50 protein-coding genes are annotated in these 48,253 nt (G+C 65.2%); 27 read left to right on the top strand and 23 right to left on the bottom strand.

Going from position 1 to position 48,253, the window contains the following annotated elements:
• The first annotated feature begins 57 nt into the window (after nucleotides 1-57).
• The 7 genes from J5J83_RS14270 (at nucleotide 58) to J5J83_RS14300 (ending at nucleotide 9,385) form a co-directional block, all read left to right on the top strand.
• The gene (locus J5J83_RS14270; protein WP_212350218.1) at nucleotides 58-1,923 is read left to right on the top strand and encodes a DUF1302 domain-containing protein; all 1,866 of its coding nucleotides are present in this window, start codon (nucleotides 58-60) and stop codon (nucleotides 1,921-1,923) included.
• 11 nt (nucleotides 1,924-1,934) lie between these two features.
• Nucleotides 1,935-3,299, top strand: coding sequence for a DUF1329 domain-containing protein (locus J5J83_RS14275; RefSeq protein WP_212350220.1), 1,365 nt, complete (start codon nucleotides 1,935-1,937; stop codon nucleotides 3,297-3,299).
• Between the two features lie 69 nt (nucleotides 3,300-3,368).
• Nucleotides 3,369-4,526 carry a YCF48-related protein gene (locus tag J5J83_RS14280; protein ID WP_212350222.1) on the top strand — a complete coding sequence of 386 codons (1,158 nt, stop codon included), beginning with the start codon at nucleotides 3,369-3,371 and terminating at the stop codon, nucleotides 4,524-4,526.
• A complete protein-coding gene (locus J5J83_RS14285) occupies nucleotides 4,519-6,960 on the top strand; it encodes an MMPL family transporter (protein ID WP_249115726.1) in 2,442 nt (813 codons plus the stop codon). The genes J5J83_RS14280 and J5J83_RS14285 overlap by 8 nt, the downstream gene beginning before the upstream one ends.
• A gap of 5 nt (nucleotides 6,961-6,965) precedes the next feature.
• The gene (locus tag J5J83_RS14290; RefSeq protein WP_212350224.1) at nucleotides 6,966-7,772 is read left to right on the top strand and encodes a glucose 1-dehydrogenase; all 807 of its coding nucleotides are present in this window, start codon (nucleotides 6,966-6,968) and stop codon (nucleotides 7,770-7,772) included.
• Between the two features lie 196 nt (nucleotides 7,773-7,968).
• Nucleotides 7,969-8,775, top strand: coding sequence for a PEP-CTERM sorting domain-containing protein (locus J5J83_RS14295; protein WP_212350226.1), 807 nt, complete (start codon nucleotides 7,969-7,971; stop codon nucleotides 8,773-8,775).
• A gap of 40 nt (nucleotides 8,776-8,815) precedes the next feature.
• Nucleotides 8,816-9,385: a hypothetical protein gene (locus J5J83_RS14300; RefSeq protein ID WP_212350228.1), complete on the top strand. Its 570-nt coding sequence runs from the start codon at nucleotides 8,816-8,818 to the stop codon at nucleotides 9,383-9,385.
• A gap of 48 nt (nucleotides 9,386-9,433) precedes the next feature.
• Here the strand turns inward: J5J83_RS14300 and J5J83_RS14305 are convergent, their stop codons facing one another.
• Nucleotides 9,434-10,342: an AraC family transcriptional regulator gene (locus J5J83_RS14305; RefSeq protein ID WP_212350230.1), complete on the bottom strand. Its 909-nt coding sequence runs from the start codon at nucleotides 10,340-10,342 to the stop codon at nucleotides 9,434-9,436.
• 193 nt (nucleotides 10,343-10,535) lie between these two features.
• On the opposite strand from J5J83_RS14305, the gene J5J83_RS14310 reads away from it, so the two are divergent.
• From J5J83_RS14310 to J5J83_RS14320, 3 genes are all read left to right on the top strand, one after another.
• Entirely contained in the window at nucleotides 10,536-11,297 is a 762-nt protein-coding gene (locus tag J5J83_RS14310) for a glucose 1-dehydrogenase (protein WP_212350232.1), read from the top strand.
• A 142-nt stretch (nucleotides 11,298-11,439) separates the two neighbouring features.
• Entirely contained in the window at nucleotides 11,440-11,910 is a 471-nt protein-coding gene (locus tag J5J83_RS14315) for a MarR family transcriptional regulator (RefSeq protein WP_212350235.1), read from the top strand.
• Between the two features lie 135 nt (nucleotides 11,911-12,045).
• Entirely contained in the window at nucleotides 12,046-12,468 is a 423-nt protein-coding gene (locus tag J5J83_RS14320) for an organic hydroperoxide resistance protein (RefSeq protein ID WP_212350237.1), read from the top strand.
• A 248-nt stretch (nucleotides 12,469-12,716) separates the two neighbouring features.
• On the opposite strand, the gene J5J83_RS14325 is transcribed toward J5J83_RS14320, so the two are convergent.
• The 6 genes from J5J83_RS14325 to uraD are packed head-to-tail and all read right to left on the bottom strand — an operon-like array spanning nucleotide 12,717 to nucleotide 17,812.
• A complete protein-coding gene (locus tag J5J83_RS14325) occupies nucleotides 12,717-13,067 on the bottom strand; it encodes a hydroxyisourate hydrolase (RefSeq protein ID WP_212350238.1) in 351 nt (116 codons plus the stop codon).
• Between the two features lie 18 nt (nucleotides 13,068-13,085).
• Nucleotides 13,086-13,904: an ABC transporter permease gene (locus tag J5J83_RS14330; protein WP_212350240.1), complete on the bottom strand. Its 819-nt coding sequence runs from the start codon at nucleotides 13,902-13,904 to the stop codon at nucleotides 13,086-13,088.
• The gene (locus tag J5J83_RS14335) at nucleotides 13,897-14,730 is read right to left on the bottom strand and encodes an ABC transporter permease (RefSeq protein ID WP_212350242.1); all 834 of its coding nucleotides are present in this window, start codon (nucleotides 14,728-14,730) and stop codon (nucleotides 13,897-13,899) included. Before J5J83_RS14335 ends, J5J83_RS14330 begins: the two co-directional genes overlap by 8 nt.
• 15 nt (nucleotides 14,731-14,745) lie before the next feature.
• Complete coding sequence (locus tag J5J83_RS14340; protein ID WP_212350244.1) at nucleotides 14,746-15,801, bottom strand: extracellular solute-binding protein; 1,056 nt, start codon at nucleotides 15,799-15,801, stop codon at nucleotides 14,746-14,748.
• Between the two features lie 23 nt (nucleotides 15,802-15,824).
• On the bottom strand, nucleotides 15,825-16,910 hold the full coding sequence (locus tag J5J83_RS14345) for an ABC transporter ATP-binding protein (protein ID WP_212350246.1): 1,086 nt from the start codon (nucleotides 16,908-16,910) through the stop codon (nucleotides 15,825-15,827).
• Nucleotides 16,911-16,912: 2 nt separating this feature from the next.
• Nucleotides 16,913-17,812, bottom strand: coding sequence for a 2-oxo-4-hydroxy-4-carboxy-5-ureidoimidazoline decarboxylase (uraD, locus tag J5J83_RS14350; protein ID WP_212350248.1), 900 nt, complete (start codon nucleotides 17,810-17,812; stop codon nucleotides 16,913-16,915).
• A 114-nt stretch (nucleotides 17,813-17,926) separates the two neighbouring features.
• Here uraD and J5J83_RS14355 point away from each other — a divergent pair, with 114 nt between their 5' ends.
• From J5J83_RS14355 to msrB, 6 genes are all read left to right on the top strand, one after another.
• Nucleotides 17,927-18,871, top strand: coding sequence for a LysR family transcriptional regulator (locus J5J83_RS14355; RefSeq protein WP_212350249.1), 945 nt, complete (start codon nucleotides 17,927-17,929; stop codon nucleotides 18,869-18,871).
• A 16-nt stretch (nucleotides 18,872-18,887) separates the two neighbouring features.
• A complete protein-coding gene (locus J5J83_RS14360) occupies nucleotides 18,888-19,088 on the top strand; it encodes a hypothetical protein (protein ID WP_212350251.1) in 201 nt (66 codons plus the stop codon).
• 77 nt (nucleotides 19,089-19,165) lie between these two features.
• Nucleotides 19,166-19,762 carry an NAD(P)H-dependent oxidoreductase gene (locus J5J83_RS14365; protein WP_212350253.1) on the top strand — a complete coding sequence of 199 codons (597 nt, stop codon included), beginning with the start codon at nucleotides 19,166-19,168 and terminating at the stop codon, nucleotides 19,760-19,762.
• A gap of 34 nt (nucleotides 19,763-19,796) precedes the next feature.
• Complete coding sequence (locus J5J83_RS14370) at nucleotides 19,797-20,429, top strand: GDSL-type esterase/lipase family protein (RefSeq protein WP_212350255.1); 633 nt, start codon at nucleotides 19,797-19,799, stop codon at nucleotides 20,427-20,429.
• Nucleotides 20,430-20,606: 177 nt separating this feature from the next.
• Nucleotides 20,607-21,236, top strand: a complete 630-nt coding sequence (locus tag J5J83_RS14375) for a class I SAM-dependent methyltransferase (RefSeq protein WP_212350257.1) — start codon at nucleotides 20,607-20,609, stop codon at nucleotides 21,234-21,236.
• A gap of 407 nt (nucleotides 21,237-21,643) precedes the next feature.
• Complete coding sequence (gene msrB / locus J5J83_RS14380) at nucleotides 21,644-22,150, top strand: peptide-methionine (R)-S-oxide reductase MsrB (RefSeq protein ID WP_212350259.1); 507 nt, start codon at nucleotides 21,644-21,646, stop codon at nucleotides 22,148-22,150.
• 159 nt (nucleotides 22,151-22,309) lie between these two features.
• On the opposite strand, the gene J5J83_RS14385 is transcribed toward msrB, so the two are convergent.
• Nucleotides 22,310-22,585, bottom strand: a complete 276-nt coding sequence (locus J5J83_RS14385) for a DUF2164 domain-containing protein (RefSeq protein ID WP_212350261.1) — start codon at nucleotides 22,583-22,585, stop codon at nucleotides 22,310-22,312.
• 209 nt (nucleotides 22,586-22,794) lie between these two features.
• Here J5J83_RS14385 and J5J83_RS14390 point away from each other — a divergent pair, with 209 nt between their 5' ends.
• Nucleotides 22,795-23,262 (top strand): PEP-CTERM sorting domain-containing protein, encoded by a 468-nt coding sequence (locus J5J83_RS14390; protein WP_212350263.1) that lies wholly within the window; start codon nucleotides 22,795-22,797, stop codon nucleotides 23,260-23,262.
• Between the two features lie 543 nt (nucleotides 23,263-23,805).
• Nucleotides 23,806-24,519: a phospholipase D family protein gene (locus tag J5J83_RS14395; RefSeq protein WP_212350265.1), complete on the top strand. Its 714-nt coding sequence runs from the start codon at nucleotides 23,806-23,808 to the stop codon at nucleotides 24,517-24,519.
• On the opposite strand, the gene J5J83_RS14400 is transcribed toward J5J83_RS14395, so the two are convergent.
• From J5J83_RS14400 to J5J83_RS14440, 9 genes are all read right to left on the bottom strand, one after another.
• Nucleotides 24,406-25,257: a hypothetical protein gene (locus J5J83_RS14400; protein ID WP_212350268.1), complete on the bottom strand. Its 852-nt coding sequence runs from the start codon at nucleotides 25,255-25,257 to the stop codon at nucleotides 24,406-24,408. The two genes, J5J83_RS14395 and J5J83_RS14400, sit on opposite strands and share 114 nt — an antisense overlap.
• Nucleotides 25,239-25,850 (bottom strand): VOC family protein, encoded by a 612-nt coding sequence (locus J5J83_RS14405; RefSeq protein ID WP_212350270.1) that lies wholly within the window; start codon nucleotides 25,848-25,850, stop codon nucleotides 25,239-25,241. Before J5J83_RS14405 ends, J5J83_RS14400 begins: the two co-directional genes overlap by 19 nt.
• 179 nt (nucleotides 25,851-26,029) lie before the next feature.
• Nucleotides 26,030-27,604, bottom strand: a complete 1,575-nt coding sequence (locus J5J83_RS14410; protein ID WP_212350272.1) for a GMC family oxidoreductase — start codon at nucleotides 27,602-27,604, stop codon at nucleotides 26,030-26,032.
• Nucleotides 27,605-27,641: 37 nt separating this feature from the next.
• Nucleotides 27,642-28,235 (bottom strand): gluconate 2-dehydrogenase subunit 3 family protein, encoded by a 594-nt coding sequence (locus J5J83_RS14415; protein ID WP_249115727.1) that lies wholly within the window; start codon nucleotides 28,233-28,235, stop codon nucleotides 27,642-27,644.
• A 54-nt stretch (nucleotides 28,236-28,289) separates the two neighbouring features.
• Nucleotides 28,290-29,048, bottom strand: coding sequence for a lipoate--protein ligase (locus J5J83_RS14420; protein WP_212350274.1), 759 nt, complete (start codon nucleotides 29,046-29,048; stop codon nucleotides 28,290-28,292).
• Nucleotides 29,048-29,752: a 2-oxo acid dehydrogenase subunit E2 gene (locus J5J83_RS14425; RefSeq protein ID WP_212350276.1), complete on the bottom strand. Its 705-nt coding sequence runs from the start codon at nucleotides 29,750-29,752 to the stop codon at nucleotides 29,048-29,050. The genes J5J83_RS14420 and J5J83_RS14425 overlap by 1 nt, the downstream gene beginning before the upstream one ends.
• A gap of 3 nt (nucleotides 29,753-29,755) precedes the next feature.
• Nucleotides 29,756-30,001 carry a lipoyl domain-containing protein gene (locus J5J83_RS14430; protein ID WP_212350278.1) on the bottom strand — a complete coding sequence of 82 codons (246 nt, stop codon included), beginning with the start codon at nucleotides 29,999-30,001 and terminating at the stop codon, nucleotides 29,756-29,758.
• A gap of 14 nt (nucleotides 30,002-30,015) precedes the next feature.
• Nucleotides 30,016-31,050: an alpha-ketoacid dehydrogenase subunit beta gene (locus J5J83_RS14435; protein WP_212350280.1), complete on the bottom strand. Its 1,035-nt coding sequence runs from the start codon at nucleotides 31,048-31,050 to the stop codon at nucleotides 30,016-30,018.
• Between the two features lie 28 nt (nucleotides 31,051-31,078).
• Nucleotides 31,079-32,089 (bottom strand): thiamine pyrophosphate-dependent dehydrogenase E1 component subunit alpha, encoded by a 1,011-nt coding sequence (locus tag J5J83_RS14440; protein WP_212350282.1) that lies wholly within the window; start codon nucleotides 32,087-32,089, stop codon nucleotides 31,079-31,081.
• A 587-nt stretch (nucleotides 32,090-32,676) separates the two neighbouring features.
• Between J5J83_RS14440 and J5J83_RS14445 the strand changes: the two genes are divergently transcribed.
• The 3 genes from J5J83_RS14445 to J5J83_RS23010 all read left to right on the top strand — a co-directional run bounded on the left by J5J83_RS14445 (nucleotide 32,677) and on the right by J5J83_RS23010 (nucleotide 36,062).
• Nucleotides 32,677-33,558 (top strand): transporter, encoded by an 882-nt coding sequence (locus J5J83_RS14445; RefSeq protein WP_212350284.1) that lies wholly within the window; start codon nucleotides 32,677-32,679, stop codon nucleotides 33,556-33,558.
• A 91-nt stretch (nucleotides 33,559-33,649) separates the two neighbouring features.
• Nucleotides 33,650-35,314: a PQQ-binding-like beta-propeller repeat protein gene (locus J5J83_RS14450; RefSeq protein WP_212350286.1), complete on the top strand. Its 1,665-nt coding sequence runs from the start codon at nucleotides 33,650-33,652 to the stop codon at nucleotides 35,312-35,314.
• Nucleotides 35,315-35,387: 73 nt separating this feature from the next.
• Nucleotides 35,388-36,062 carry a c-type cytochrome gene (locus J5J83_RS23010; protein WP_249115728.1) on the top strand — a complete coding sequence of 225 codons (675 nt, stop codon included), beginning with the start codon at nucleotides 35,388-35,390 and terminating at the stop codon, nucleotides 36,060-36,062.
• Between the two features lie 33 nt (nucleotides 36,063-36,095).
• Here the strand turns inward: J5J83_RS23010 and J5J83_RS14460 are convergent, their stop codons facing one another.
• A complete protein-coding gene (locus J5J83_RS14460) occupies nucleotides 36,096-36,806 on the bottom strand; it encodes a fumarylacetoacetate hydrolase family protein (protein WP_349251899.1) in 711 nt (236 codons plus the stop codon).
• Nucleotides 36,807-37,081: 275 nt separating this feature from the next.
• On the opposite strand from J5J83_RS14460, the gene J5J83_RS14465 reads away from it, so the two are divergent.
• Together J5J83_RS14465 and J5J83_RS14470 are read left to right on the top strand one after the other, a co-directional pair.
• Nucleotides 37,082-38,260: an FIST N-terminal domain-containing protein gene (locus J5J83_RS14465; RefSeq protein WP_212350288.1), complete on the top strand. Its 1,179-nt coding sequence runs from the start codon at nucleotides 37,082-37,084 to the stop codon at nucleotides 38,258-38,260.
• 102 nt (nucleotides 38,261-38,362) lie between these two features.
• Nucleotides 38,363-38,968, top strand: a complete 606-nt coding sequence (locus tag J5J83_RS14470) for a DUF938 domain-containing protein (protein ID WP_212350290.1) — start codon at nucleotides 38,363-38,365, stop codon at nucleotides 38,966-38,968.
• Between the two features lie 18 nt (nucleotides 38,969-38,986).
• On the opposite strand, the gene J5J83_RS14475 is transcribed toward J5J83_RS14470, so the two are convergent.
• The 5 genes from J5J83_RS14475 to J5J83_RS14495 all read right to left on the bottom strand — a co-directional run bounded on the left by J5J83_RS14475 (nucleotide 38,987) and on the right by J5J83_RS14495 (nucleotide 42,477).
• On the bottom strand, nucleotides 38,987-39,568 hold the full coding sequence (locus J5J83_RS14475) for a peroxidase-related enzyme (protein WP_212350292.1): 582 nt from the start codon (nucleotides 39,566-39,568) through the stop codon (nucleotides 38,987-38,989).
• A 118-nt stretch (nucleotides 39,569-39,686) separates the two neighbouring features.
• Nucleotides 39,687-40,670, bottom strand: coding sequence for an MDR family oxidoreductase (locus J5J83_RS14480; RefSeq protein ID WP_212350294.1), 984 nt, complete (start codon nucleotides 40,668-40,670; stop codon nucleotides 39,687-39,689).
• Between the two features lie 24 nt (nucleotides 40,671-40,694).
• Nucleotides 40,695-41,330, bottom strand: a complete 636-nt coding sequence (locus J5J83_RS14485) for a TetR/AcrR family transcriptional regulator (protein WP_212350296.1) — start codon at nucleotides 41,328-41,330, stop codon at nucleotides 40,695-40,697.
• Nucleotides 41,331-41,418: 88 nt separating this feature from the next.
• Nucleotides 41,419-42,045, bottom strand: coding sequence for a peptide-methionine (S)-S-oxide reductase MsrA (msrA, locus tag J5J83_RS14490; RefSeq protein WP_212350298.1), 627 nt, complete (start codon nucleotides 42,043-42,045; stop codon nucleotides 41,419-41,421).
• A 237-nt stretch (nucleotides 42,046-42,282) separates the two neighbouring features.
• Entirely contained in the window at nucleotides 42,283-42,477 is a 195-nt protein-coding gene (locus tag J5J83_RS14495; RefSeq protein ID WP_212350300.1) for a hypothetical protein, read from the bottom strand.
• Nucleotides 42,478-42,616: 139 nt separating this feature from the next.
• On the opposite strand from J5J83_RS14495, the gene J5J83_RS14500 reads away from it, so the two are divergent.
• The 4 genes from J5J83_RS14500 to J5J83_RS14515 all read left to right on the top strand — a co-directional run.
• Nucleotides 42,617-43,567, top strand: a complete 951-nt coding sequence (locus J5J83_RS14500) for a lytic transglycosylase domain-containing protein (RefSeq protein WP_212350302.1) — start codon at nucleotides 42,617-42,619, stop codon at nucleotides 43,565-43,567.
• Between the two features lie 156 nt (nucleotides 43,568-43,723).
• Nucleotides 43,724-44,722, top strand: a complete 999-nt coding sequence (locus J5J83_RS14505) for a GGDEF domain-containing protein (protein ID WP_349251951.1) — start codon at nucleotides 43,724-43,726, stop codon at nucleotides 44,720-44,722.
• A 291-nt stretch (nucleotides 44,723-45,013) separates the two neighbouring features.
• Entirely contained in the window at nucleotides 45,014-45,478 is a 465-nt protein-coding gene (locus tag J5J83_RS14510) for a c-type cytochrome (RefSeq protein WP_212350305.1), read from the top strand.
• 269 nt (nucleotides 45,479-45,747) lie between these two features.
• On the top strand, nucleotides 45,748-48,253 hold a 2,506-nt coding region (locus tag J5J83_RS14515; RefSeq protein ID WP_212350307.1), incomplete at its 3' end, for a DUF6531 domain-containing protein.

The following is a 48,253-nucleotide window of genomic DNA, read 5'->3' on the forward strand; positions in this document are numbered from 1 at the left end:
CGCCGAAATCTCCACTATCCTCTTCGTCGGCAGCGTCAGAGGGGTATAAGAGACATCATGTATACAAGATCTCGCGGGCACGGCCTGCAGCGGGCCTGTCTCGCCCTCGCCATCGCCGGGTTTGGCCAAGCCGCCCACGCCGGAGACTTTCGCCTCGGCGACGAGGTGACCGGCACCTGGACGCTGAATGCCAGCCTTGGCACCAACATCCGCATGCAGGGACGCGACGCCGCACTGACGTCCTTCGGCAACGCCAACCACAACGACGGCAAGCCCGGCACAGGCGGCGGCAGCACCGATGACGGCGACCTCAACTTCGATCGCAACGATGTCACCTCCACCACGCTCAAGGTCGTGGGCGACGCCGAACTGCGCTACCGCAACTATGGCGCGCTCATCCGGGCCAAGGCCTGGCACGACTTCACCCTGAGCAACACCAGGGTCGATCACGGCCACTTCGACAACGGCTACGTGCCGGGTACGCGCCTCAACGACGATCACTTCGACGACGCCGCCAAATTCACCGGCGCCGAGATTCTCGATGCCTTCATCTACGGCGACTGGGAACTGGGCGAAAACACCCGGCTGAACATGCGACTCGGCAACCAGGTGGTGAACTGGGGCGAGAGCATCTTCATCCAGGGCGTCAACGTGGTGAATCCGATCGACGTGCCCGCTGCCCGACGCGCAGGCGCGCAAGTGCGCGAGATCCTGCTACCGGTACCGCTGCTCTACGGCAACCTCGGCCTGCCCGGCGGCGTCAGCCTGGAGGCCTTCTACCAGCTGCAGTGGAAGAAGACCGTCATCGACGGCTGCGGCACCTTCTTCTCGCCCGCCGACGTCATCAACTGCGGCGGTTCGCAGTTCGGCCCCGACGCGTTCTCCGACCGCGAGCACTACGACGGTATCGACGCGCTGGGCGGCCTCAACGTACGCTCACTGCGGCTGGACGACGCCAAGCCCTCCGATGCCGGCCAGTACGGGCTCGCCCTGCACTGGCTGGAACCGGAAAGCGAGACCGACATCGGCCTGTATTACGTCAACTACCACACCCGCACGCCCTTCCTCAGCCTGTCGAGCAAGCCGTCCGAACCGGGCTCGCTCTACGGCTCGGTGGCACCGCTGTCCTATCGTCTCGACTATTCCGCCGAGAACATCAAGACCTTCGGCCTCAGCCTGTCGAACACGCTGGGTGGCGCCTCGGTCATGGCCGAGCTGTCCTACACCCTCGACCTGCCGGTGCAGATCAACGGCGGCGATCTCGTCCAGTTCGGCGTGTCCGACGGCACACAGGGTCCGCTGGTCGGCCACCGCAACTACGACCCCGCCGGCGCCACCATTCTCGGCTACGACCGCATGGACAAGATCCAGCTCCAGCTCGGTGCGATCAATGTCTTCAGCCAGGTGCTTGGCGCGCAGTCGCTGCTCGCGGTGGGCGAGGTCGGATTCAGCTGGGCGCCGGACCTGCCCGACGCGAAGACCGGCGTGCGCTATGGCCGCGCCTTCACTTTCGGCACCGCCTGGCATCCGTCCTATACCAACCCCGCACTGGCCACCCCTGCCGGCTGCAGCGCCGCCAACATCGCCGGCATGGACACCCCCGCGAACTGCGCGCAGGACGGATTCGTCACCCCGTTCGCGTGGGGCTACCGCCTGCTCGGCGAGCTGGAGTACCCAAATGCTATCGCGGGCTGGACCGCGAAGCCTCGCCTGTACTGGTCTCACGACGTCCACGGCAATGCCGCCGACGGCACCTTTCTGGACAACCGCCGCACCCTGGGGACAGGGCTCGCCCTGTCGCGGTTGTCCGATGGCCGGCGTTGGACAGTGGACATCGCCTACACCCGCTTTATCGACGGCGCGCGCTGGGACACCAACCGCGACAAGGACTTCCTCGCCGCCAGCCTGAGCGTGGCCTTCTAAGGAGAATGAACATGCGTCGATTTCACCCCGCCCGATCCGCCCGACCGCTCGCCGGCCTGCTGCTGTTGCTGGCGATCGGCAGCGCCCACGCCGCCATGACCGCGGACGAACTCGCCCGTCTCGGCAAGGACCTTACCCCAGTCGGCGCCGAGCGCGCCGGCAACGCCGCCGGCACCATCCCGGCGTGGACCGGCGGGCTCACCAAACCGCCGGCCGGCTTCGACATCAATCAGGGCCACGCCAACCCCTATGCCGACGAAAAGCCGCTCTACACCGTCACCGCGCAGAACTGGGAGCAATACAGGCAGGTGCTGTCCGACGGCCACATCGCCATGCTCAAGCGCTATCCCGAGACCTACCGTCTCGACGTCTACCCCACCCACCGCAGCGCGGCGCTGCCACAGGCCGATTACGACCGCATTCGCGCGCAGGCCGGCGCGATCGCCGTCAATCCGGGCGGTACCGGGCTGGATAACTGGGACCGCAGCGCCGTGCCCTTCCCGATACCGAAGAACGGTCTGGAGGCGATCTGGAACCACGAAGTGCGCTCGCGCGCCGGCGGCATCGAGCGCCGCCATCTGATCGGGGCCGTCAATCCCAACGGCAGCTTCAACGCCTACGGCGTGGACGAAAGCTGGATCTTCGCGCAGAACATGGATCGCCAGGAAGACAACCGCTTCTGGTACTTCATGGCACGCATGTACTCGCCGGCAGACGTCACCGGTGAAGTGGTGATGGTGCACGAACCGCTCGACTTCGCCCGCGATGGCCGCCTCGCCTGGGTCTATAACGCCGGCTTGCGCCGCGTGCGGCGCGCCCCGCAGATCATCTACGACTCGCCGGGCAGCTTCTCCGAGGGCACGCGGACCGAAGACGACTACGACATGTTCAACGGCCCCACCGACCGTTACGAGTGGAAGCTGGTCGGCAAGCGCGAAATGCTGATCCCCTACAACAGCTATGCCATCCATTCGAAGAAGCTCAAGGCCAGGGACGTAGTGAAGCCGCACCACCTCGATCCGGCGCTGACCCGCTACGAGCTGCATCGGGTGTGGGTCGTGGAGGCCACGCTCAAGGAAGGCGCGCGTCACATCTACGCCAAGCGCGTGTTCTACCTCGACGAGGACAGCTGGACCATCGCGGTCAAGGAACAGTACGACGGGCGCGGCCAATTGTGGCGCGTGGGCGAGGCCCAGTTGATGCAGTACTACGACCTGCCGCTGCCCTATTACGCCTTCGAGAACATGTACGACCTGCAGGACGGTCGCTATTTCGTCGCCGGGCTCAGCAACGAAGAAGGACCGTGGCGCTTCGGCGCCAAGGCGCGGCGCGCAGACTTCGACCCCGACGCTCTGCGCCGCAGCGGCACCAAGTAAGCAGCGGCCACGACCGCGCACATCGGGGGCACCGGCTCGACCCGGTGCCCCGCCCACAGGGATATCTCCATGACGCGCTTTCCCCTTGCCACCCTGGCGGCAATTGCCGTGCTGGCCGCTGCCGCCACTGCCGGCGCCGGTCTGGCACCACGCACCGCCACCGCACCGATCGACCTTCTCGACACACCGTCGCCGCAAACACCGCGAGCAACGGCCCAACTGATGACCAGCCTGGTAAGCGCAGGCACGCGCATGCTCGCCGCTGGCGCACGCGGCACCATCGTCTACTCCGACGATGGTGGCCGCCACTGGACACAGGCCGCCGTGCCGGTGGCAGTGATGCTGACCGCGCTGCACTTTCCCTCGCCCCGGAACGGTTGGGCGGTGGGTCACGACGGCGTCATCCTTCACAGCCGCGATGGTGGCGCCAGCTGGCAGCGTCAGTTCGACGGCGCAGACGCCAACACGCAGATGCTGCGCTGGGCAAAGACCCGGGTCGACCGCGCACGGAAGACCCGCGACGACGCCTCCGGCGCTGCGCGCGATACCGCCGAGAATGCCCTCGCCGCAGCCGAAGACGGGCTCGCCGGCGTCGAGCAGGCGGTCTCGTTCGGTCCCTCGCAGCCCTTCATGAGCGTGTGGTTCCGCAACCCGCGCGAAGGTTACGCGGTGGGCGCCTTCGGCATGGCCTTCACCACCATCGACGGCGGCGAGCACTGGACCCTGTTCGCAGACCGCCTGCCCAACCCCCATGACCTCCATCTCTACGCCATCGCCTCCCCCGCCCCCGGGGTGATGCTGATCGCCGGCGAACGCGGGCTGATGCTGCGCTCGGACGACGCCGGCGCCACCTGGCAGGCACAGCCGGATCTCACCGACGGCGGACTCTACGGCCTGATCAGCCTGGCAGACGGTCGTACCGTGCTGGCCTATGGGTTCGACGGCAGCGTACTGCGCAGCGCCGATCTCGGCGTGAGCTGGCAAGCGGTGGAGAGTGGCACTCGCAGCGCGCTCTATGGTGCCGCGCGGTCCGCGGACGAAGTGCTGCTGGTAGGCAACAACGGCGTCCGTCTGCGCACCAACGGTGAGCACTTCGACGTGCTGCCGGCCGGCGACGGCCGCCCGCTCACCGCCGCCGCATTCGGACCTGCCGGATGGGTGCTGGCCGGCTGGGGCGGCCTCGCCCCCGCAACCACCGGATCGTCAGGAGCAGCAAGCCATGAATGAAGCCTCCACATCCGCTGCCCGGCCCTCGCACGGTGGCGTGCTGAAGCACCTGGAACGCCGGCTGGAAGCAGCGCTCTTCCGTCACCGCGCCGCCACCGTCGCCGTCTTTGCCCTGCTTACGCTGTGGCTGGGCTGGGTCGCGCTCGGCCTGCGCCCGGACGCCAGCTTCGAGAAGATGATTCCCACCCACCACCCGGCCATCGCCAACTATCTCACCCACGAGGACAGCCTGCGCGGCCTCTCCAACGTGGTACGGGTGGTGGTCGAGAACCGTCATGGCGATATCTTCGACCCCGCCTTCCAGGACGTGCTGCGCAAGGTCAACGACGAGATCTTCTACATTCCCGGCGTGGACCGCGCCGGCATGCGCTCGCTGTGGACGCCGAACGTCATGTGGGGCGAGGTCACCGCCGAAGGTTTCGAAGCCGGCCCGGTGATTCCCGACGGCTACGACGGCTCGCCTGCCGCCATCGACCAGCTTCGCGCCAACGTCTTTCGCTCCGGCGAGGTCGGCACCCTGGTTGCCAACGACCTGCGCTCGGCGCTGGTGCTGGTGCCGCTGATGGAACGCAACCCGGAGACGGGCGAACGCCTCGACTACGGCCGCTTCGCCACCGATCTGGAGGAGCGAATCCGCACCCGTTACGAGCGCGACGCGGTGGGCATCCGCATCGTCGGCTTCGCCAAGGTCATCGGCGAGCTCATCGATGCGGCCGTCCCCATCCTCGGTTACTTCCTGCTCACCCTGGTCCTCACTGCCGCGCTGCTGTTCTGGTACTCGCGCTGCCTGCGCAGCACCGCCACCACCATCCTGTGCTGCCTGATCGCGGTGGTATGGCAACTCGGCATCGTGCGCCTGCTGGGCTACGGACTGGACCCCTACTCCATCCTGGTGCCCTTCCTCACTTTCGCAATCGGCATCAGCCACGCGGTGCAGAACATCAACGCCACCGCCAACGCGACACTCGACGGTGCCGACAAGATCGAGGCCGCGAAACGCTCTTTCCGCAGCCTCTTCGTTGCCGGCACGGTGGCCTTGCTGTGCGACGCGGTCGGCTTTGCCACCTTGCTGATCATCCGTATCGGCGTGATCCAGGAGCTGGCGATCTCGGCCAGCATCGGCGTGGCGGTGATCATCTTCAGCAAGATGTTCCTGCTGCCGGTGCTGATGTCCTGGACCGGCGTGTCGCCCGCCGCGGTGGCCCACGCTTGCAACCGCCGCGCCCACCTGCCCTGGATGTGGCAGCAAGTGGCACGCTGCGCACAGCCACGACCGGCGGCGGTCGTGACGCTCGCCGGGGCAGCCCTGCTGGCGCTGGGCCATTGGGGTGCACGCGACCTGCAGATCGGCGACCTCGACCCCGGCGCGCCCGAGCTGCGCACCGATTCGCGCTACAACCGCGACGCCGCCTACCTGGTGCAACACTACGCCACCAGCACCGACGTGTTCGTGGTGATGGCCGAAACCCCGCCGCAGGGCTGCCGCGACTACCAGGTACTGGCCGGCATGGACCTGCTTGCCGCCGAGCTGGAACGCGTACCCGGGGTGCAGCGCACGATGTCGATGTCCGACTTCGCCTATCGCGTGCTCGCCGGCAACAATGAAGGCAACCCCAAGTGGTACGCCATCAGCCGCAACAAGTACGCGCTCGGCGGCGCCTTCCAGAAGACGCCCAAGGAGTTCATCGGCAACGGCTGCGCGATGACGCCCTTCGTCGTGTACCTCAACGACCACAAGGCCGCCACGCTGTCGGCGGGGATGGCCACCGTGCGCGACTTCGCCGCCCGCTACGACTCGGACAAGGTGCGTTTCACCCTGGTTGGCGGCAATGCGGGCATCGAAGCGGCCACCAACGAGGTCATCGGCGACGCCGAGCGCACCATGCTGATGCTGGTCTACGCCATCGTAGCGCTGCTGCTGCTCATCGAGTTCCGCTCGCTGCGGGCCACACTGTGCATCGTGGTGCCGCTCTACATCACCTCGGTTCTGTGCGAGGCCATCATGGCGTGGATGGGGTTGGGCGTGAAGGTGGCCACGTTGCCGGTCATCGCGCTCGGCGTCGGCATCGGCGTGGATTACGGCATCTACATCTACAACCGCCTGCAGTCCTACCTCGAGCGCGGCCACCCGCTGGCCGAGGCCTACCTGCTCACCGTCGCCACCACCGGGCGCGCGGTCGCCTTTACCGGCCTGACACTCGCGGTCGGCGTGCTCACCTGGGTCGGCTCCGCGATCAAGTTCCAGGCCGACATGGGCCTGCTGCTCACCTTCATGTTCCTGTGGAACATGGTCGGCGCCCTCGTGCTGCTGCCCGCCCTGGCCCGTCTGCTGCTGCCCACGCCCAAGCCGGCATCGGTCACCCCGCCCCCCGTTCCATCCACGACTCATCACACCGCGCCCGAACTTCACGTGGCCGAACCGCAAAGGAGCTGAACACCATGATCCCGATCGAAACCCGCCTGATGGACCTCACCGGCCGCGTCGCCCTCATCACCGGCGGAGCCTCCGGCATCGGCCGCGCCACCGCCCACGCACTGGCCGCGCAAGGTGCCCGCGTCATCGTCGCCGACATCAACGAAGCCGGCGGCTGGGAGACCGCGGACGCCATCGGCGTGGCCGCCGGTTTCGTACATCTCGACGTGACGGACGAGACCGCCTGGTGCCGCGCGCTCGACTATGTCCTCTCCACCGAAAGCCACCTCGACATCCTCGCCAACGTCGCCGGCATCGGCCTCGGTGGCGACTTCGAGGACCTGACCCTGAACGACTGGAACCGTCTGCTGGCGGTCAATGCCACCGGCCCCTTCCTGGGTTGCAAGCACGCCATCCGCGCCATGGCCGGCAGCGGCCGCCCAGGCGCCATCGTCAATGTCGGCTCCATCGCAGCCACTCATGCCGCGCCCGATCTCGCCGGCTATTGCGCCAGCAAGGGCGCCCTGCGCATGCTGAGCAAATCGGTGGCGCTGCACTGCGCGCACAAAGGCCACCCCATCCGCTGCAATGCCATCCACCCGACCTATGTGGACAGCGAAATGCTGGACCCGATCGCCGCGCTGTACGGCGGGCGTGACGCGATGATGCAGGCGATGTCGCGGCTCGTGCCGATCGGCAGACTGGCAACGCCCGCCGACGTCGCGGCGGCCGTCGTGTTCCTCGCGTCTGACGCCGCGGCAATGATCACCGGAACGGAGTTGTTCGTCGATGGAGGACAGACGGCGGGCATCCCACCGTCCCATTTCGGATGACGCGACAAGGGCTACGGGCATTGAAATCCGCCACACTGCGACTGTCGGAATTTCTTACAGTCATCAGGATTTGGTTGCTATCACCATCCTTGATATGACGATCTATGTATCTAATTGCAAATAAATTGTTCAGTGCAATTCGATCCGTGGCGTGGATATTGCTCGGTCAGGTTTTTTGCCCGGGACACTGACAATCATGAAAACATTGCGTCTCTCCGCTGTCCGTGTGATCACCCCTCGAAGTGAAGTGATTCGGAATCACGCCCGCAAGCTTAAGAGTGCCCTGCGTCGCGTCCTCGAAGCCGGTGCCGTGATCGCGGCGACCGCGTTTGCCTCGGCGCCTGCTCACGCGCTGCCGGTGATGCAAGTCACCATTCAGCCTTGGCAGGTCTGCGACGACGCCGGCAACAATTGCGCTGTCACCAACCTCTTCAACGCATTCACCCAGAAGATTTGGGCGCAAGCCGACATCATCGTCAATTTCCTGGCCATTCAGCAGGTCAATAGCTCCGCCCGTCTGAACGAGACCAACTTCTCCGATCTCGGAAACGTCGGCGACGCATCGATCATCGACCTCTGGTTCGTCAACGACCTGAGCGATTGCGGCGGAAACTACGGGTTTGGCAGTTTGTATGGCTGTGGCACGTCGGGCGGCTGGTTCGCAATGACCAAGTGGGTGTATGACTTTTCGCCGATCGGGCGGGTCGATACGCTGTCGCACGAACTTGGGCATGTTCTGGGGCTGGGGCATAACGACTTCGGCGCGGGCGGCGCGGACAACCTGCTGACCTCGGGCGGAAGTCGCAGCATTGCGCAGGATCTCGGCGATGTGAATCCGGATGGGCTCGGACTCGAAAAGCTGACCGCGCAGCAGATCGCCGAGGCCCGTTCGAGCGATTTCGTATCTGACGTGACGAACAGCGTCCCGGAACCCGGCACGCTGCTGCTGGCTGCGCTTGCGCTCCTTGGCGCCCGCTTGACGCGCAGGAAGGCTGTTGCCTGATTGTGCCCGATTCAAATCCGGTGCCGACACGGCGGCGGCCATGCTGCCGCTCCGTGTCGTGTCCCTTTTCTGTCTGGTCCTGGCATTGACGCTGTTACAGGCCTGTACCGGGGTCGAAGCGGCCGACGTCATCGTGCGGCCGCCTGAATCCGAGACACGGGCCTCCCCTTCGGGGACTTTCGTTCTTGAACTGGCGTTGCAGCCGCAAGGCAGTCCGCATGCGCCTCGCGCAACGGCCACGCTGTTACGGATCGACGCCTCGGCGCGCAAGGTCCTGTGGACGCGAACCCTGCCCCACCGGCCGCGCCCACGCTTCGTCCTCGTGGGCGACGGAGGACAGGTCGTTCTGCTCGACGAATGGTTGAACGTGCGCAGCGATCTCGCCGTGATGGTCATCGATCGCCACAACGAGATACTCGCGCAGCTTGACCTCGAAGCCGTCCGGGCTGCACTTGGCGTCCCCATCGCAGACCTGGCGCCACACGCCCGATATGGTCTGTGGATCCAGACGCCACCGACGATCAACCAACAAGGCGATGCCGTCGAAGTCGCCGCAGCGGATCGGGTGCTATCGATACGGTTCAGTGACGGGGCGCTGTCGGTCCGCTGAGGTTGGTCCGCGGACCTTGATCTGCTGCCGCCTTTTGCCGCCCCCGACTCAGCCCCGATACCCCTTCGGGCTCACGCCAGTCATCCGCCTGAACGTCGCCGAGAAATGGCTCAGGTTCTTGAACCCGCAGCGACGGGCGATCTCCGCCACCGGCAGGCTTTGCTCTTCGCGCAGCAGCACCCTCGCCCGCTCCAGCCGCTGCGACAGCACATAGTGGTAAGGCGTCTGTCCGACGGTATCGCGGAATGCACGCAGAAAATGGTCTTTGGAGATGCAGGCGAGATCGGCCAGGTCCTGTAGCCGGATGTCTTCGTGCAGACGCTCATGGATGAGCGCGGTAATCCGCTTCAGCACGCTCTGGCGCAGCTGGTTGCCGCCAGCGCCGCGCTCCAGCACGCGCTCGCAATCGGCGCGGCGTTCCCGGCTGTAGTGCGTCACGAGGTGACGGATCAACAGGCTCTGGATCTGGTCGAGCACCAGGGTTTCCAGACGTGTGCCATGCCCTGCCGCGGGTGGCGCCTCGCTCGTGAGCATGCGAAAGAAGCCATCGAGCCAGCTGTCGTTGACTGCGAAGAAGTCGTCGATCTCCGGGCACGCATCGCACTCCAGCGTATCGCGGGCAAAACCATCGAGCATGGCCTGCGGCAGGTAGAGGTGGATCACCTGCGTATTGCCGCCCAGGCGCCAGTCCGATTCGGAATCCCGCGGCATGAAAGTCACCGATCCAACCCGTGAGCGAAAGCCGGTGACCATGCCTTGTTGCAGGCGCTCGACGTCGGTATTGCCGGACAGGTGATAGACCAGCACGTGTTCCGCGTTGCGGCGCAATTGTGATTCGCCTGCCGGATGATTCCAGCGCGCACCGAAGATCGCGCCATTGTGGCCTTCCATCACATAGTCAGGCCCCGAACTGGTGGCGTGAGCAATGAGTTGAGGGGTCGATACGAGCGCGCCCATCTATGTCTCCTCTGTATGGGTACTGCTTTTCTTATGCAAGCCATTGTAGGCGCGTCGTTTTTCCAAATACAGGGCAGGACTTTGCAGATATCGCGAAAGTTATCCTCCGCCACGCGCGCCGGATCGCCAGCGGGCTAGAGTGCTCGGCACCAGGGCGCCCCGCACGAGGGCCGCCACACAACAGGAGACAGACATGCAGGGACTGCTCGCACAACGCGTAGTGATCGTCACCGGGGCCGGATCAGGCATCGGCCGCGCCGCGGCCGAGGTGATGGCGCGCGAAGGCGCCATCGTGATCGCCAGCGACCTCAAGCTCGCCAGCGCAGAAGAGACGGCGCAGCACATCAGCGCGAGCGGCGGCCGTGCCATAGCCATCGGCACCGACGTCTCGAAGCTGGACGAGCTCGATGCGCTGCACGATTTCACCATCAAGGAGTTCGGTCGCCTCGACGGCGCATTCAATAATGCCGGCATACCGGGGCCCGGCGCGGCACTCGCCGATCACGACGAAGCCGCCTTCGACACCCTTGTCGCGATCAACCTCAAAGCGGTGTGGTACGGCATGAAGCGCCAGATCGAACTCATGTTGCCGCGCGGCGGTGGTGCCATCGTGAACACCGCCTCGGTAGGCGGCATCGTCGGCAAACCAGGGTTGTCGGTCTATTGCGCCACCAAGCACGCGGTGATCGGCCTGACCAAGACCGCCGCCCTCGAATACGGCAGCCGCGGCGTGCGGGTCAATGCAGTATGCCCGGGCGTTATCCGCACCCCGATGGTGGACATGGTGATTGCCGCCCAGCCCGACACCGCCTCGGAATGGGACAAATTGCAGCCGATCGGCCGTATGGGCACCTCGGAAGAGATTGGCGAGGCCGTGGCGTGGCTGATGTCGCCGCGCGCCTCGCTGGTGCACGGCCATGCACTGGTGGCCGACGGCGGACTGACCGTCGCCTGAACACTGAACAGGGGAAATGGTGCCCCTCCTCTTTGCCCGGCCCCGCGCCGGGCATTTTTTCACTCAAGCGGACCTGTTCAATTGTTGGCGCATCCAATGATTGTGCTTGCTATTAAATAGTGTCCTACATAAACTGCCGCACATGAACTCGACGCCCACCCTGCAAGCAACGACCACCACCGACTTCTCGCTTCGGCTCGACGATCAGCTGTGCTTTGCGCTGTACTCGGCCAGCCTGGCGATGAACAAGGTCTACCGGAAGGCGCTCGCCCCGCTGGGGCTGACCTATCCGCAGTATCTGGTGATGATGGTGCTGTGGGAAAAGGGTGAGCAGATCGTGTCCGAGATCGGCGAACAGCTGGCGCTCGACTCCGCCACGCTGACACCGCTGCTCAAGCGCCTCGAAGCGGCCGGACTGGTGTCGCGCGCACGGGCACGGGCCGATGAACGCCAGGTCATTGTCACGCTGAGCCCGGCAGGGCAGGCACTGAGGCACCAGGCCAGGGGCATTCCCGCCGACGTGCTGTGCGCCACTGGCTGCACGCCCGCGCGCCTCGGGATACTCAAGGCTGAACTCGAAACCCTGCGCGATCACCTACTGCAAGCGGGCTGAGCATGCGCAGACACGCCTGACCCCAAAGCCTACACCATATTAATCGCACACGATTTAATCGCAATCAATCTCTCCGGAAAGGCGACAGCCGGAGCAGAACCAACCCCAACGTCGCACCCTGACAGGAGTATCAACATGCTGGAAAAAGCCCTCTACCAAGCCCATGCAAAAGCCACCGGTGGCCGTGACGGCCGTGCCGTCAGTTCGGACGGCGTGCTCGACGTCAAGCTCACCACGCCGAAGGAACTCGGCGGCGCCGGCGGCAACGGGACCAACCCGGAGCAACTGTTTGCCGCCGGTTACTCGGCCTGCTTCATGGGGGCGATGAAATTCGTCGCCGGCAAGGAAAAGATCGCCCTGCCCAATGACTTGACCATCGAAGGCATCGTCGGCATCGGCCCCATCCCGACCGGATTCGGCATCGAGGTGGAACTGCGCATCGCCGCGCCGGGCGTCGACAAGGATGTACTGCGCGCGCTGGTCGACAAGGCTCACATCGTGTGCCCCTACTCCAACGCCACCCGCGGCAACATCAGTGTCACGCTGACGCTGGTCTGATGCACCGCTGACGCTGGCGGGGGGCCGGAACGGGCGCCCCCGTCGCGGCGGAAGCCCCTCTGCCAGGCCGCAGCGTTCGCACCGCTCAACACCCGCTTGCCCGAGCGCTGCCTGGCGGGCAATGCGGTCGCAAGCCACTTTGGATGGGGGAGGTCCAGGTTCTCCATGCAACCGATCCGGCATCCGGCCACCTGCTGCGTCAGCCAGGCACCCGTCACCCGATCGGCCTGGCAATGGGCCATCCACCCTCATGCCCCGCCACGGAAACACGAATACCCCCATGCCGTGCACTTGAATGGCAGGTGGTAATGCTCGTCCGGTGCGGACAGGCCGAACTCGAAGCACACAACGTCGAGAAACGGGGGGGCGGGAAGACGCTGGGACTGCGTGCGATACCAGTCCGCCACATGGAAACGCACCCGCACCCGCCCCGGCTCGAAGCGCGCCGACAGCGCGGCGGCATCGAGCGTACCGCGAGACGAGATCGTGCCATCCGCAATCGCGGCAAAAACCCCCGCGTCGCCTGCGGCGAAGTCCACCTCCACCCGCATGCCCTGCGCCACCCTGCCGCTGGCGACATCCACCACATGAATCGACATGCCCGGCATGGCGCGGCCCTATCGCATCTGGCGGGTCAGGCCCGCGGTGCGCTCGGCGATGATCATCAGTCCGAGCGTGAGCATGACGATCACGCCGGACGCCGCAGCCGTACGCACGTCGAGGTTGGATTCGATCTGCTGCCACAGGTGAATCGGCAACACCTCGGTGCGCTCGTCGGCGAGAAACAGCGAAACCGGCACGTTGTCGAACGAAGCCATGAACGCCAGAAAGGCACCGGCCGCGATCCCCTTCGCAATCAGCGGCAGGGTGACGCGGCGAAAGGTCGTCCATTCGCTCGCCCCCAGGCTGCGCGAGGCATCGAGCAGGGCGGGGTCGAGTTGTGTCATCGCGGCAATCGTGGTGCGCAGCACGAAGGGCACGCATACGATGGTATGCCCCAGCACCAGAAAGGTGACGCTCGGCCGGAACCCCATCTGATTGACGAAAATCAGGCCCGCGAAACCGAAGGCGAGTGCCGGCAGCAACAGCGGCGACATGAACAGCACATCGCAGGCCCGTATCCACGGGTGGCGGCTGCGTGCCATCGCAATCGAGGCCGGCGTCCCGAGCAGTACGCACAGCAGCGTCGTACATACCGCGATCTGCAGGCTGTTCCATGCCGCACGCTGCATCTGGTCGGCATCGAGCAGGGCTTCGTACCAGCGTAACGAGAAGCCCGTGGGGGGAAAGCGCAGCGATTCGCTGTCGGTAAACGACGTGATCAGGATCACCAGCGTGGGGGCAACCAGAAAGATCAGGGCCACCGCGGCCAGCAGGCCGAACACCAGCCGCAGCGACACGGCCTCCCAGTCCGGACGAGCGCGTGGATCAGACATGTTTCTCGAACCTCCTGCCAAAACCATTGAGCACGGCCACGACCACCAGTACCGCCACCATGAAGATCACCGAGATCGCCGCAGCGAACGGCCAGTTGTTGGCACCGACCGCCTGCTGGTAGATGAACAGCGGCATGTAGATCAGGCGCGCACCGCCGATCAGCGTCTGGGTGACGAAGGCGGTGATCGACGCGGCATAGGTCAGGATGCAGCCGGCAATGATGCCGGGCATCGACAGCGGCACGGCCACGCGCCACAGCGTACGCCACTGGCCCGCACCGAGTGCCTGCGAGGCGTCGAACAGATTGCTGTCGATGCGCGACAGCACGGTCAGGATTGGCAATACCATCAAGGGCATCTGCACCTGGGCAAGCACGATGATGACGCCCGCCTCCGAGTACAGCAGTCGCAAGGGCTCATCGGCCAGCCCCAGTCCAAGCACGATCTGGTTCAGAAGGCCGTGCCGGCCAAGGATGACGATCCACGAGAACGTGCGCACCACCACGCTGGTGAGAATGGGCAACACCACCAGGAAGATCAGCACGCTTTGCCAGCGCACATGGGCACGGGCGCAGATCCACGCGACCGGAAAACCGAACAGCAGACACACCAGCGTCGCCTTCACGCCCAGCCACAAGGTGTCGAACAGGATGGAGGCATTGAAGCGATCGCCCACGAACGCCGCGTAGTGGCCGATGGTGGCCACGCCACCGTCTGGCCCGGCGGCAAGCGACAATGCGACGAGCACGCACAGCGGCGCCACAAAGCACACCGCAAACAGCGCGGTCAGCGGCAGCGTGAGCCGCGTCGTCGATGCAGTGCTCATCGTCCAGGCCTCCGGTCAGGCGCGAATCTCGCGGTTGAAGCGGTCGATCAGCGCGCTGCGCTGCGGGTTGAGCGCCGCCCAGTCCAGCCCGCGGATTTTCTCCAGATCGGCCTGAGTGCGCGCAATGGTCTGCGTCATCGCACCCTGCAACGCCACCTTGCCGTTGGTGGGAATGACGTCGTAGGGCGGCTTCATCATCGCCGCCTGCACCGCGGCATCGAGGTGCGTGTCGATGTAGCGCGTGGCCAGCTCGGGCACCCTGGAGCCCGCCACCACATGCATGCTGGTCTGCCAGCCGACCGGCCCCGTCTCCGGCACCACGAACTCCACCGGCACGCCCTTACCCTTCAGCGTCTGCACGAAGTTGAAGTTGTAGGGCGCAATATCCACCTGCTCCTGCTGCCACAGCGTGGCGTAGGCCCCGAGGTTGGCCGCGATCGCCCCCACCGACGGCAGCAGCTCGCGCAGCGCCTTGAAGGCGGGGCCGAAATCGGCGTCCGTTCCGCCCTTGATGCGGTTGAGCTCGGCGAGGAAGGCGATGCCCAGCTGGCTGTTGAGCGCGGTCAGCCCCACCCTGCCCTTGTAGCGCGGGTCCCACAGATCCTCCCAGCGCGTGGGCGGCGTCTTCACCCGCTCGGGGTTGTAGGCGATGCCGATCACCTGCATCGAGATCTTCGGGCCCCACTTGTCCTGAAAGGCCGGCAGCAGCTCGCCGTAGTGCGGCGACTTCGCCACCGGATACTCCATGATCAAGCCCTGCTTGACCGCATCGAGTACCTGCGGCGAATCGAAGATCGCCACGTCGAACGGCGGCGTCCCACCCTTTGCGGCCTCGAGCCGCGAAATCTGGTCGGTGCCGAGAATGATCGACTGCACCACCGAGGCATCGATCCCCTTCATGAACGCGGGCTTCAGGATGTTGCGATGCGCTTCGTTCCAGGTGCCCGGAAAGGTGGCGGCAACCAGTTCCTCGCCAGCGGCACGGGCGAGGCCCGGCAGCAAGGCCCCCAGACCCAGCGCACTGCCTGCCATGAGGAAGTCCCTGCGGGAGAATGCATTTCGGCTATTCATGATGGTTCACTCCAATGTGTGGGTCAGACGGGAAATGCGCGATATCCGGCTGGCGGCACCGGTGCGGCGAAAATGCGTGTACCTGAAAGCAGGAATTCGTCGCCGCGCTTGCGCGGCACGCTCACCTTGATGTCCGTGCCGTCGCCGACGGCGATGTCGTAGAGCACCTGGGGCCCGAGCGGCATCACCGCCTTGATGACGCCGGTAATGGCGTTGTCCAGCGGCGCGGTCTGCAGCGTCAGGTGTTCGGGCCGGATGCTGACCTGCACCTGCGCGCCGGTCGCCAGACGGCTGCCTTCGGCCAGGGCGATGCGTTCTCCACAGGCCAGCGTCACCTGCTGCCCCGCCCCCGCCATCTCGCCCGCAATCCCCGGCAGCACGTTGGTGGAACCGACGAACTGGTTCACGAACAGCGTCTCCGGACGGTCGTAGATGTCGGTGGGCGAGGCGATCTGTTCGATCCGCCCGCGGCTCATCACCGCCACCCTGTCGGCCATCGACAAGGCTTCTTCCTGATCATGGGTCACCAGCACCGTGGTGATGCCGTATTCGCGTTGCAGGCGCTTGACCTCGATCTGCATGTCAAGGCGCAGGTTCTTGTCGAGGGCGCCGAAAGGCTCGTCCAGCAGCAGGATCTTGGGGTCGACCGCGAGGCAGCGCGCCAGCGCAATGCGCTGCTGCTGGCCACCGGAAAGCTGGCGCGGATACCGCTCGGCAAACTCGCCCATGTGCACCAGGTCCAGCATCTCGTCGACACGGGTCTTGAGCCGCGCCGCCGGCACCCGCTGCACCTCCAGACCATAGGCAATGTTCTGCCGGATCGTCATGTGCGGAAACAGCGCGTAGTTCTGGAACACGATGCCCACGCCGCGCTTGTTGGGCGGCAGGTGATCGACAGCCTCGCCATCGAAAAACACCTTGCCTTCGGTCTGCGGCATGAAGCCGGAGATGATTCGCAAGAGCGTCGACTTGCCGCAGCCCGACGGCCCGAGCAGGGCGACAAGCTCGCCCGCGCCGATTTTCAGGTCGATGTCACGCACGGCCACATAGTCGCCGAAGCGCTGGGTAATGCCCGCCAGGTGAAGCTCGTGTCCGCGTCTGCTTTCCATGCTCAACTGCCCCGATAGGTCGAATAACTGAACGGTGTGCACACCAGGGGCACATGGTAGTGTCGGTCCGGTGCGCCGATGACGAATCGCACCGGCACCACGTCGAGGAAGTCTGCGGTGCTCGCACCACCGTGCTGGCGGCGGAAATAGTCGCCCACCTTGAACTCGAGCTGATAGGTGCCGGCCCGCATGGCAGCATCTACCAGGATCGGCTGATCGGTACGCCCGGCGGCATTGGTGCTGCCGCTGCCGAGCAGGCGCCACGCGTCGCCGTCCTGCCCCAGCAGATCGTAGCCGACCCCGCAGGCCGCCTGCCCGCTCACGGTGTCGAGCACATGGGTACTGAGCCAGCCGCAGGCGATGCCGAAGCGCTTGGCCAGCCGGCCGCGCACGACCTCGCCGATCTGCGCCAGGGCGATGCCCATCTCCACCGTCGGCGGGTTGTCCAGGCGCCGCGTCATCTCATCGAAGATCGACACCAGATCAGGGTGCAGGCGCAGTGCGGTGATGAAGGGATAGCCGAAGCGTTCGCGGTAGGCGCGGTTGAGTTCGGTCAGCCGTGCCAGCTCGGCAGCCTGCAGGCGCGTCAGGCCGAGGCGCGCCTGCTCCAGGCTCGAATCGTCGGTCATCTCGCCGGCCAGCGCCTCGCGCCCGGCCAACTCGGGGTGGCCGCGCAGCAGGTGCAGGCGCTCGTCCAGCGTGGCGGCATGCATCGCCGCCTGCAGCGCGGCATGCAGCGACCACACCGAGGCAAAGGGCCGCGCCGCCGCGGCCCGTTCGACGACCCAGGGCGAATGCTCGACCACCTCACCCAGCACCGCCACGAAGCCCGCAGCCGGCAAGGCATTGATCTGCTCGAGCGCAAGGCTGGATGGAAGCGGACGGGCGTCGGTCTGGTGCATGGTGCGCTGCCGTAGAAGTCGGTGACAACTGCAGTCTGGCGTACCCCGGGTATTGCCGTCCATCGCAGAATAAGCAAGTATGTGTTGCCAAAATTAGCATGGACGACACCTGTCATGAGCCTCCGCCTGCTGCCCAGAATGCTGAACTACGTGGACGAGGTGGCACGCTCGGGCTCGATCCAGGGCGCGGCCCGCGTGCTCAGCATCTCGGCCTCGGCAATCGATCGCCAGATCCTCATGCTCGAGGACGAACTCGGCGCCCCCCTGTTCGAGCGCCAGGCCGGCGGCATGCGGCTCAGCCCCGCGGGCGAGCTGATGGTGGCGCTCGCGCGGCGCTGGCGTCGCGACGCCCATCGCGTGGCATCGGAGATCGAGCAGCTCAAGGGCGTGCACCAAGGCTTCCTGCACCTCGCGGCGATGGACAGCCATGCCAACGGCTTTCTGCCCAGCTTCGTCGAGCGCCTTACGCGCGAACATCCGCGCGTTCGCGTCGAGATCGACATCGTCAGTACCGACCAGGCAGAACGTGCGCTCACCGATGGCGAGGCCGATTTCGTCGCTGCCTTCAATCTCAAGGCCAGCCGCGAAATCCACCTGGTGTGGAGTGCCGATCTTCCACTCGGGTGCATCGTCGCCCCCGGCCACCCGCTGGCGTCGAGCGAATCGCTCACGCTCAAGCAGGCCGCGGCCTACCCGCTGGCGCTGCAAAGCCGCGCCCTGATGATCCGTCGCTATCTCGAGAGCCGCCATGGATGGCTGTTTTCGGACGGCGAGCCCCCGGTCGCCACCAACTCGCTGCAACTGCTCAAGCGCCTGGTCAGCGCGGGCACCCACGTTGCGTTCACGTCGGAGCTCGACGCCGCGCCGGAGATTCTCGACGGCAGGCTGAAGTTCATACCGCTACAAGGCCGCGATCTCAGCGCACAGACCGTTGCCGTCGCCGTCAGCGCGCGCCGGCCGCTGTCGCGCATAGCACGCATCGTGGCCGACATCCTCGCGGAAGAGGTGCAAGCCTCGCTGGATGCGGTGCGGGCGTTTCGCGCCCTGCCCCCGCAATGACCACCGGAGGCATCGCATGAACACGGAAAACCGCGCGGTCTCGTGCCTGGGCTGCGCGCACTACTACATCACCCACGACACCGCGCTGCCATACGGCTGCCACGCCCTGCGCTTCAAGAGCCGCGCCCAGCCATGGCGCGAAGTGCTGGCGGCATCCGGCAGCCCGTGCCAGTATTTCGCTGCAAAAGCGGCAGCCACACGCGCCGGACGGGATTGAGCGCGCGACACGATTCGTGCTGAACCTTGCGTTCATCCACGAGTCATCCCCCAGACAGCCTCAACAAGGACACCACCATGGCCCACCCGCGTCTTCTCGCCCTGTGCGGCAGCGCCCGCAAGGACTCGTTCAACCGTCTCGCCCTCGCCGTCGCCATCACCGGCGCACAGCGCGCGGGTGCCGAGGTGACCTTCGTCGAGCCGCGCGAGTTCGTGATGCCGCTGTACGACGGCGACCTCGAAGCCAGCGACGGCCTGCCCGAAGCGGCCATCCGCCTGCAGCAACTGTTTGCCGAGCACGATGGCGTCATCGTCGCCACCCCCGAATACAACGGCTTCTTCACCCCGCTGCTCAAGAACACGCTCGACTGGGTATCGCGCCCGCTGCCCGGCGGCACCGGCCAGCCCGGCACCATCCATCTGCGCGGCAAACCTGCGGGCCTGGTCACCGCTTCGCCCGGCGCACTTGGCGGCATCCGCGCCATGCAGCACGCGCGGCTGTACCTGTCGAACCTCGGCCTGGTCGTCGTGCCCGAACAGGCCGCCGTGTCGGCCGCCAACAAGGTGCTCGGCGTCGATGGCAGCGTGAGCGACGATCGCACCCTGGGCATGCTCGAGAGCGTCGGCGCAGCGGTAAGCAAGCTGGCCGCCGCACTCGGCACGCGCGCGGGCTGAAGCAGCTGACACCCTGCCCCCATCGCCACGCCCGATGAAACGCAGAACCTTTCTCGCCCTCGCCGCGCTGCCCCTGCTGCTGGCGGCCTGCGGCAAGCAGCCGGCGCTGCCGACCATTCCGCCGGACGCGCGCGTGCTGGCCTTCGGCGACAGCGTCACTTATGGCACCGGCGCCGCCGCGGGCGAGGACTGGCCCACCCTGCTCGCGGCCCGCACCGGCTGGCAGGTGGTCAATGCCGGCATCCCGGGCGATACGGCACAAGCGGCCGCCGCGCGCATCCAGCCGCTGCTCGACACGCATCGGCCTCAGCTCGTGATCATCGAGATCGGCGGCAACGACTTCCTGCGCCGGCGCTCGCAACGCGCCGTCAAGGAAGACATCCGCGGCATCGTCGGCGCGGTGAAAAGTGCCGGCGCACAGGCGGTGCTGGTGGCCGTGCCCGCGCTGTCGCTGTTCGGCCTCGCCGCGAGTAAGGCGAGCGACGCACCGCTGTACGAAGACCTCGCCAAGGAGGAAGGCATCGCGCTCATTCCCGACGTCTTTTCCGACATCCTCTCGCGCCCCGAACTCACCGCCGACAAGATCCACCCCAACGCCCATGGTTACCAGCAGATGGCCACCGCCATCCACGCCCGCCTGCAACAGATCGGGCTGGCACGCAAATAGCGTAATACCCGTTTCCGCGCCGCCGCCGATTTCACTTGCAGCCCCCACCCCGATGAACGGATGATCCATTCTCGGCAATGGATTGTGAGGTCGATGGTCGGCAACGCGGCAGCCCCGAAACGCAAGAACCGCGCGGCCCTGACAGCCGCGCGAACAACACCAGAGGAGTTTGCGAACATGAACCAGGAAACCATTTGGAGCGCCCGCTACCGCGACGCCGGTGACGACTACCTGTTCGGCACCCAGCCCAATCGCTTCCTCGCCCATCGGCTCGACCTGCTGCAAAGCGGCCGCACCGCGCTGTCAGTGGCAGACGGCGAGGGCCGCAACTCCGTATGGCTGGCCGAGCAGGGGCTCGAGGTCACCGCCATCGAGATCTCCGCCGTCGCCGTCGAAAAAGCCCGACACCTCGCCGCCGGACGCAAGATCGACGTCAACTTCATCCAGGCCGACATGCTCGCCCCCGGCTGGCCACCCGCAGACATGCACGATGCCTTCGACTGGGTGATCGGCATCTTCATCCAGTTCGTCGGCCCGGAATGGCGCGAACGCCAGTTCGACGTCATGAAGCGCATCACCGCCCCCGGCGGCCGCATCCTGCTGCAGGGCTACACCCCCAAACAGCTCGAATACAAGACTGGCGGCCCCTCCGCCGTGGAAAACCTCTACACCGAAGACACCCTGCGCGACGCCTTTGCCGACTGGGAGATCGAAGAACTGGTCGAATACGAAGACGATGTCGACGAAGGCAGCGGCCACAAAGGTCGCTCGGCACTGATCGGCATGGTCGCACGCAAGCCCGCCTGACCGCCGCCAACGAAGGCCATGCAACCGCGCTCGACGGTTGCATGCGGCTATTAGCCCGGCAATCAATTAGATGACGAATGCTGGAGTTCAACGCGTTCGCTCCCTCCCCTTCAAGGGATCGGAGCAGACGTGGTCCCCCCGAGCCTCATTAGCAGGTGCCTTCCCCTTGTATGTTCAAGGAAAGTGAAGGAACGGAGCTCCTCCCCCTTCAAGGGGGAGGTTGGGAGGGGGATGGGTTTTGTGGCAACCCTCGGAACCCATCCCCACCCCAGCCCGGTAGCCAGCGCGAAGACACGCTGTAAGTTCAGACCTCCCCGAGCGACCAATGGGTATGGACTCCGCCCGGCTGCCTGGCCGCCAGCGGCTGAGGCGGACGCACATCGCCATGCCATCCAAAGGAGGGAAACATGAACCGACGTCAAACCTTCCACACCCTGCTGGGCACCCTTCTGATCCCCCTCGGCGTCCACCGCGTCGCCGCGGCGGCGGACACGGGCAAGCCCGAGCTGGTCATGTCGAAGGCCGAATGGGCCAGACTGCTGCCCAAAAGCGCCTTCGAGGTGCTGTTCGAGGAGGCCACCGAGCCGCCAAACAGCAGCCCGCTGAACCACGAAAAACGCGACGGCACCTACGTCTGCGCGGCATGCTTCCTGCCGCTGTTCGATAGTGCCACCAAGTACGACAGCGGCACCGGCTGGCCGAGCTTCTGGCAGCCGCTCGCCGGCGCAGTCGGCACCAAGCTGGACTTCAGGCTGATCTGGCCGCGCACCGAGTACCACTGTTCGCGCTGCGGCGGGCACCAGGGCCATGTGTTCGACGACGGCCCCAAGCCCACCGGAAAACGCTACTGCAACAACGGCCTCGCGCTGCAATTCGTCGCGCAGGGCGAGCCGCTGCCGTCGCTGCGCACTTGACGACCTCGCGTACGGCGCGGCATTCCCCGCCTGCAGCCGCGCTGGCGCGGTCGATCAAGCGCACACCGGCATGGCCGTTCCGGCGCAGCGCCCGGACAGCCTGAACGGGAAGTCTCAGACGTGGCGCAGGCCGCGCCGGGAGACCGTCAGGATCGCCGGCTATTTGCGCGCCTTGCCCTTGGGCTCGAGCTTCCGCCAGTGCTGGAACGCATCCTCATGGATCTCGATATCGAGATCCATCACCCGCATCTGCATCCGCTCCTGAGCATCGGCCACGCCCTGGTTGTACAGGAGCGGACCGATCTCCTCGACAAAGAAGCCCAGCAGCGCCCCCGCCGCGATGTTGCCGATCGGCTCGTCCATGTTCTCGCGGAAATAGCGCTCGATCGACGCAATCGCCTGCGCCCTCACGTCCTTGTTCAGTTCAATGGCCATCCGATCCTCTCCATACCTTGTGTGCCCTATTCGGCATTCAACCGATCCATTGTGCATTTCGCTCAATGCACATCGCGTGTGACGAAGTTGTTATTCGGATTCCGGAACAGTACGTACCATGCTGTTCAAACGCGTCCAACATGCCCGCAAAACGCGGAACGGTGTGGCCGAATCCAGATTTCGTCTTACTATTTCATTGGAGTCAATGCATGTATCGGAAGTCAAAGGTCATCATCGCCGCCCTGCTGATTGCCGGCGCGAGTTCGGCAAACGCAAGCCTCGTGAATTTCACCGTAAACAACTACGGCCCCAGCTACGGCAGCTTTTCGGGCGTAGACACCAACGCCAACGGCTATCTCACTCAGGACGAACTGACCTCGTTCTTGTTCGATCGAGTCGATTTCGGGCATCACGTCACACTTGCGACCCTGTTCGGCTTTGGCGACTTCAATCTGATCACCAACACCTGGTTGCCCAATGGCGCCGGCTGGGGCGGCAATGGCGCCTACTTCAGCTGGAACGGCGGCGGCAACGCGGTTCACAGCACTTGGGCAGATGTCAGTACCACGATCGCGCAACTCGACGCCCCGAATAACGTGCCGGAACCGACATCGCTTGCCTTGCTCACCCTTGGCATGGCGGGGATCGCTGCGATTCGCCGCAAGAAAGCGGCCTGAGCGGCGACGGAAGCCACCACAAAACAAAGGGCGCCTCGGCGCTCTTTTTTTTCTTGCCCCACCTCCTTATCAAACGCATTCACTTCACCCGAAGATGCGTTCGCTGCCCGTTGCAGTCAGGAGTGACCTGTCGCCCAGCGCTGCCAAGTGAATGACTGCTTCAATTTGAATGCGGTGGAATGGCCAGACCGATCTCCTAGAGAAAGAAGGCCAGCAGCGCCCACGGCAGTAATGTTGCCGATCGGCTAGTACAGCCTCTCTCGGAAATAGCGCTCGACCGGCGCAATCGCCCCCACCCGCACATCCCTGTTCAGTTCAATGGCCATAGGGTCTCCAATGTGTGTCCTCGCGCAGCATCCCGATAATGCCCTTCACCCGTGATGGATTTGTCGCAACAGAGCGCGCAAGCGAATGTACTATGCCGTACGAGCACGCCAGATGCAGGCGCATGATGATCGTATTGCGAGACGGGAGACCACGCCCCGCGTCGCACACCCCTCATGCAGCCATCGGCCCGGTCCAACCTCAGACATTGAACACACGATGGCCAAATTCCTCAACACCAGCGCAACGAACTACTTCCTCGAAGAGCTCATCAAGAACGCCACTGATCGACTCATCCTGATCAGCCCCTTCCTGAAACTCAACGACCGCATGAAGGAACTGCTCGCCGACAAGAACCGCCTCAAGATCGATGTCCGCATCGTCTATGGCAAGAGCGAGCTGCAACCGGAAGAAATCAACTGGCTGAAAGAGCAAACCTACATCCGCACCAGCTTCTGCAAGAACCTGCACGCCAAGTGCTACATGAACGAGGAACTGGCCATCATCACCAGCCTCAACCTGTACGAATTCAGCCAGGTGAACAACAACGAGATGGGCGTACTGATGCGCCGCGCCGACGATGCCGAGCTTTATCGCGAAACCTACGAAGAAGCGCAGCGCATCATCCGCATCAGCGACGAAGTCCGCATCTCGCTCGAACGCGTCAGCGCCGACCCGCAAACCGAAGACGATGGCAAAGCCGAGACCGAAGAGCACTCGGACAAGGGCGACAAGCTGACGACATCGAAACTGGCGCAGAAGTCAGGAATGAAGACCGCCGAGTTTCTGGATCGGCTGGTGGCCGGCGGGCTGCTGGAATTACGGGATGGAAAACATTACCTGACAGCGAAGGGTAAGGAAGCGGGCGGGGAATTCCGCATGAGTTCGCGATTTGGGCCTTATTTTCTGTGGCCTGAGGGGTTGGGGGTTTGAGGGGTTGAGGAAACCCGAGGCCGGCTCCTCCGCCTGCTCACCCGCCCCCTTCGTTTCGCCCCCGCCCTCGATGGTGCCCACCGCAAGTGCCAGCGGTCCGACACTCTGGTAGCTGCCGACGCTGCCGTCTTCGCGATGGATGCGCACGATGTTGACCGCACGTGCGGCCAGCGCCGGCCATTCCTGCGCACTTCCGTCGAGCTGCAGCGCCGCGCCGCGCGGTGGGCGCGGAATGCGCAGGCGCAGGCTGACGACCGCATCTGCCAGTTCGACGCCGGTATCGTCGTACACACTGAATCCGGTTCCCACGCGACTTTCCACCGCGGGCAGATAGGTGAAGGGGTCGCGTGCGGCGAGGGTCTCGACATGCGCGCCCTCCAGACTGCCGGTGACACCATCGATTTGCAGCGCCTGGGCCAGGCGTGCCTGCAGCAGCGCACCGTCGCGACGCAAGGCCTTGTCATCCACCACCAGCTGTCCGCGCTCGCCGCTGGCGAGGAAGGGCGGTGGCGCACTGCCCACTTGCCAGTCCGGCGGCAGCAAGGCCATGGCCAGCGGCATCTGCACGTACACCCGCAACACATTCCCGTGCGGAACGACGTGGACGATGCGGGCCATGAAGTCCTGGAAGTGGGCGTGCGCCATGGCACTGAACGACAGCGCCATGGCGGCCAGCAGCCACGCCAGCGCGCGGCCCGCGCCGCGCGCCGCACTTGCCCTTACTTGCGCGGATCCCACAGCCGCTCACTGGTGGTGAGTTCATAGGCGCGCCCGTCGGGCGCGGTGACCAGTTCCAGCTGCATGCCCCACGGCGACATGAAGTAGATCCACGTCAGGCCCTTGAGCGGTCCGTCGGTAAACAGATGCGGCTCGCCGAGGAACTTGACGCCCTGCGCCTTCATGTTCTCCATCGCTACCTTCAGGTCATCGACATAGAAGGCGATGTGATGGCCGCCGATGTCGCTGTTCTTCGGCTCCACCTTGCGCTGGTCGGGCGAGGTGTACTCGAAGATCTCGAAGTTGGTGCCGTTGCCACAACGCACCAGATGGGCCACCGGAATCTCGGCCCGCGGATGGACGTTGAGGTTCTGCTTCATCCAGTCGTCCTTGAACGGCCCGAACGGCCCAATGGTGAAAAAGGCCTTGCAGCCCATCACACCGACGAAGAAGTCCACCGCCTGCTGCGCGTTCGGCACGGTAAAGCCGAAGTGCTCGACCCCGCGCATGCCCGGAACGCCCGCCTGTGCGGCCGGCAGCGCGGCGGCAAGGGCCAGGGTGGCAACGCAACGGCGCAGCAGCCCGCTACTTCTGGAACGGTTTTCGAGTTTCATGTCAGAGATTCCTTGATGTATTTGCATGGTTGATCCCGTCCCCGCCGGTGGACTGGTGCTGAAAAAGGGCGGGGGCACCGCAAGCGGGCCCCCCAAGCACACACGCGAGGAGGAACGCGTTCATCGACTTCGTGAGCTGCGGCGCGGGGCGCACCCGGCCGCATGGGTGCGGCCAGTGTTCAGAGTTCGCGCCGTTTCATCGCGCCCGCGATGTATTCCGCCTGACGGATCGCCAGCGCCACGATGGTGAGCGTCGGGTTGGCCGCGCCGCTGGAGGTGAATTGGCTGCCGTCGGACACGAACAGGTTCTTGATGTCGTGGGTCTGGCCCCACTTGTTCACCACGCCGTCGCGGGCCTTCGCGCTCATGCGGTTGGTGCCCATGTTGTGGCTGGCCGGATAGGGCGGCATGTCGATCACCCGGGTGGCGCCCACCGCCTCGGACAGCTTGCGCCACTGCCCCAGGCCATGACGGCGCATGGCGGCGTCGTTGGTGTGGTCGGTCTTAGTGACGATGGGAATCGGCAGGCCGTGCTGGTCCTTCTCGGTCGGATGCAGAGTGATGCTGTTCTCTTCCTGCGCCAGATCCTCGCCGCACACCCACACGCAGCTCATGTGGTCGAACTTCTCCAGCGCGGAGCTCACCTCGCGCCCCCAGCCGCCGGGTTTCATGAAGGCCGCGGCGAAGGGCAGGTGCAGCGCCAGTCCTTCGAGGTGGTAGCCGCCGAGGAAGCCACGGTCGGGGTTATTGGGCACCTCGTCCGACACCACCGCAGCGATGTCGAAGCCGCGGTACATGTACACCGGCCCCGGGTTGATGGTCAGCGCGGCCGCCGTGGTGTGGTTCATGTAGTTGCGCCCGACCTGGCCGGAGGAGTTGGCCAGGCCGTTGGGGAACAGGCTCGAGGCGGAGTTGAGCAGCAGGCGCGGCGACTCGATCGAGTTGCCGGCCACGCATACCACCCGCGCTTTCTGCAGATGCTGCTTGCCGTCCTTGTCGGCGTAGAGCACACCGGTGGCCTTGCCGCTCTTGTCGTGCTCGATGCGCAGCACCATGCTCTGCGGGCGCAGCTCGGCGTGGCCGGTCTTCATCGCGCGCGGAATCTCGGAGTACAGCGTCGACCACTTGGCGCCGATCTTGCAGCCCTGCATGCAGTAGCCGATCTGCTGACAGGCCGGACGGCCGTCGTTGGGCCGGGTGTTGGAAGCCACCGGACGGACGATGTCCTTGTAGCCGATCTTGCGCGCACCGGCCTCGATCACCTTGTAGTGGTTGTTCGGCGGCATCGGCGGCAGGCCGCTGGCCTTGGTGCCGGCCACGCCCATCTTGCGCTCGGCGATGTCGTAGTAGGGTGCCAGCTCCTCGTAGCTGATCGGCCAGTCGAGCACGTTGGCGCCCGGCACATGGCCGTAGGTCGAACGCGTCTTGAACTCGTGCGCCATGAAGCGCAGCGCCAGGCCGGACCAGTGCATGGTCGAGCCGCCGACGCCCTTGACGATCCACGCCGGCAGATTGGGATAGGTCTCGGTGTGATGCCAGCCGCCGGCCGAGATGCGCTTGTCGAGCCACGAGATCTTGGCGAACATCGCCCATTCGTCGTTCTCGAAATCCTCCTGGGTGTGGTGCTTGCCCGCTTCGAGGATCACCACATCAATGCCCTGCCGGGTCAATTCGTCGGCCAGGGTCCCGCCGCCGGCACCGGAGCCGACGATGACGACGACGCTGTTGTCGTCCTTGGAAAAGGTCTTGCTCATTTGAGTTGTCTCCGTCTCTTCTTATGGAACTGCGGCCTCAGGCCTTGGGCAGCCAGTCGATGTCGTCGAATCCGCGATTGACGTAGCCGCCCTTCTCCCACGACGAGCCCTCCTCGCCGAACAGCGGCCAGACCGCCTTGTTGTTGTAGAAACCGGTCACCATGTCGCCCTTGATCTTCTGGAAGAAGGCGCCGTGCTCGATGGCGTACAACAGGGTCAGGCGCTCGGGTTCGGTGGACACCTCGGCATAGGGTTTGTTGAAGGCAGCCATGGCAAGGCGGTCGAGCTGGGCCACACCGTCGACGATCAGCTTCTTGAGCGCAGGGTCCTTGGCCGCCATCGCGTCATAGGGCTCGATCGCGAGCATGTAGTAACGATCGGAGATCCTGTCGTGGGGGAAGATGTCGCGCGCCATGACCAGCAGGGTCTTGCCCGGTCCGGCGCCAAGCTCGGTGAATTCGGCGGCCAGCGCATCGCGGGCCGGCAGCATCAGACTGCCTGTCGACAGAGCTGCGACCCCGGCCGCCGCCGCGCCCGAGCCTTTGAGAAATGCACGCCGGCTGACGGTAATGCGCTTTTCCAGCACGCGCATTGCGGGCTCGGCCGGGGTATCTGGATGTTCGTTCTTCATGATGTCTCCTCTTGTTTTGTCGCACTTGGGTGATGATCGGGGCGTCCGCGGCGCTCAGGCCGCCGCGGAACGGGTTGGGGTTGAGTGTGGATTCGAGAGCGGCGTCGGCAGCACGCCGAGCACATCGGTCAGCATCTGGTGCAGGGCGGACGCAAACCCTTCCACCAGCGGCGCGGCCCCCAGTGCCTCCTCGCAGGAGGTGGTTTTCTGTTCGAGCGCATGCACGTCCGCGCCCGGTCTTCCCAGCGTGTCGCACAGCAGGTGCCAGTCGGGACGCGCCAGCAGCGTGCCCGACGTCAGCAGCACACCATGACGACGCCGCAGCTGTGCGAGCCCGACGATCTTGCGACCGCCGACCACGACTTCCCACGGCGACAGCCCGCCGAAGCAAGCCCAGCCCAGTGCAGGGTCGGCGGTGCTGCTGCGCACCTCCGCCGGTGACAGGGCATGGGCCGCAAGCCCCATGTCACGCAACAGGCCGGCGATGAGCACCCCCAGCCAGCGGTAGCTGGTGACCGTGCCCCCCGCGAGCAGACGATGGTCGGGCGGCAGCAGGATCGAGGTGCTGAGCATCCAGGGGCCGGTCAATACCGCGCCGCCGCCGGAGCTGCGCTGTACCAGTTCGCAGGCCGCGGGACGCTGGCGCGCCTGTTTCAGCAGCGCAGCCTGCGAGCAGCCGAACACCACGCCCGCCGCGCGATAGGTCCACAAGCGCAGTTGCGGTTCGCTCACCGGCGACTCCAGCAAGGCCTCGTGCCAGCGCTGCTCGTCGGTGCTGCTGACGACGGCGAGACGGGGTTCGGCCGCAGTCATCACAGATCCGCCGTCTCGATGCGGCGAGCCAGGTCGCCCAGGAACACGGCGGCCGGATAGCCATCCACTGCGCGATGGTCGAAGACCAGGTGCAAGCCCATCATCGGCGCGACGACGATCTCTCCGTCACGCACCACCGCCTTGTCGAGTACCCGGGTCACCCCCAGGATCGCCACCTGCGGCGGGTTGATGATGGGGGAGAAGTGGTCGATGGCGGTCATGCCGAGGTTGGTCAAGGTAAAGGTGCCGCGCTGGTAATAGCCGGCACCGAGCGCACCCGCCCTGGCGCCGGCAGCGACCCGCTTCAGTTCTTCCGCCAGGGCCGGCAGCGCATGACCGTCGGTATTGCGAATCACCGGCACCATCAGCCCATCGTCCAGACTGACGGCCACCCCGATGTTGATCTCGGGCATGAGTTCGACCGCCTTCTCGCGCATCAGCGCATTGAGTCGCGGATGCGCTCGCAGCGTGAGCGCAAGCGCACGCAGCACGAACACGGTGAGCGACACCTTGTCGCCCGCAGCGGCCATCTCACGACGCAGGGCCTCGCAGCGGCTGACATCGACCTCGACCGAGTGCGCCACGCGCGGAATCTGCCACCCCTGCGCCATGTTGCGGGCGATGGCGCCGCGCAGCCCGGAGAGCGGGATGAGCTGCGCAGCGGGTGCGTCCGCCGCCACTGCGGTGCTTGCGGGGGCGCTCATCGCTCAGCCCTCGATCACCGCAAGCACGGCGCCGCGGCCGAAGGTGTCGTCGACCGCCACCTTCAGTGCCGTCACCTTGCCACTGCAGGGCGCAAGGATCTCGTGCGTGGTCTTGACCAGCTCGGCGACCGCGACGATCTGGCCGGCGTCGACGCTGTCGCCCTCGGCCACCTGCCATTCCTGCAACAAGGCCTCGGTGCCCTCTTCCACATCCGCCCACACGGCGTCGTCCATTACGATATCGGTCATGCTTGGTCTCGCTTTCAGTTGAGATTGAGTTGCATCAGTTCGCGCACGGCGGCGGCAATGCCATCCACCTGCGGGATGGCGAACTGCTCGAGCGGGCGGCTGAAGGGAATGGGCACATCGGGCACGGCCAGGCGACGGATCGGCGCCTTGAGCTTCACGCTGTCGAGGTGCTCGGCAACGATCGCCGCGATCTCACCGGACACCCCGAAGGACAGGTAGTCCTCGTCGGCCACCAGCAGACGGCCGGTCTTGGCCACCGAGCGCAGCACCGACTCGCGGTCGAGCGGCACCAGTGTGCGCAGGTCGATGATCTCGACGTCGATGCCTTCGGCAGCGAGCGTATCGGCCGCGAGTACGGCCTTCTGCACCATCTGCGACAGGGTGACGATGGTCAGGTCGCGCCCTTCGCGCACCACCTTGGCCTCGCCGAAGGGAATGGTGTAGGGCTCGAGCGGTACGGCGTTGGTACTGCCCTCGAAGTAGGACATCCACGACAGCCCCATGATGCCCTTGTGGTACATGAACACCACCGGGTTGTCGTCGCGGATTGCCGCGGTCATCAGCCCCTTGGCATCGTAAGCGTTGGACGGCACCACCACCTTGAGGCCGGGCACGTGGGCAAAAATGCCGTACAGGCATTGCGAATGCTGGGCCGCATCGTTGTAGCCGCCGCCGATGCCGGTGGTGATCACCACCGGGTACTTGGTGTTGCCACCGGACATGTAGGTGTTCTTGGCGAGGTGGTTGTAGATCTGGTCGAAACACACCCCGAAGAAATCCACGAACATGAGCTCGGAGATCGGTCGCAGGCCTTCGGCAGCCGCGCCGATGGCCGCGCCCATGAAGCCGGTTTCCGAGATCGGCGTATCCATGATGCGTTCGGGGCCGAACTTGTCGAGCAGGCCGGTAGTGGCGCTGAAGATGCCGCCGTACTTGCCGACATCCTCGCCCATCACGAAGACGCGCTGATCGCGCTCCATCTCCTGGGCGACCGCCTCCGAAATGGCCTGCGCCATGCTCAGGGTGCGGACTTTGGTATCTGTTGTCATCGCTGTGTCCTCTCGTCGCGGGTCCGTTTCAGTCTGCAAACACGTGAAGCAGGGCTTCGGACGGTTCGGGGTAGGGGCTGTTGCGGCCGAAGGCATAGGCGGCCTCGACGCGCGCGCTGACTGCCTGGCGCAGGCGGGCATCGCCGGCGTCGTCGAGCAGGTCGCGCGCGCGCAGCAGGGCGCCGAGTGCCGGGATGGGATCGTGGGTGCGCAGTTCCTGCGCTTCGCCCTTGGGGCGGTAGGTTTCGGGGTCACCCTGGAAGTGGCCCAGGTAACGGTCGGTCTTGACCTCGATCAGCGTCGGGCCTTCGCCGCGGCGCGCCCTTGCCACGGCGTCGCCTGCGGCGCGGAATACCGCGACGGCATCGTTCGTCTCTACCAGCACGCCGGGCATGCCGTAACCGGCTGCGCGATCGGCATTCGATTCGATCGATGTGGAATCCTGCTTCTCGACCGAGATCCCGTACTTGTTGTCCTCGCACACGAAGATCACCGGCAGCTTCCACAGCGAGGCCAGGTTGAGCGCCTCGTGAAAGGCGCCCTGATTGGCCGCGCCTTCACCGAAGAAGCCGATCGCCACCCAGTCCTTGCCCAGTTTCTTCGCCGCCAGCGCGGCACCGCAGGCCTGCGGTGCCGAGGCGCCGACGATGCCGCTGCAGGAGAACTTCACCGCGGGATCGAACAGGTGCATGTGTCCGCCCTTGCCGCGCCCCAGGCCGGTCACCTTGCCGAACATCTCGGCGGTCATCGCGTTCAGGTCGACGTTCTTGGCAATCGCGAAGTGGTGCGGGCGGTGCGCGCCGACCACGGCGTCCTCCGCCTTCAGGTGGGCACACACACCCACCGCCACAGGTTCCTGTCCGGCGGCGAGATGCATCTCGCCGGGCACCGGTCCGGCGCCGATATCGAAGGCCAGTCCTTTCTGAATCTTCGGGGGCAGCTTGCCCTCGAGATAGACCTTGGCCATGGTCTCCTCGTACTCGCGAATCTCCACCATCTTTTCGTACATCCACAGCAACTGTTCGGATGTCGGGTCCATTGCAGGGTCTCCTCTAAACGCCTTGTCGGTCGGCGAAACGCCGTGTGTCGCATCGGGCCGGATTGCAGCCGGCTTGCGCTTCCTCTCCGCAAGAGCGATGCCAGGCAGCCGTGAATTTTCGCAATTCACCTTCAACAGGCTGATTTACCGGTCTTTTTCCAGCCACTGCAGAGATGGGAAAAAGGGCACGAGGCGCCGATCTGTCGCATCGGCTGCGACACCTGTCGCAGGCAGTGAAACGGATGTCCGCCCGCTGTGGCGCGCTCGCCACCACACCGGTCGGCCGCAATCGGGCCATTCGTCCTCGCGTCAACAACCATGGCTGCAGGGGCGGTACCCGGGACCGCAGGCGCACGACTTCCACTGTCACAGCTGTCGCCCGCGTCGCGCGCAAACAGCGACAACTGTCGCTGCGCGGAGACGGTCGGTGATTTTTCAAGCAATTGTTTTTATTGCTTTATTCATATGGCAGGGATTTTGCTGAGTGCTCGCCGTGCCTGGTCTCAACACCATGCACCGCCTCGGCGAAGGCGCTGCAGGCCTTGTGCCCCGGCGCCGCAAAAATTCAAAAATCAGGAGACAACCCGATGTACAGACTGCGTTCTTCAACACCTGCCCTGAAGCGCACGGCCGCTGCCATGGCCGTCGTTGCCAGCCTGGGCTGCGCTGCATCCGCCCACGCCCAGGTCACCTTCGACGTGATCGGCCCCCACGAATACGAACTGCCGGTCGGCTTCAAGCCCTTCAACGTGTTCGTGCAGTACGCCACCTTCCAGGACAGCAACAAGCTGTGGAATGCCGACGGCAAGCGGCGCAGTACGCCACGCACGGATGTCGTCGTGGGGCTGTCCAAATACGTCCGCTTCTGGTCACCGGAATCCAACCCGGACATCGGCATCGCCTACGAGATCATCGTGCCCGAGGTGAATATCCGCAGCAGCAGCAGTCACAGCTCTGCAGGCGGCTTCGGCGATCCGCTCACCGGACCGGCGATCTGGTACAAGCCCTCGGCCAACTCCACCCTCGGCTTCCAGAGCTTCATGCAGGTTCCGGTCGGCGACTCGGATGTGGGCGGCGGCGATGTGTGGAAGAACTATTCCAGCTTGTTCTGGGACGTGCAGATGGGCAAGCTGACCTACACCGCCGACGCCGGCTTCGTGTTCTTCGGCAAATCCACCGCCGCCGATGCCACGCCCGGCACCATCTTCCACACCAACCACCGCGTGGGCTATGCGATAAACGATGTCGTTGAGCCCTTCATCGCGCTCGACTACGAAACGCAGTCGGCGTGGACGAACAAGGTCACGTCGGTACGCAACCCGCGCAACGACGAACTGACCGGCGGCATTGGCGTGATGTTCAAGTACTACGGCAACCAGTCCATCACCGTGCGCTATTCAGGCGGCATCGACGGCAAGAACCGCGCCGCCACCAACAGCCTGAACCTCAAATACGCCTACGCCTGGTAAGCACCCGATCCCGCGCGACCGGCTCGATGCCGGACACCGGGATGGCCGCCTCCCGGCACCGCCACCCGCAGCGCGAATCAATGGAGACATCATGAATCTACGCACCCGCCTCGCTCCCCTCGTCCTGTCGCTGGCCTGCGGCAGCGCCATCGCCGCCACCAGTGCCAATCCCGGCTCGATCGACCCCGACAACTGGCCGCAATATCACCGCACCTCGAACGCATGGCGCTTCAGCCCGCTGACCCAGATCAACAAGGACACGGTCAAGAACCTGAAAGTGGCCTGGATCCACCAGCCGGGCAACATCACTCACGGCCTGCAGGCCACGCCGATCGTGGTCGACGGCGTGCTGTACTACATCTCGGCCAACAACAACGTATGGGCGGTCGATGCCGCCAGCGGCAAGACCATCTGGCACTTCGAGCCCAAACTCGACCCGCTGTCGAAGCAGGTGTTCTATGCCGCCGCCAGCCGTGGCGTAACCGTCGGTCGCGGCAAAGTCTTCGTCGGCACGCTGGACGGCCGCTTCCTGGCGCTCGACCAGAAGACCGGCGAGCAGATCTGGTCCACCCAGCTCACCGACCTCAAGACCCAGCACGGCGCCTTGTTCTCCGCCCCGCCGCAGCTGGCCGGCGATGTGCTGTTCGGCGGCACCACCGGCGGCGACCAGCCGATTGCGGGCAAGATCTACGCCGTCAATGCGGACACCGGCAAGCCGGTCTGGAACTTCGAGATCATCAAGGATGATCCTGCCAGCTGGCCGGGCGACAGCGGCAAGGTCGGTGGCGGCTCGGCATGGATGCCGGGCACCTACGATGCCGAATCGGACACGATCTACATCGGCACCTCGAATGCCGCGCCCGACTACTACACGCCGGGACGCGAGGGCGACAACAAATATACCGCCACCCTGCTCGCCCTCGACCCCAAGACCGGCAAGCTGAAATGGCATCGCCAGGAGATTCCGCACGACACCTGGGATTTCGACTCGGCCTACGAGGCGCTGGTGGTGAAGAAGGACGGCAAGGATGTGATCGTGCATCTGAACAAGAGCGGCTTCGTCTTCGTCATGGACAAGGCCGACGGCAAGCTCGAGAACGTGTGGCAGTTCGCTGAGAATATGAATTGGGCCAAGGGCATCGACCCCAAGACCGGGGAACTCATCGAGCCCCGCCGCCCGCAGCCGGGCAAGCGCGAACTGCTGTGCCCCAACCTGCTGGGCGCACGCAGCTGGAACCACGGCGCCTACAACCCCGGCACAGGCCTGTGGTACTCGCACGGCATGGAGGTGTGCAACGAAGTGGTGTCGGGCAAGGACGACCCGGCCAGCCTGAAGGCCATTTCAGCGCTTTCGCTGGGGATCGACGAGATCAAGCTGGTTGCGCCCCCGGGCGGCAAGAAGCCCGACGGCCGCCTCGATGCGCGCGACCCGCTCACCGGCAAGCTGAAATGGAGCGTTCGCTACGAGCTGCCGCCGTTGAGCAGCGTGCTTACCACCGCCGGCGGCCTGGTCTTCACCGGTGACATGGAAGGCCACCTGTTTGCCTACGATGCCGACAACGGCAAGCAACTGTGGCAGTTCAATGCCGGCTCCGGTGTGCGCGGCGGTCCGGTGAGCTATGCCGTCAATGGCAAGCAGTACATCGTCATCCCGACCGGACTGGGTTCCCATGCCCCGGGCTTCCTCGCCGGCGCCTTCCCCCAGATCAAGGATCTGCCGGGCGGTGCGGCGCTGATCGGCTTCACGCTCGAATAAGTACCCGGCACCTGTGCGGGGCGGCGCCTTCATGCGTCACCCCGCACAATCGACAATCTGAATGGAGTTGCAGATGAAGCGCAATGCCACCCCCTCCCCGCGGCTGCTCGCGAGCCGCATCCTCGCGCCGGCGCTGCTGACGCTGAGCCTCGCGGCCCCGGCGTACGCGGTCGCCCCGCCGGCCGGCGCCAGTCGCAGCGAGCTGGCCGCAGGAAAGAGCCGTTTCGACAAATTGTGCGTCAGCTGTCATGGCGCCGACGGCGCGGGCAAGGAGACCTACGGCCCCCGCCTGCAGGATCGTCCGGACCTCGGCGAGGCCCTGATCCGCGAACGCATCATCAAGGGCAAGCACGGCGACCACGCCATGCCGCCATGGGGCACCGTGCTCAAGCGCGCGGAAATCGATCAGCTGGTGGCCTATGTCAAGGACTTGAAGCAGACGGCCGCGGAACGCACGAGCGGCCCCTTGTCTCCATTCGACCTCAATGACCCCGCCCGCATCGAGACCGGCCGCAAGCGTTTTGCCAAGACCTGCGCCGGCTATTGCCACGGCCACGAAGGCATCGGCGGACGGGCGCCCGACTTCAAGGGGCGCACCGATCTCAGCGCGGAGGTCGCGTTCGCGACCATTTCCAAAGGCCGGCAGGGGGCCGACGTCATGCCCCCCTGGGGCGATGCTTTCTCCGAAGAGCAGATCTGGGAACTCGTCGCCTATCTGCAGTATCTGGGTCGTCAGACGCTGGACTGAGCGCGTTTAACAGCGCATTCCGCCGACTGGCATTCAGTCGCCGCGACCAACGGTGATCTCGATCGTGCCGATACCGGCGATGGCGCCGGTCAGGCGCTCGCCGACCTTCACCGCGCCAACCCCGGCCGGCGTGCCGGTGAAGATCAGGTCGCCCGCCTCGAGGGCGAAATAGCGCGACAAGTGGGCGATCACCTCGGGCACGCTCCAGATCTGCGACGCGAGGTCGCCACGCTGGCGCGGCTCGCCATTGACATCGAGCCGGATCTCGCCGGCAGCCGGATGACCGATGCGGCTCGCCGGCACGATGGCCGAGCACGGCGCGGCATGATCGAAGGCCTTGCCCACCTCCCACGGACGGCCCGCCTTCTTGGCAGCCCCCTGCAGGTCGCGGCGGGTCATGTCGAGGCCGACGCCATAGCCGAACACATGCGCCAGCGCCTCGTCCGCTGCGATATTGCGCCCGCCGCGGCCGATGGCGACCACCAGTTCGATTTCGTGATGAACATCCGCAGACTCGCCCGGATACGGAAACACGCTGCCGGACGGAATCAGGCTGTCGGGGTGCTTGGAGAAGAAGAACGGCGGCTCGCGGTCGGGATCGTGCCCCATTTCACGCGCATGATCGGCATAGTTGCGGCCCACACAGTAGACCCGGCGCACCGGAAAGCGCTGCTCGCTGTCGCTGACCGCGACACTGTAGACCTGAGGCGGAAAGAGGTACTGCTCGTTGTGCTCGGATGACACCTGGGGTTCTCCTGGGTTCACATTGTGCGCGGCACGATCGCAATCGTCGTGCTCCAGCCGGCATTCATGCATTGAAAAAGGGCGCGGCGCGAGGCCGATCATGGGCAACATCGACGCGGGCCGCAAGCGTGTTTGTAGACGGCCATTGCGCCGGTTCGGGCGGATGGCACGGCCGGCGCCGGCGCCGGCCATGTCGCGGCAGTGGCAAGGATCACTAAACGACTACGCTGAATCGCGGTCAACGCCACATCGACATCGATTCGGGGGCGCCGCCCATGTCACCCTTCATTTCCGCACATGCGTGCAATCAGAACTGGCATACCGCTTTGACCGTCTGCCTCGAGCAACTGACGCGTGAGGCCAGGCGTGTCGCGCATGGCAAGGCGGTGGCCGAATACACACTGGGCTGGTGCTATCTGACGGATTCGTTCGCCGGTGCGGCCGAAGACATCCTGGCCGAACTCAAGCGACACTTGCCCGGCGTAAGGTGGGTGGGCACGGTCGGGATCGGCATCGCTGCCAACGCCAAGGAATACATCGACGAACCCGCGCTGGCGCTGATGCTGGCGCCGCTGCCACGCGCATCGTTCAGGCTGTTCTCCGGGCGCCAACCCTTGCACACGAAAGCAGATGCAGGTGATTTCCACGCCCACACCGCACTGGTCCACGCCGATGCGGCCGCACCCGACCTGCAGGAGCTGTTGCCGGAACTGGCGGAACGCACCGCGACCGGCTATCTGTTCGGCGGCCTGTCCTCAGCGCGCACGCAAGCCTTGCAGATCGCCGATGCGGTGCTCACCGGCGGACTCTCGGGCGTGGCCTTTTCCGACGAGGTCGGGGTCATCTCGCGGGTGACGCAGGGTTGCCAGCCGGTCGGTCCGGTGCGTCAGGTCACGCGCGCCGAAGGCAACATGGTGCTGACGCTCAACGGACAACCGGCGCTGGCCTGTGCGCTGCACGATCTCGCGCTGGCCAGCGATCTTGCTGTCGAGGACATGGCAGAAGCCCTGTCCTCGACACTGGTCGGCCTGAGCCGGGGCGGTGACGACCAGGCCGCGCCACCGGGACGATTCGGTGCGGATACGCTGGTGCGCCACATCGTGGGCCTCGACCCGCGCGCCCGCGTGCTCGCCATCGGCGACGAGGTGAGCGCCGGTTCGCAACTCACGTTCTGCCGTCGCGACCCCGAGGCGGCGCTGGCAGACGTGCGCCGCATGGCCGCCGAGATTCGCGATGAACTCGGTGCGAGCAAGCAGCAGGCCGCCGGCGCCATCTACATCAGCTGCGTTGGTCGCGGCGGTCCGCACTTCGGGACCCCGGACGCGGAATTGCGCGCGATCCGCGACGAACTCGGCGACATGCCGCTGGTCGGCTTCTTCGCCAACGGTGAGATCGCGCGCGACCGCCTGTACGGCTATACCGGCGTGCTGACAGTCTTTACCATGTCAGCCTGAGCGAGCAGCAAGGCCTTACCCGCATTCGACCGCGCCAGGCGCTGCGCCATCATCATCGTCGCCCTCCACGAGAGGCGGCGCCGTATCCGCCAAGGAGACTCCATGCCGATCGACCAGCGTCAGTTCGCCCCCGCGACTGCGCGCAACCGCGACTTCATCCTGCCCATCCTGCAGCGGGTCCTGCCCGAATCGGGCACGATACTCGAGATCGGCAGCGGAAGCGGCGAACATGCGGTGTTCTTTGCGCAATCGCTGGCTGGCCTGAACTGGCAACCGAGCGACACCCATGCAGAGGCCCTGAACTCGATCCGCGCCTGGATCGAGTACGCCGGCGCAACCAATGTCGCCATGCCGCTTTTGCTGGACGTGGGTGCGTCGGCATGGCCACTTGCCCATGCCGACGCCCTGGTGTGCATCAATGTCATCCACTACTCGCCGCTCGAGAGCACGACCGCCTTGCTGACGGGTGCTGCACGGGTCCTGCCGCCGGGAGGCGTGCTCTACTGCTATGGCCCCTATCGTCGCGGGGGCAGACACACGTCACCGAGCAACGAGGAATTCGATGCCTGGCTCAAGCAGCGCGACCCCCGCTTCGGCGTGCGCGACATGGAGACGGTAGAGGACGAGGCCGCAGCATGCGGACTGCGCCTCGAAGAAGTCATTGCGATGCCGGCCAACAATTTCAGCCTGGTGTTCCGGCGCAATTGATCGGCGCAGGCAAAGCCATCAGCCCTTGGGCACACGTCCCATCATGTAGAACTGCTCGTTGGGCGGCGTACCGGTAAGGTGCACCAGCCGGTTGCTCATGCTGAAGAACGCGGTAATCGCCCCGATGTCCCAGATGGCTTCGTCATCGAAGCCGTGCTCACGCAGCGCGTCCATGTCGGCAGCGTCGACTTCTCCGCCGCGGGTCGACAGCTTGATCGCGAAATCGAGCATCGCGCGCTGACGCGGGGTGATCTCGGCCTTGCGGTAGTTGGTGGCCAGCTGGTCGGCCACGCGCGGATTCTTGGCGCGAATGCGCAGCACCGCACCATGCGCGACCACGCAGTACAGGCACTCGCTCACGCCCGAGGTGGCCACCACGATCATCTCGCGCTCCGCCTTCGACAGGCCGACGTCCTTTTCCATCAATGCGTCGTGATAGTCGAAGAAGGCACGGAACTCGGCCGGACGATGCGCCAGCATCAGAAACACATTGGGAATGAAGCCGGCTTTTTCCTGTACCGCCAGAATCCTGTTGCGGATGTCCTCGGGCAGGTCGCCGAGTTCGGGAACGGGAAAACGGCTGATGGAACGATCGGTCATACGGGTCTCCTCAAGAAAAACATGCATCTGCTTGTTATGGGTGTCACAAGGATCATGTGATCGACGCGCGGGTGGCGAGACCGGCAGGCCTCGCCACCCGCGCGTCGATCAAGGTGACTCAGCGGTTTACATCGACCACGACGCGACCGCGGATCTTGCCGTCGAGCAACTCGGCAGCCGCCGGGATGGCATCCGACAGGGCGATCTCGTGCGTGATGAGGTCGAGCTTGCCGACGTCGAGGTCGCGCGCCAGACGCGCCCAGGCCTCGAGCCGGTCGGCGCGCGGGCACATCACGCTGTCGACACCGGCAAGGGTGACGCCGCGCAGGATGAAGGGCGCAACGGTGGCTGGGAAATCCATGCCCTGGGCAAGGCCGCAGGCGGTGACCACGCCGCGATAGCGGGTGCTGGCGCAGACGTTGGCCAGGGTGTGGCTACCGACAGTGTCAACCGCACCGGCCCAGCGCTCCTTCGCCAACGGGCGACCGGCGGCGGAGAACTGCGCCCGATCGATGACGTCTGCGGCACCGAGCGACTTGAGGTAGTCCGCTTCCTGCGGACGTCCGGTGGAGGCCACCACGGTATAGCCGAGCTTGGCCAGCAGGGTCACGGCCACGCTGCCCACCCCGCCATTGGCACCGGTCACCAGGATCTCGCCCTTGTCCGGAGTCACGCCGTGGCGCTCGAGCGCCAGCACGCACAGCATGGCGGTATAGCCTGCGGTGCCGATCGCCATCGCCTGCTTCGGCGTGAAGGCCTTGGGCAGCGGCACCAGCCACTCGCCCTTTAGCCTGGCCTTCTGCGCCAGCCCGCCCCAGTGTCCTTCGCCCACGCCCCAGCCGTTGAGCACGACCGCGTCGCCCACGGCGATGCCTTCATGGCTGCTCGACTCAACCGTGCCGACCAGGTCGATACCGGGCACCAGCGGAAACTTGCGCACCACCGGTCCTTTGCCGGTGATCGCCAGACCGTCCTTGTAGTTCAGCGTGCTGTACTGGACATTGACGGTCACGTCGCCCTCAGGCAGTTGAGATTCCTCGATGTCGCGCAGCGTGGCGCGGTATCCGGCGTCGTCCTTTTCGATCAGAATGCCCTTGAACATGGGTTGCTCCTCCTGTGGGTATATTCAGGCCATACGCGGCAACGCCGCGAGGAAGCCCTGGTAGAAACGGTCGAGCGGATCGGCGTTGCGCACCAGCTTGGCCCTGAGTACGGCGCCTTCCCAGCCGATCCAGAAAAACTCGGCGAGCATCGCCGGGTCGGCATCGGGCGTGAGTTCGCCGCATGTCCGAGCCGCCTCGAAACACGCTGCGAGACGTTGCTGCCAGTCGCAGAACACCGCCTCGAGCTGTACCCGATAGCCTTCGTTGAGCGCGCCAAGCTCCTGCCCCAGATTTCCGATCAGGCAGCCGCGACGGAACTCGAAACGCGACATGCCCGCCTTGGCGTCCGCCACGAACGCCGACAGGCGCGCCAAAGGCGGGGTGCTTTCATCCAGCAGCCAGCGATCGAGCTTGCGCGCAAAATAGGATGCATAACGCTCGATGACAGCCGCGCCGAACTCCTCCTTGCTGCTGAAGTAATAGTAGAAGGAGCCCTTGGGCACACCGGCGCGCTTGAGCACGAGGTCAATGCCGGTACTGGCAAAGCCGTGCTCGGTGAGGATTTCGGTGCCGGCGCGCATCAGCACCTCGCGGGTCTGGTCGCGGCCACCTTCCTGGCGCGGGGGACGCCCCCGCCGACGGATGTTGATTTCAGTCATTGGCTTTTATATTAGACCAGTCAGTTATTAAATCAAGCGCAATTACATCGCCTGTCCGAGTATTTTTGCTGCAAAGGGGGCGAACGTACTACCGCGGTCCCCAGATACGTCCGAGCTGTGCATCCCGCCCACATCCGCGCCGATAGTACATGTAGCGCAGCGGGTTCTTCTTGTAGTAGTCCTGATGGTATTCCTCGGCCGGATAGAACGCCGTCGCCGGAAGGATCTCGGTCAGCACGCGCGATACCTTGCCACTGCGGAGCAGCGCATCGCGGCTGTCTTCCGCCACCTTGCGCTCGCGCTCGGTCTGCCAGTATATGCCCGTGCGATACTGCGAGCCGACATCGCAGAACTGCCTGTTCCTCGCGGTCGGATCGATAGTCCGCCAGAAATACTCCACGAGTTGCGGGTAAGTGACCCGCGCGGGATCGTAGATGACCCGCACGGCTTCGGCATGGCCGGTATTGCCGGCACTGACCTGCGCGTAGCTCGGATCAGGTTCCTTGCCACCGGTATAACCCGATTCGGCCTCGATCACACCGGGCAGCTTCTCGAAGTCCGCCTCGGTGCACCAGAAACAACCACCGGCGAATATCGCCGTTTCGCGCTCACCTGAGGCTGGCTCTACAGCACTGCCGTCCGCGGCATGCGCGCTGCCCGCCAGCGCAAATGCCCACAGTGCGGCAAGGCACAGGGGTCGAAGTTTCGATCGCATCTGCTTTGCTCCTCCGTTCGATCCATTATTAACCCGGCAATCAATTAGATGGCGAATTGTGGAGTTGGGCGCGTTCGCTCCCTCCCCTTCAAGGGGAGGGCTGGGGATGGGTTCTCCCTACGCCGCAAGTAACCCATCCCCCTCCTAACCTCCCCCTTGAAGGGGGAGGAACTCGGTGCCGACAATGACTTCATCTGTTTCATTGCCGGGTTTATAGGCCGGCTGCACCCGGCGCAATCAATTTTCCGGCGGATCCGGGATCGTGGACGGAACAGTGCCGGGCATCCCTGGCGCAGTGTCATTCACGGCACCTGCCATCAACGCGTCGAATTCAGCCTGGCCCAGGTAATCGAGATCCCAATGCGACGTGTATGCCAGCTTCAACGTGTCCTGATAGACCATGAACCTGTGTGTCTTGCGCCGTCCGTCCATCGCTGCACTCCTTTGCGACCGTACAAGGATGCGACCCATGGCGCGCGGCATTCGTTCCACATTCTGACGGTGGCCTTTCCTTCACGCACTGCGGTCAGGGTTCACAGACTTCGTCCATGTTTCACCCTACAGTCCCGCCATGCTCACGTTGTTTAAAGCGACCACGCTCTCGATGCCTGCCCGATTCCGTCTGCTGATGGCTGCACTGCTGTTGTCATGCGCCTTTCCGGGCGCGGCCGGGCAAGGTGAAGCGCGCGAAGATGCGCCGGCCTGGACGGACGAGCCGCCCGCATTGGCCCGCATGCTGGAAGCCGGGTTTCGCGCCGAACGCAATCGCCTGCCGGATCTTGCGGCAGCCAGTTACTGTGCCGCAGCGCGCTACGGCAGCATCGAAGCGCAGTACCAGCTCGGCCGCCTGCTGCTGAACCGGCACGCGGAAACCGACACGGACCACAGTGGTCTGGCATTGCTGGCACTGGCCGCCAGACAGGGCCACCTGGGCGCCCAAGCGCAACTGGACAGCAACACCAGGATGATTGTGGACGCCGAACTGCCGCCATGCCTGCTTACCGGCGAGCGTGCTGCACTGCCCGACAATGGGGAGGCCGTGCCGTTCGATGTGGTCGAGCGCTTCATTGCCTCCTTGCCCGGTGATCGTCGTGCCCATGCCCGCCTGGTGCAGCGCCTCGCTCCCCGCTACGGTGTCGACCCCCGGCTTGCGCTGGCGATTGCGCGCACGGAATCGAACTTCGACGCCGATGCACGCTCATCGCGCAATGCCCAGGGACTGATGCAGCTCATACCCGACACGGCAGAGCGCTTCGGCGTACGCGATACCATGGATCCGGAGCAGAATGTGCGCGGCGGTCTGGCCTACCTGCGTTGGCTGCTTCGCCGCTTCGACGGCGACGTGTTGATGACGGCAGCCGCTTACAACGCCGGTGAAGGCGCAGTGGAACGCCACGGCGGTGTGCCGCCTTTTGATGAAACCCGTGAATATGTGCGTCGCATCATGCACTTCTATCGAGCATCGCGGCACGCATACCCGGACCGATCGGCGAGCACATCCAACATGCAGCGGCAGGGCTGACCTTCAACCCCTGAACGGCCGAAAACGCAATGGCCACGCCGCATTCGGGCTTGCAATCCTCCCCTTGGGAGAGGATATTTGCGTCCTCTGCGGTCACTTTTCGTTGCCATGCGCCTGAACCACAATCTGGCCACATTGGGGAAAGACACCTTGTCAGTGCGCGACATCGCAGCGTCAGGCTGGAGATCCGACAACGGTTTCATGCTGTCGGAAGGCATCGACTGCTGCCCGATTCCGATCTTCGTGCTTGACCGCAACCACGTCATCTCGCACTGGAACAAGGCGCTCGAGGCCATGTCAGGACTCGCCGCGACGAGTGTGACCGGCACCCGGCGTCAATGGGAAGCCTTCTATCCCAGCGAGCGACCGACCCTTGCAGACCTGATCCTCGACGGCGCAATTGAGGACAAGGTCAAGCACTTCTATCACGACAAGTCCCGCCGCTCGCCGCTGCTGCCGGGAGCCTTCGAAGCTGAGGACTTTTTCCCCGACATCGGCGACGGCGGACGCTGGCTATTCTTCACCGCAGCCCCGTTGCGCAACGAGCATGACGAGGTTATCGGGGTCATCGAGACCTTGCAGGACGTGACCCAGCGCAGGCGTGCGGAACAAGCCTTGCGTGACAGCGAGGAGCGCTACCGCCTGCTCAGCATCACCGACGGACTCACCGGCCTGTTCAATTCCCGCCATTTCTTCAATCGCCTCGAATCCGAGTGCGAACGTGCGGCGCGTTACCGCCAGCCGCTGTCGATGCTGCTGCTCGATGCCGACAACTTCAAGCAGATCAACGACACATACGGACACCTCGAGGGCGACTGCGTGCTGCAGGCGTTGGCGAAAGTCATCGTCGGCAGCATCCGGGGGGCCGATACGAGTTTTCGTTACGGCGGCGAAGAGTTTGCGGTGCTGCTGCCGGGCACCGAACGGGAAGAGGCCGTCAGGCTGGCGAACCGACTGTGTGCGGCCTTCGCCAATACCACCGTGCTGCTGTCATCCGGCATCGGCATCCAATGCAGCATCAGCATTGGCGTATCGCAGTTCGTTCCAGGGGAGAAGCCGGCCAGTTTCATGCACCGTGCGGATCAGGGCATCTACGAGGCGAAGCACCGCGGACGCAACTGCGTGGTTGCGGTCGATACCGGCGGCGCTTGCTGACACTGGGTCCGGCGTCGACCGTGCAGTGCAACATCAGCCGTGTCCGGACTGGTCTCACGCGCCCTTGAGTGATAAAATAGGGGCCTGTTATTAGGGTTTTTGCCCTGATGCCTGCCCGATCGGCGTGAATGCACACCGTTTTGTCGCGCCGACAGGGTCCAGGCGAGCGGTCGGCAAGGCTGCTCAGGGCTGAACGTTGCTTTCAGCAGAACCGCTTCCACAGGCGGTTTTTTTGTGAGCAGGAACTTGTCCAATTTATTGCTTTGCCTCGCGCCAGTCAAAGGATCCAGCATGTCGGTACATCGTCGCGCCCACAACGCCAACTCGCGGACAACCCGCTTCACTCTCCCGATTTTCGCCGTCGCTGCCGCCGCGCTGCTGGCCGGCTGTGGCAAGCAGAATTCGGTTGACCCGGAACTGACCGCCAGCCTGATTCAACCGGTTGCCAAGGTGGAATTGAAGGTTGAAAAGGTGGCTGCAGGCAGCCGCACCGGCGAGCAGATCTACAAGAATGTCTGCGGCAGCTGTCACGAGTCCGGCGCGCTGGGCTCACCCAAGGCGGGCGATGCCGCTGCCTGGGGCCCGCGTCTCGCCCAAGGCTTCGACGCACTGGTGAAATCGGCAATCGCCGGCAAGAACAGCATGCCTGCCCGCGGCGGCGCAAGCGACCTGACCGATACCGAGGTCAAGCGTGCGGTTGCTTTCCTCGCCAACAAGGCCGGCGCGAACTTCACCGAGCCGCCGGTCGAGAAATAAGCCGCGCCCGCAAGACCTGCACATTGAAGAAAGGCAGCCACTGGCTGCCTTTCTTGTTTGCTGCCGTCGCGCCGATCCAACGGCCGGCCTGCCTATGCTCGCAATGCGATCGGCGTGTTGACCGGATCGCTTCTTCACCCATCCTGATAATGCTTTTTGCATTATTCACCTGCGCCGTCATCGCGCATAAACGCATTTGTCATTTACAATGCCGTCATTCCTGACCTGACTGCATGACGATTGCGTCCTGACGCTTCGTCCGCCCGCGCATGAAGCCCCAGACCGCTCGTCGCTTCGCTGTTGCCGCCGTCCTCTCCGTCTCGTTTCATTGGGCGCCCCCGCTGGCGGCGAGCGACAGCCTGTTCGGCCTGTCCCCGGCCACCGGCTGCGGCATCAACAGCAGCTGTCCCAATTCGCCAGGCGGCCCGTCCGGCAGCCTGTGCGAAGTGCTCGGCACCTGCGGCACTCCGGCCCCTGTTCCGTGCATCAACAACAACACCGGCGCCACCTGCGGCGCCGACAGCGGCCCGGCGAGCCAGGCCACGGACAGCGGGCAGAACGTCGGCGCGGGCAACCCGTTGAGCCTGCTCTCGGGCAACAAGTACCAGCAGGAAACCGATCTGCCCGCGCTGCCCGGCGTGCTCGGGCTCGAGATCGTGCGCCACTACAACAGCCTGCGCAGCCGCGCCGGCCAGCACAGCGGCGCGCTCGGGCGCGGCTGGCGCCTGTCCTACGACACCCGGCTCTACACCACCCGCGTCAATCACCAGATCGTCCAGGCCGACGGCACCCGTGTCGTGTTCTCGCGCGACCCGGCCCATCCCAGCGTGTGTGCCAGCGCCGACCCCGCGCGCGGCGTGCTGCTGGTAGCGCGCAAGGCGCGCGGCGAGCAGTACGTGTGGGTGTGGCCCGACGGGCGCAAGCTCTACTTCGACACCAGCGGCAATCTCACGCAGATCCTCGCCCCGACGGGTGAGTTCGTGTCGCTGCAGCACGACGCCGACGGCAATCTGGTCAAGGTCACCGACCCGCAGGGGCGCAGCCTCGTGTTCAGCTACTTCAAGCGCGGCGCCTTTGCCGGCATCGAGCACATCGACAGCCCGCTCGGGCGCTTTACCTACCACTACGGCAGCACCCCGGCCGACCCCGCCGTGGCCGAGGCGGCGCTGGCTGCGGCGAACCTCACCAAGGTCACGCTCCCCACCCATTACGACCCCGCCGACAAACCCCACGCCTTCGCCAACCGCGGCGTCTCGGCCAGCACCCTGGCGCGCGAGTACCACTACGAAGATGCGCGCTTCCCGACCTTTCTCACCGGCATCACGGTGTCGGGCGCGGGCTCGGACGAGCACACCGTCCACCAGCGCATCGCGACCTACGTCTATGACGGCGACGCCCGTGCGGTGCGCTCGGTGCGCGGACCGCTGCCTCCTGACGGCGACCGCGGGCCCGACGATGTCAGCCTGGACTTCTCCACCCCGGGCCAGACCGTGCTCACCAACAGCCTGGGTCGGACCACCACCTATCTCACCACGCGCATCGGCAGCGAGCGCCGCATCCTCGAGGCGCGTGGCCCCGGCTGCGCCACCTGCGGCCCCACCAACGTGCGCTACCGTTACGACGCCCGTGGTCGCCTGACCGCCACCACCACGCTCGACGCCCGCGGCCGGGCGCTGATCTCGACCCAGACCGAACTCGATGCCGCCAGCCGTCCGCTGCGCACCGCGCGCTTCGACTTCTCCGTCACCCCGCCCCGGCTCATCGGGCAGGTGCGCTACGCGTATGCCTCGCCACCCACGACGTCCGTCCCCACCGACGCCACCGAGCCCGACACCTTCATGCTGCCCGCGCCGCAGCCCATCCTCATCGCCCGTCCCAGCGTGGTGGCCGGGCGCGAACATCAACTGCGCCTCGAGTACAACGCCGCCGGGCAGGTGCTGGCGGTGACCGAGACCGGCTTCAGCCCGGCATTGCCGGCACCCGGTGCAACCACGGCCGGGAATGGACCGGTGGCGCTGTCACGCACCACGACCTACCGCTACGCGCAGATCAACGGGCGCAGCGTGCTGGTCGAGATCGATGGGCCCTTGCCCAACGGGCCACTGAATGCGCCGGAGGATTCGGATATCACGCGCACGGGTTGGGACGGAGCGGGGAATCATCCGCTCGACATCGTGCGCCCCGGCGGCTTTCGCCAGCGGCTCGCTTACGATGCGCCCGGGCGCATTGCCTCGATCACCGACGACGATGGCCAGCGCAGGATCGTCACGTCCACCCGCTATAGCGGCATGGCTTTCATCGCGCTGCAACCCGAATCCGTCGTGCAGGAAGGCTGGCGACTTGAGAACGGACAGCCCGTGGCGTCGAGCCGACTGCAGTTGGCGCTGCTGCGCGCGCAATACGATGCTTTCGGGCGCAGGACGCACGCCACCGACGCTGCAGGGCGCAGCGTCGAGCTGGCCTACGACGGGGGTGGGCGGCTCGTTGCGGTCACGGATGACAGTGGCCACCAAAGTCGGCTCGATCTCGATGGCGAAGGCCGTATCGGGCGTGCGGCGCTCTATCGCCCTGGGCAGGACACCGTGCCGTGGCGCGCCGCCTACTATTGGCGAGATGAAGCGGGGCGCCAGACCGCGCGCCTTCTTCCCGACGGCCGGCTCGACACCTGGCGCTACGACGAGGCCGGTCGCCTGACCGAACACATCGATGGCGACGAGATTCGCACTCGCTATCTGCAGCGTGCGGACCATCGCCTCGGCGTACGCATCGCCCAGA

Origin of the sequence: Azoarcus sp. L1K30 (assembly GCF_018122735.1) — a bacterium.
In the GTDB taxonomy this organism is placed as follows: domain Bacteria; phylum Pseudomonadota; class Gammaproteobacteria; order Burkholderiales; family Rhodocyclaceae; genus Parazoarcus.

Bases quoted from the DNA above. Each gene is read 5' to 3' on its own strand.
- J5J83_RS14320 (WP_212350237.1), top strand. From the start codon at position 12,046: ATGCTGGAAAAAGCCCTCTACCAAGCCCATGCAAAAGCCACCGGTGGC.
- J5J83_RS14440 (WP_212350282.1), bottom strand. From the start codon at position 32,089: ATGGACCCGACATCCGAACAGTTGCTGTGGATGTACGAAAAGATGGTG.
- J5J83_RS14405 (WP_212350270.1), bottom strand. From the start codon at position 25,850: ATGAAACTCGAAAACCGTTCCAGAAGTAGCGGGCTGCTGCGCCGTTGC.
- J5J83_RS14295 (WP_212350226.1), top strand. From the start codon at position 7,969: ATGAAAACATTGCGTCTCTCCGCTGTCCGTGTGATCACCCCTCGAAGT.
- J5J83_RS14315 (WP_212350235.1), top strand. From the start codon at position 11,440: ATGAACTCGACGCCCACCCTGCAAGCAACGACCACCACCGACTTCTCG.
- J5J83_RS14430 (WP_212350278.1), bottom strand. From the start codon at position 30,001: ATGACCGATATCGTAATGGACGACGCCGTGTGGGCGGATGTGGAAGAG.
- J5J83_RS14290 (WP_212350224.1), top strand. From the start codon at position 6,966: ATGATCCCGATCGAAACCCGCCTGATGGACCTCACCGGCCGCGTCGCC.
- J5J83_RS14415 (WP_249115727.1), bottom strand. From the start codon at position 28,235: ATGAAGAACGAACATCCAGATACCCCGGCCGAGCCCGCAATGCGCGTG.
- J5J83_RS14470 (WP_212350290.1), top strand. From the start codon at position 38,363: ATGCCGATCGACCAGCGTCAGTTCGCCCCCGCGACTGCGCGCAACCGC.
- J5J83_RS23010 (WP_249115728.1), top strand. From the start codon at position 35,388: ATGAAGCGCAATGCCACCCCCTCCCCGCGGCTGCTCGCGAGCCGCATC.
- J5J83_RS14425 (WP_212350276.1), bottom strand. From the start codon at position 29,752: ATGAGCGCCCCCGCAAGCACCGCAGTGGCGGCGGACGCACCCGCTGCG.
- msrB (WP_212350259.1), top strand. From the start codon at position 21,644: ATGAACCGACGTCAAACCTTCCACACCCTGCTGGGCACCCTTCTGATC.
- J5J83_RS14370 (WP_212350255.1), top strand. From the start codon at position 19,797: ATGAAACGCAGAACCTTTCTCGCCCTCGCCGCGCTGCCCCTGCTGCTG.
- J5J83_RS14335 (WP_212350242.1), bottom strand. From the start codon at position 14,730: ATGAGCACTGCATCGACGACGCGGCTCACGCTGCCGCTGACCGCGCTG.
- J5J83_RS14500 (WP_212350302.1), top strand. From the start codon at position 42,617: ATGCTCACGTTGTTTAAAGCGACCACGCTCTCGATGCCTGCCCGATTC.
- J5J83_RS14355 (WP_212350249.1), top strand. From the start codon at position 17,927: ATGAGCCTCCGCCTGCTGCCCAGAATGCTGAACTACGTGGACGAGGTG.
- J5J83_RS14495 (WP_212350300.1), bottom strand. From the start codon at position 42,477: ATGGACGGACGGCGCAAGACACACAGGTTCATGGTCTATCAGGACACG.
- J5J83_RS14345 (WP_212350246.1), bottom strand. From the start codon at position 16,910: ATGGAAAGCAGACGCGGACACGAGCTTCACCTGGCGGGCATTACCCAG.
- J5J83_RS14305 (WP_212350230.1), bottom strand. From the start codon at position 10,342: ATGGGCGCGCTCGTATCGACCCCTCAACTCATTGCTCACGCCACCAGT.
- J5J83_RS14360 (WP_212350251.1), top strand. From the start codon at position 18,888: ATGAACACGGAAAACCGCGCGGTCTCGTGCCTGGGCTGCGCGCACTAC.
- J5J83_RS14280 (WP_212350222.1), top strand. From the start codon at position 3,369: ATGACGCGCTTTCCCCTTGCCACCCTGGCGGCAATTGCCGTGCTGGCC.
- msrA (WP_212350298.1), bottom strand. From the start codon at position 42,045: ATGCGATCGAAACTTCGACCCCTGTGCCTTGCCGCACTGTGGGCATTT.
- J5J83_RS14270 (WP_212350218.1), top strand. From the start codon at position 58: ATGTATACAAGATCTCGCGGGCACGGCCTGCAGCGGGCCTGTCTCGCC.
- J5J83_RS14275 (WP_212350220.1), top strand. From the start codon at position 1,935: ATGCGTCGATTTCACCCCGCCCGATCCGCCCGACCGCTCGCCGGCCTG.
- J5J83_RS14325 (WP_212350238.1), bottom strand. From the start codon at position 13,067: ATGTCGATTCATGTGGTGGATGTCGCCAGCGGCAGGGTGGCGCAGGGC.
- J5J83_RS14285 (WP_249115726.1), top strand. From the start codon at position 4,519: ATGAATGAAGCCTCCACATCCGCTGCCCGGCCCTCGCACGGTGGCGTG.
- J5J83_RS14300 (WP_212350228.1), top strand. From the start codon at position 8,816: ATGCTGCCGCTCCGTGTCGTGTCCCTTTTCTGTCTGGTCCTGGCATTG.
- J5J83_RS14330 (WP_212350240.1), bottom strand. From the start codon at position 13,904: ATGTCTGATCCACGCGCTCGTCCGGACTGGGAGGCCGTGTCGCTGCGG.
- J5J83_RS14485 (WP_212350296.1), bottom strand. From the start codon at position 41,330: ATGACTGAAATCAACATCCGTCGGCGGGGGCGTCCCCCGCGCCAGGAA.
- J5J83_RS14390 (WP_212350263.1), top strand. From the start codon at position 22,795: ATGTATCGGAAGTCAAAGGTCATCATCGCCGCCCTGCTGATTGCCGGC.
- J5J83_RS14395 (WP_212350265.1), top strand. From the start codon at position 23,806: ATGGCCAAATTCCTCAACACCAGCGCAACGAACTACTTCCTCGAAGAG.
- J5J83_RS14435 (WP_212350280.1), bottom strand. From the start codon at position 31,050: ATGACAACAGATACCAAAGTCCGCACCCTGAGCATGGCGCAGGCCATT.
- J5J83_RS14475 (WP_212350292.1), bottom strand. From the start codon at position 39,568: ATGACCGATCGTTCCATCAGCCGTTTTCCCGTTCCCGAACTCGGCGAC.
- J5J83_RS14340 (WP_212350244.1), bottom strand. From the start codon at position 15,801: ATGAATAGCCGAAATGCATTCTCCCGCAGGGACTTCCTCATGGCAGGC.
- J5J83_RS14410 (WP_212350272.1), bottom strand. From the start codon at position 27,604: ATGAGCAAGACCTTTTCCAAGGACGACAACAGCGTCGTCGTCATCGTC.
- J5J83_RS14365 (WP_212350253.1), top strand. From the start codon at position 19,166: ATGGCCCACCCGCGTCTTCTCGCCCTGTGCGGCAGCGCCCGCAAGGAC.
- J5J83_RS14310 (WP_212350232.1), top strand. From the start codon at position 10,536: ATGCAGGGACTGCTCGCACAACGCGTAGTGATCGTCACCGGGGCCGGA.
- uraD (WP_212350248.1), bottom strand. From the start codon at position 17,812: ATGCACCAGACCGACGCCCGTCCGCTTCCATCCAGCCTTGCGCTCGAG.
- J5J83_RS14375 (WP_212350257.1), top strand. From the start codon at position 20,607: ATGAACCAGGAAACCATTTGGAGCGCCCGCTACCGCGACGCCGGTGAC.
- J5J83_RS14385 (WP_212350261.1), bottom strand. From the start codon at position 22,585: ATGGCCATTGAACTGAACAAGGACGTGAGGGCGCAGGCGATTGCGTCG.
- J5J83_RS14420 (WP_212350274.1), bottom strand. From the start codon at position 29,048: ATGACTGCGGCCGAACCCCGTCTCGCCGTCGTCAGCAGCACCGACGAG.
- J5J83_RS14510 (WP_212350305.1), top strand. From the start codon at position 45,014: ATGTCGGTACATCGTCGCGCCCACAACGCCAACTCGCGGACAACCCGC.
- J5J83_RS14445 (WP_212350284.1), top strand. From the start codon at position 32,677: ATGTACAGACTGCGTTCTTCAACACCTGCCCTGAAGCGCACGGCCGCT.
- J5J83_RS14450 (WP_212350286.1), top strand. From the start codon at position 33,650: ATGAATCTACGCACCCGCCTCGCTCCCCTCGTCCTGTCGCTGGCCTGC.
- J5J83_RS14480 (WP_212350294.1), bottom strand. From the start codon at position 40,670: ATGTTCAAGGGCATTCTGATCGAAAAGGACGACGCCGGATACCGCGCC.
- J5J83_RS14465 (WP_212350288.1), top strand. From the start codon at position 37,082: ATGTCACCCTTCATTTCCGCACATGCGTGCAATCAGAACTGGCATACC.